This is a genomic window from Pediococcus stilesii (genome assembly GCF_001437075.1).
Classification (GTDB): domain Bacteria; phylum Bacillota; class Bacilli; order Lactobacillales; family Lactobacillaceae; genus Pediococcus; species Pediococcus stilesii.
In genome coordinates, this window is sequence record NZ_JQBX01000005.1 from 57,672 (window position 1) to 112,291 (window position 54,620).

The window sequence follows — 54,620 nt, forward strand, 5'->3', positions numbered from 1 at the left end:
TCCTCATGACTCGCGGCTTTGGTGAATCTTTTTTTTAACTCATTTCCAATTCTTCTTTGAAGTCGATCAATTAGCTCAGCCATTAAGAAGCCGATTCCAATCGAACCCGCAATTTCGCCAACTTCCATCATAAAGTGAATTGCCAAGTCATTATGTGATAGGGCAAAATTTCTGATCATTTGATAAGCCTGCCCACCAGGCACCAGTGGTACGATTCCTGGAATGTTAAAAATAATCATTGGCATTTTCATCCTACGTGCCGCAAACAGGCTGAGAAGTGCGATAACGGTCGTTGCTGTTAGTGCACTAAGAGCTAAACCAAGGTGAACTTGAAGCATCACCCAGTAAATCGTCCAAGAAACACCACCAATGATTCCAGCCACAATCAACGCTCGATGAGGAATATTAATGATAATCCCAAAGCCAATTGTCGCAATTCCTGCCATAAAGAACTCCAATAATAATTGCATTGCCTAATCCCCCGTTTAAAGAAAACGAAATACAAATGCAATCCCAAAGCCAATTGCACATGCTGATAGAAGTGCTTCTACACCACGTGCAGGACCGCTGACCAGGTGACCATTTAAAATATCCCTGACCGCGTTTGTCAATGGCACTCCGGGAACTAGAGGCATTACAGAACCGATGATAATATCATCAACCGAATGCCCCACTCCCCACCGAACAGCCAGAACCGCTACGATTCCAATGACGATTGAAGCCACAAACTCGCTAATGTACTTAATATTTAGAATTCGATTAATAAAGTAAAAGATAATGAAGCCAAATGCACCGGTTAACGTGGTAATTCCTAAGTCAACCATATTTCCTGAAAAAGCAGTCATCAATGGTCCGCTTACCAGTGCCGCTCCCAACACTTGTAACCAGAATGGAAAGAACGGCGTCGCTTCGTCTAGCGTGCTAAGCTTTTGATAAAATTCTTCCAATGTAATTTCCTTTTCAGCATATCGCCTAGAGTAGGTATTAACTGCCGAAACTTTTTCTAAGTCAATTGCTCGCCGCTCAATTTCTTCAACTTGTGAATTTGTTGAATTCGGAATTGAAATAATAATTCCTGTAATCGTGGCAAAAATTTTAAGGGTGCTAATTCCGGAGTTTGTCGCTATTCTTTTCATGGTATCTTCTGCTCGCGACATCTCTGATCCATTTTCAATCATTATCCGACCGGCAAGCAAGCACGTGTTAATTACCTGACTTGTTTCAATCATAATCCAACGCCTCCACTTCGATTAACTTATTATACACAAAAATAAATGCTCTTTTTCAACTTTTATCATTTTACGCAAAAAAAAGGTAGGTCGCCGAAGCTTCCTACCTTCATAACTATTTAAAATTTAAATTAGTTTTTGTTTACGTTAACTGCTTGTGGTCCACGGTCGCTTTCTTCAACGTCGAAAGAAACTGATTGGCCTTCTTCAAGAGTCTTGAATCCGTCGCCTTGGATAGCTGAGAAGTGAACGAATACGTCACTACCATCTTCGCGAGTGATAAAACCAAAACCCTTGTCAGCGTTAAACCATTTAACTGTACCTTGTTCCATTATGAACATCCTCCTGTAAACCATAAATATGGCTTTGTTTAATTTGTAGCTCGAGCCGGTAGTAATGGGGATAGTTCAAATAAAACAATCTGACCAAAAGCACCCAACCAAAAGCACAGCTTTATTATAGCATGCTCAAATTAAAAAAGATACCTTCAAGACCATTTTATAGTAGCGGGTTTTTATTAAATCGTTTTAATAAAAAATCCATCATCAAAATCACACATCATCCCTCTTTGTTGTAAACGTATGCGATTCTAATCCGCGATCAACCTCCGCTTGTAACGTGACATGTTCAATATTAAATTTATCCTTTAACATTTTTTCGATGGTTCGATAAACTGGCTCAACTTCACTTAAATATTCATCTTTTAAGTTGATATGTGCTGATAACATTACCCGATGTTCGTCAATCATCCAAGTATGGACATGATGCATATTAACCACTCCTGGAACGTCTAAAACTTCATTCCGAATTGCATCATAATCAAGTTTTGGACCGGCCTCCATCAAAATATTGGTTGATTCAATAATTAGTGGAATTGTTTCATACGCGATGTATAACGAAACTAACATTGTCATCAATGGGTCTACCCAATAAATATGAAAATTCTTAATAATGACGGCTCCAATAATTACGCCAATTGAAGAAAGTGCATCACTTAAAATATGTAAGTAGGTGGCCTTTATATTTAAACTTTCACTTGATCCTCGGTGTAACAACAGCGCCGAAGCTAAATTAGCAACAAAGCCAATCACCGCAACAATCAACATTAAATTCCCGTTAACCTTTTCCGGATGAATTAGTCGTTGAACAGCTTCCCACATCAGCATTGCCGACATGATTATCAAAAAAATCGAATTAAAGTACGACGATAAAATCTCTGCCCTGCGGTATCCAAAAGTTTTGGATTGATTGGATGCACACGCACTGATTTTGCTGGCAATAAAGGCCATGACAATTGATGCGCTATCGCCCAAATTGTGAATTGCGTCTGATAATAGTGACAAGCTTCCTGACGCAATGCCACCGATGAATTCTGCGACAGTTATTAGCAAGTTTAACGTTGTTACTTCAAAAAACTTAACTCCCGTGGTTTCTTTTTCATCTCCCATAAAACTTCCCCCATTCTCTAATCAATATTATTATGCTTCTTTAACTAAAAAATGCAATAAATTTGAAATACCCAATCTTGTTGTTATCCATTTGATTATTGGAAGTCAGCAAATTAAGAATCAATCTATTCATCTAGTAAAAAAGGTACCAGCCATATTTTCTGATTGCACGTCGCACAGAAAAGTAAGGCTGATACCTTAATATAATTTAATGTCTTCTTTGGTGTTGACCCACTGCAGGCGAAACGTATCCTGCAATCAGACCATAGAATTTTTGATAGAGCAGCAATGCCACCCATAGCCAAACCACACCCAAAGCAACTGATGTAACCGTATCTGTTAGGTAATGCGCTCCCATATAAATACGGGACCACATGACTAAAATCTGCCAAGTTACTAGTCCTCGTATTGACCACATTTTTAAGCTCGAATCTGCCATTGGTCGAATGAAGTATAAATAGATAAAAGCTAATACTAAAAATGCTTCAAAGGCATGCCCACTTGGCATACTATATCCCGTTTCAGGAACGATTTGATCAATCGTTGGTCTAGCGCGTTGAACAAATTCTTTCAGCAAAAATGCAACTACGGCACCGCCGAACATCGTACAGATTACCCAAATTGCATCAACGCGTTGATCCATTTTAAACCACAGATATAGCGCAATTAAAATCGCATATATCAAACCTAACTTCGTGTCAGCAATATTCGTTATTAACCGCATAATTGGCTCTAAGAAAGAAAAAAACTCTCCTTGAACAATACTGCTAAAAAATTGGTCAAAAAACTGCATAAATTCATTTTGCATCTTTGCTCCAAGAGCTAAGACAATAACTACTACCGCCGATATTGCTACATATTTTTTTGGAATGTTGTTAGCATCGTTTAACATTGAAACTCCCCCTAAATTGTGTTAATTCCACTCTGATTCAAATTTCGTTAAAAATGTTTGCATGTATTCAGTTCGTTCTTCCGCAATCTTTTTTGCAAGCGGCGTGTTCATATCTTTTTTCAAAAGTAATAACTTTTCATAAAAATGATTAATCACCGTCTTATTGTCACGATATTCGTCATGTGACATATCCTGACGAGGCTTAATACTAGGGTCATACATCACGTGTCCGTGAGCTCCACCGTAGTAAAAAGTTCGTGCAATCCCTATCGCCCCAATTGCATCCAATCGATCTGAGTCCTGAACAATCTGCCCCTCTAGCGAAAGTTTATATTTGTGTTCTAGATTATCTGAAAATGACATATGAGTAATAATGTCAAAAATATGAGCAATATCATAATCATCAACGGACAGTTCCCTTAAAAAATTAGCAACTTGCCTTTCAGCCATCTCCTGACTTTCGACCAACTTTTCATCAATCACATCATGCAAATAACCTGCAGCTAGGATAACAAATTGATTTACTTTTTCGGATTGATCTTCCATTAATTTTTTAGACATTGCGACCACCCGCGTAATATGTGCATAATCGTGTCCGGTTAAATCATCTTGCAATTTTTCTTTTACGAAATTATCAATTTTTTCTATCTGTTCGACACTATCTTCATTCATGCTTGTTTTTTCTCCGCGTATTCTACAATTTCTAATTTCCTAACAACGGTCACTTTTACCTGTCCAGGATAAGTAACATCTTCTTCAATCTGACTTTTTACGTCCGTCGCTAGAACGTGGATGCTTTTATCATTGGTATCCTTCGGTTGAACAATTACCCGTAATTCTCGTCCGGCTTGAATTGCATAGCTTTCCTGAACCTCAGGATGATTATTAGCAATTCCCTCCAGACTCTTGATCCGTTGCAGATAATCAGCTGCCGACTCGCTTCGCGCACCTTGACGTGCTCCCGAAATTGCATCAGCTGCTTCAACCAGATCCGCAATCACGTATTTGGATTCAACATCCCCATGATGTGAAGCAATTGTATTAATCACCACTGGGCTTTCATGAAATTGAGTTGTAAGTTCCACACCAAGTTCGACATGGGTTGCTTCAATATCACGATCAATTGATTTTCCAATATCATGTAATAATCCCGCTCTTCTTGCCATCACTGGATCTTCACCAAGCTCTACGGCAAAGATTCCTGCCAATTTTGCGGTTTCAATTGAATGCTCCAATATATTTTGACCATAACTAGTCCGATAGTGCATTCGACCAATAATTTTAATCAAATCAGGTGCAACATTTTTAAGCTTTAATTCACGCACCGCGTCTTCACCATAACGGCGAATTCGTTGATCGACCACTTTGTTTGCTTTGTTGACCAATTTTTCAACGGTATCTGGTACAACCCGTTTTTCAGCCTTTATCAATTCCATCGTTTCCATTGCGATCGTTCGGTGGACCGGATCGTAGCCATTAATGATTACTTCTTTGTTCTGGTCGTCGATAATGACATCCACACCCGTTAAAGCCTCCAACGCTCGAACATTTTGGCCCGAATTACCAATAATTTTCCCTAAATATTCTTGACTATCCGCAATAAAGCTCCGATGGTTTTCATATTGAATGCTTTTAATCGCACTGTGTTCCATTGCTAATGCAATTAAATCCTCTGATTCTCGTTCACTCGAACTTTCTAGTTCCGTTTGTGCATTGTTAATGAATTCATCCCGTGATTGATCCATATCCCGTCTTGTAGCATCCAAGATCTCTTTTTTAGCCTGAGACTCCTCTAAATTTGATACTTTCTGAAGCACTTGCCAACGTTTTGAAATAAGTTGATTGGCATCATTTAAGGTTTGCCGCGTCTCTTCACGACGTTCCTTTAATTTTTGCCTCTTTTGAGATAAACTGTCAGCCCGATTGGTTAAATTGGTTTTCTTTTGATTAAGCATTCCAACTCTTTGCTCGATCCAAACTTCTTTTCGCTGGTTATCATGCAAATCATCGTCCAATTCTTGATCAATCGCGTCCTTATATTGTTTAGTTTCTTCTCTACTTTTTTTCGTATATTTGTTAACTGCTTGTTGAGTCTTAATTTGTTCTTGACTTAAAATCTGTCGCGCGGCACTACGGGCTTGCATCAACGCTTCGACATGTTTTTTTGATCGGTACCAGTATCCAGTTCCAACTGATACCAATAATAAAAGCAATATTAAAATTGATGCCATTAAGACGCCCCCCTTTTTCTTTAAACAATCAGATTTAATTATATCATAGTCAACCATCGAACAAAGCGCGTGATTCAAAGGTAGATATTTCCAAAAATTTAAGTAATTAAAAATTCAGAAGATGCGCTAACATGTAACGTTGCCATATCTTCTGAATTACTTTTATATTATTAAACTATTCTTCAACCATTCGCCAGACTCCCTCGCCGGCCTTTTCCATATCATTAACAAAACTCAAAACCATCTTTGCCCGATCGGCATCTTGTTCGAATAGACGATTTAATCCTTCACCCGTCGTCATTGGCGTTCCAAGATTAAATTGGCCCTCGCCCATTTGTGCTTCTGAAAAGGCTAAAACCCAATCTCCCGTATCAATTTCTGTGTATAGAAAGAAAAGGGCATAGTCATCACTTAAATACGCTGGAACGGCCCAGACGTTGTCGCCAACTTCTTGTGTCTTATTCCCCATAAAATTGTATTCTGAAGCATTGCTTGCATTAACTTCATGATTCATTTGCATTAACATCGCATTGAATTCAGGTTCCCCCAAAGTCATTTGTACATCTTCAAAATCATTGTTATCTTCTGCCATAATTATCTCCAATCTGCAGACTGGACTGCCAAATAGCATTTGCTGCAGTCCAAATTCTACTTTATAAAAAATATTGTATGCTGTGATTCCACAGGTTGTTTTATAGACATAACATTAAACAATTAAGCGTTTAAATTCTACTTCTATAATTGATTTTTTTCCACAAAATAAGTCGCATTCCAAATTTAAAAATTTAATCTTCCATTCCAATTTCTTTCAGATCGGCTGGTAATTCGGCTTTAAAGCTAACTTTTTGATCAGTAAATGGATCAAAAAAGCGAATCGATTGTGCGTGTAATGCTTGCCGTTCAATTCCCCGATCCATCGGACCCGCATATAGCTGATCGCCGATTAGGGGATGCCCTGCATTAGCAAAGTGAACGCGAATTTGATGTGTTCTTCCTGTTTTTAATTGAATTTGAACCAAAGTTTGGTCACCAAATCTTTTCAAAACTTTGAAGCTGGTCGTTGCGTTTTGACCATCAGCGCGGACTTCACGATGAATACCATCGGCTGCTAAACCGATTGGCTGATCAAACGTTCCCTTATCCGTTTCGATAAGTCCATCAACCATCGCAAGATACGTTTTTTTAATTTTATGATGCGCAATCTGCTCACTTAGCAAACTATTTGAAACCTGATGTCGCGCAACCAAAACGATTCCGCTAGTGAACCTGTCTAATCTTGTAATGATATGTGGGACCATGTTTTTTGATTCAATTTCCTGCCAATGTCCCTTAATTCGGTTAACCAAAGTATCTTCACGGTCGCTAGGTCCCGGAACCGATGTTAATCCAGCCGGCTTATTAACCACCAGCCAGTTCGCATCCTCGAAAATAACGTCGATGTTTCCATCACTGACTGCAACGTTTGGGTCTGGTTCTTCATCTGGAAGCTCAATCCAAATTGATTCGAATGGCATTAATTTATCTTTAAAACCAATATCTCGTTCGTTCTCATCAATTAATCGCCCCTCATTTTGAATTCGTTGTAATAGGCGTTGACTCATTCCTGATCTTTGCAAAACTTTTTTTGCACTAATAATTTCTTCTAAGTTGTTACTAAATTGGTATCGCATACATGCTCCATTCATCTATCTTCTTTATTGTATCGATACTTTCATTATATACGATTTTAAATCAAATTAACGAATTCCTTTCTTTATTTTTGCTTTAAGTTAGCTATAATGAGGTTAGCTCTATCAATGGAGTAGGAATTGACGCGTTAAGTGCCAGAGAGACGGAGAGTTGCTCGACGGACGAATGCTAGTCAGCGATGTCAGTTCCGCATCTCGCCGTTGAATAGGAAGTTCTTTCATGCTATTTCCTTATTCGCTAAGCGGCCATTAAAGAATTGGAGGGATTTGCATGAAGAACTTCTTTAGTATCAAAAATGTTTTTTCTGTGCGAAACCTAACCATTATGGCTTTACTGGCAGCGTTAGATGTTGTGTTAGCACGTTACACAACCATCCATCTAACTCCCCAGTTCACCTTGGTTAGTTTTGAGTACATTCCGGCAGCCATTGTTTCCGCCCTTTTTGGACCATGGGCGGGAATCGTCTTCGGTTTAGTAAGTGACACGGTTGGCTATTTTGCTAATCCGGTCGGACCTTATTTACCGGTCTGGGCGATCAGCGCCATGACGGCGAATTTGATTCAATCCGTGTTTTTATACCGCGGTAAATTTAGCTGGTGGAGAATTTTAATTGCCCGACTGCTAGTGATGTTGATTGTCACCATGGGATTAAACTTCATCTGGCAATCCATGTACTTTGGCGCTGCAGCCGCCGCCTATTATAATTCGGCGCGGATCATTAGTAATTTAGTTCAACTGCCGATTCAGGTCATTTTAATCCGTGTCTTTGGGCAAATGGCGTTACGGACGGTCAGCCGCTTAAATGCTAGTCGGCAATCCGTCTGATAATTTTATTTGCTTTTATCCAGTATTCATCATAAAATAGTAATTGATTATTTTTTTCTGAGGAGGATCACCATGAAGACACCATACAACTCATTTGCCCGTGCTCGTAAAGTTTCTGGCAAACGTGAACGTCGTCGTCGCCAAGCACGTATTGTTGCAATCCAACAATTTGCTAAAGGCAAGACTGATACAATCGTAGAAACACCAAAAGTTAAATAATAAACTTAAAAAATAGAGACCGCAGTTTGCGGCCTCTATTTTATTTTATACTTATTATCCTTTAGTCCACTCATCGATCGTTTTCCCATCGGCGTCTTTAAACTTCAACCAACTATTGGTCCCCGCAAAATATAAAAACAAGCTAACTTCATTAACACTTTTTAACGTGATATCCTTCTTCGTTACATAATTCTCAAAAGCATCTTGATGATCATCGCGCACCTTTTGTCCCATTTTAGCCGAAAAGCCGAGCGAACCGTCTTTATTTAATGGAGCTTCCTTTTTCATCGTTGCACCGGCTCGGATAACCATTTCATTTCGCTTAATCCACTGAATTTCAGCTTTACTATCGGGAGTTTCAACATAAAACGGAACCACACTAACGGCAGCACTCCAACGATGTTGAGTCTTAACTGGCTTTCGTTTTGGTGCTTTAACCAAAAGGTGATCTCTTCCAAAACGATTGATGATAAATATCTGACGTTGAACAAATTCAGTAATTAATTTTTGCATATTAGACGGAATTGGTTCTTCCTTGAACCTCCGCGGTAATTTGACTTCATTTTGTAAAGCAGCATTGATAAATCCTCGAAGTACATACCGCATCTCTAAACTAGAAGGAACTGTAAATAAGATCAATCGATCCCAATTTTTACCCTTTATGTCGAGCCCGGATTCAATTCTGAAAATATTTTCAATCCGCTCTTTAAGAATCAAAATCCCAATTCCTGCTTTTTTAATAACTGGTTTCTCGGTTTCTGAATAAATTCCAATTTGAATGCCTTCTTCTCTGGATACAATTCGTGTCACATTTTCTTCTAATTCGACGTTTAGCTTCACCGATACCACGCTCCATTGTTTTTCTTTTATTATACCTAAGGATTCAAAAGTTAACATCGATAATGCTGTTTATATTTCCCGCTATGCAATAAAAAAAGGCCCGTGACGTAATTTTTTTCGTCACAGACCCTTCCGCTGTACTTGAAACAATATTGATATACGGAACCGCTAAAGTCACTCAACTTCGATCGTCCGCACAATTTTTATTGTATAACCTTATTCTGCTTCAACACCCTTATTTCCATTAAGTAAAATGTTCATAATGATTGCCGTGATACAGCCGACTACCATCCCATTGTCAATAATCGTTTGAACACTGGTTGGTAAGATATGGAAGAGCGTTGGTTGTGTCGTAACGCCTAATCCAATACCAATTGAAATTGCAATTACTAATAAGTTATTAACCGTCATTGGGACTTCAGATAGCATTTTTACTCCTTGAGCCCCTACCATACCAAACATGACTAGCATCGCGCCACCCAAGACAGAGGTTGGAATCAACGTCGCAATGGCACTAAACTTTGGAATTAATCCTAAAATTAACAACATTCCGGCTGAAAAATAAATTGGTTTGAGCTTCTTAATTCCGGACAACTGCACAATTCCAACGTTTTGAGAAAATGTTGAATATGGGAATGTATTAAAAACTCCACCAAAAATGGCTGCAATTCCTTCTGAACGATAACCGCGTTTTAAGTCGTCTTCGGTTAATTTCCGATTTGTAATATCTGCCAATGCAAAGTAAACACCCGTTGATTCAATCATACAAGTCACGGCAGCAAGCAGCATCGTTAAAATGGAAGACCATTCGAATCGCGGTGTTGCAAAATGAAATGGCATTGGAATTTGAACCCATCCCGCCTGACTAATCGGCGTTAGATCGATTGAACCCATCATTACCGCAATCAGTGAACCAATCAAAATTCCTAACAAAACTGAAATTCGCTTAACAAAACCATGCGCAAATACTTGAATCAAAATAATGATCAGCGCTGTTAAAAATCCTAATATCAAATTAGAGCTGTTTCCAAAATTTTTATCTGCGACGTTCCCGCCACCAATATTTTGAAATGCCACGGGAATTAACGTGAAACCAATTAACGTGATCAACGATCCTGTTACCACAGTTGGAAAAAATCTTCTCAAACTGGCAAAAAGACCACTAATTAGGAATACAAAAACTCCGGCAGCAATAATTCCACCATACATGTATCCCCAACCAAGCGTGTTACCGATATGTTCCATTGGTGCTAAGTATTCAACAGCCGAACCCAAAACAACTGGTAAGGCAATTCCGGTTAACGGCGTCCTCTTAATTTGTAAAAAGGTCGCCACACCACACATAAAAATGTCCACTGAAATTAGATACGTCATCTGTTGTGCATCGAACTTTAATGCCGCTCCGATCAAAAGCGGAACCAAAATATCACCGGCGTACATCGCTAGTAAATGTTGAAAAGCCAGTAAAATTGTTTTTGGGGTTGATAAATTGATGCTTTCGGCCCCTTGATTTTGTAAATCGTTCATGTTTTCCTCCACTATCCGTTCATTAATTACTTTCAACGAACATTTTATCATATAAATTAATTTTATAAAACATATAAACGAACATTAAAGCGTTAAAACGTTTTAATAATTCGTTTTCAATTCAAACAGTCCACTTTCCGTTTCCACAAAAAGGGATATAATAGGGTACAAACCATAAAGGAGTTGTTTTAAGTTTATGAGTAAAAAAATTCAAGGATCTTGTACGACAATTTTAGTTGGTAAAAATGCGTCAATTGATGGTTCGACCATTATTTCACGTAATGACGATGGCCACGAGGCTCTTGATCCACAACGTTTCGTAGTGGTTAATCCAGAAGATCAACCTCAAAATTATCAATCAGTCATCAGTGGTGTGAAAATTAAATTACCCGAAAATCCACTTCGTTATACATCAATGCCAAACTCGATTTTAACGAATGGTATTTGGCCTGCCGCTGGTATCAATAGTGAGAACGTCGGAATGTCGGCCACCGAAACCATCACTACTAACTCACGTGTGCTTGGAATCGATCCCTACGTTGAAGGCGGAATTGGTGAAGAAGATATCGTTACTTTAGTCCTCCCATACATCCATAGCGCCAAAGATGGTGTTCTTCGTTTGGGTGCCCTATTAGAAGAATTCGGAACTTACGAACCTAACGGCATTGCCTTTAATGACAACGAAGAAGTTTGGTGGCTTGAAACAATTGGTGGACACCATTGGGCTGCGGTTCGTATCCCAGATGATGCTTATGTAGTTGCTCCTAATCGGATGAACATTGATAATTTTGACTTCGATTCTGATGACACGCTTTGTTCAGACGATTTAAAAGATTTGATTGACAAATATCAGTTAAACCCTGACTTTGATGGCTATAATTTCCGCCATATCTTCGGAAGCGCATCAATTAAGGATACTGTTTATAATAACCCCCGTACATGGTATGGTCAAAAGTATTTTAATCCAGAAATTAAACATGACCCAATGGAGCAAGACTTACCTTTCATTTGCCATGCTAGTAAAAAAATTGCAATCGAAGACGTTAAGTTTGTACTAAGCTCTCATTTTGAAAATACTGAATACGACCCATACGGTAACGGCACCGAAGATCAAAAAACGCTTTTCCGTCCGATCGGTATTAATCGAAATCACAATGTTCACATTATTCAAATTCGTAACAACGTTCCGGCTGAAATTGCTGGTATCCACTGGTTGGCCTACGGTGCAAATACATTCAATACAGTTGTGCCATTTTACGCAAACGTCAACGACACCCCTGCCGTTTATAAAAACGCGACAGGAACATTTGATATGAACAATATGTACTGGTTGAGCTGTACAACTGCATTGCTTGGTGATACCGACTACGATCTTTACGTGGACCTTCGAAACACCTTCGAACTTGAAGCAACCGGTGTTTACCGTCAAATTCAAAATGAAACTGATCAAAATTTGGCTGGTCAAACCGATATCGTTGCATATCTTGAAAAAGCCAACGAAGAAATGGCGAACGAATCATTCACCCATCAAACGAAGTTACTTGGTGAAATGGTCACTTTAGGTTCAGCTCATATGAAACTTCGTTATAATCTTAACGATTAATTTAGTCGACTACGATAATTTAAAAATAGTGCTTAGGACAGACATGACCATGTCTTCCGAAGCACTATTTTTTGTTAGAAAGATTCTTGACCGGTATCCTTACTTTTTCTTCTTAAAAAACTTAAAAATTCCGGCATCGTTGTAGATAAGCACATTCTTTTTATAAGCTCGTGCACTAAAGAGCGTGAATACAATCATAAATCCTAGGTTAATCCCCAGCGAAATCAGTGCTTCCACTGTTCCAACTTGCCCAATTCCATAGCGGACCGGCATTACAATTGGACTAATAAACGGAATATAACTTAAAATTGACATTAACAAAGTTGATCCTTCATTGACCATCAGTGCCGCAACATAACCAGCCATCGCCAAAAGTAAAATTGGTGTAAAAGCCTGGCCAACTTGCTCTGGATTAGAAACTAATGATCCACATAGTGCAGCTAAAATGGTATAAGAAACAATTCCGATAATGAAAAACGCCAACATAATCAATAAGAATGATCCATCAAATTGATTCCACGGGATGGCTTTGACAAAATCATTTAATATCGTGATTCGATCTCTGAACATCCAGACACCCAACGCAATCACCCCGTATAAGAGTAGTTGAAGAATTACTAGTGTGGCCATTCCAACGAGCTTACCATAAAATTGAGTTTTAGCCTTCACTGCGGTTAAAATGGATTCTTCGATCCGCGATCCCTTTTCCGTTCCAATTTCCTGTGCGACGATACTTCCGTAACTCATTAAAAAGATGTACATCGCGAATCCTACGACTTGAGCAAGCATCATCTTCAGATCATCACTTTTACTATTATCGATTTTCATTTTTCCATCGCTAAAGGCCACCGTTTCTTTTTTTAAATTCGGGGTCATGAGCAATTGACGCAATTGTTTTTGATTCAGCCCTAAAGATTGAGCTACCATTGCCGTATTGATCGTTGATAGGTTGGACTGGATTGATTTAGAATCAACATTATCTCCATTTTTACTGGTTAAAAGCTGTGAACTATTATTCTTTAGATTAACCAATAAAATCCCGTCAACATCTTCGTTTTTTAAAGCCGTTTGAGCTTTTTGATTATTTTCGTAGCTCTTATATGTAACCTGATTGTTATTTTGCGCTTTTAATGCCGTTGTAATAGCATTTGGCGCAACCACCGCGACCATATCATTCTTATTGGTGGAATTACTATACCAACTGATTCCACTAATAAACAGCAGGCCCAGCAACGGTGCTAAGACGAGCATCCACCAGCTGAAACTTTTTAAGTTCTTTTTGACAACTTGATTGGCAATTAGGCTTAATTTACGCATTTTGGTCACCAACTTTCATTCTGAAAATCTCATCCAGTGTAGGTGGTTGCTGGCTAAATTCTTTAATAAAGCCATTTCGAGTAACCGCCTTGAAAATATTGGGACCTTCAGCAGCATCACTAATCTCTAAAATAAACCGATCACCACTTTTTTGAACGGCTTGAACGCCCGCCAACTTTTGAAGCTCTTCCTGCGTAATCCCATCATTTTTAATATAGATTCTCGTATCACCATAATGATTACGAACTTCAGCAACTGTCCCATTTAAAACGACTTGTCCATTGCGGAGCATTACCAAATTGTCTGATAAATCTTCCACATTAGTCATATCGTGACTAGAAAAAATAATTGCCGTTCCATTTTTCTGAAGAAACCGAATACCATCTTTTAGCAACCCAGCGTTAACCGGATCTAGTCCCGAAAACGGTTCGTCTAATATTGCTAGTTTTGGCATAAAAATTAAAGCAGCAATTAGTTGCACTTTCTGTTGATTTCCTTTCGATAAATTTTTAATCTTATCTTTTCGACTTCCTTTAACTTGGAAGCGGTCCATCCATTGGTCAATCTTTGATAGCACTTCACGTCGTTTCATTCCATGTAACTGACCAAAGAATAAAATTTGTTCCTCAACGGTCATTTTAGGATATAATCCGCGTTCTTCGGGCAAATAGCCGATAAAGTCGCGATTAATTTGACTAATTGGCCGTCCATTCCAAGTAATCGTCCCCTCATCTGGACTCAAAAAATCTAAAATCATTCGAAAAGTGGTCGTTTTCCCAGCACCATTTTGACCAATTAAACCCAAAATTTTTCCACGTTCCACAACAAAACTTTCATTTGAAACCGCTATGTTTCCTCCAAAACTCTTGCTCACATTCTTAATTTCCAGCATCTAACCTACTCCCCCTATTCAAACTTCGAATCAATTATAACTTCTTGTTGAACCTCTTCGTCGCTATTCAATCCCTGAATCATTAGTTCTGCTGAACTTGCTCCCATTAAAAATGGTCGCTGGGTTACTAAGTGTAAATTAGGATCTAACTGTGTCACCATTTTAGTATCCGCAAATCCAGTAATTGCCAAATGGCGATCCTCTATCCGCGACTTCATTGTTAGACTTGGAACGAATTCTAGCAGCCATCTTTCTTTTAACGCAAAAATTAAAGTATCTTCTTTAACTCTATCAATCTTTTGAACGAGTTCTTTAAATATCGCCGACTGATTATATGAATTCTCGTCAATTTGGATAATATCAACATCATCAGTTAACGATTTGATTCCGCGATAACGTTCCAAACGTGAACTAACTGAATTTAATTCAGATGTTAATACCACCACATGTTTATAACCTTGGTCCAAAAAGAATTTTGTCGCAGTGCGTGCTGACTGATAATTATCTGCGATTACCTGTGGCCAAGGGCTTGATTGGAAGCCTCGATCGACAACAACGATCGGAATCTTGCGACCAAGTGATTCTTGGACAATATGAGAATTATTGATTGGTTGAATAATCAGCCCGTCAAACATTCGACTTCCAATCGTTTTAAGGAGTTTTTGCTCACGCGCAGCATCTGAATTAGAATCAAACATCACCGCTATGTAACCCTTACTTTCAAGCATGGAACTGACACCTTTAAATAATTCCGTTGAAAAATAGTCATCAATATTTGAAATTAAAACGGCAATCATCTTGCTCGATTTTGTAATCATTTGTCTTGCTACTAAATTTGGAACATAATTTAATTTTGTAATTGCATCTTGCACTTTTTCGGCCGTCTTTTCAGACATTCGACTTAGATCGTGATTTAAGTAACGTGATACCGTCGCTGTTGAAACACCGGCCAAGGCTGCCACGTCTTTAATATTTGCTTTCTTTGTCATTTATCCACCATCTATCATTGAGTATTAATGCTTTATTATAGCATTGGTTGCGTTTTATTATATATAGTACACGGAAAGAAGTTAAACACTCGAAACGAAAAAGCTGAACTTTTGGAGTTCAGCTTTTACCATCTAGTAACCTTATTATATCAATGATGTTTTTACTCAGTTCTTCAGATTTCAAATCATCCATCTCTTCTAAAATGCTTAAAAGTTTTGTTAAATAAAGTCCCCGTTTTTGTGTTTTTTCTTCATTAACTTGGAGTAGTTCAATCACCGATAGTCCCATCGCACTTGAAATCGCTTCAATATTTTCCCAGCTAATATTTTGATTATCTGTCCGTTCAATCCGCGAAATAAAGTTGACCGATAAATCACTCTTTTCAGCGAGTGTTTCTTGGTCATATGGCTGTTCTTGCGGACTTGTTTAATCAGTTTCCCTATATTTATATTTGCACTCATATAACACCTCACGACTTGTTATATGTTGACAATAAAGGTTTTGTTCACCGATTATAACAAAATATAAGAATAGTCGTAATATGTATATATGTTTAAATAATAAAATACCGTTTACTTCATCTCGAAGTAAACGGTATTTTTCTTTTAGCTAAATTTAATTACTGCTTGCCTTTATTTCCAATATCATGTCGATAACGCAATCCATCGAGCTGTTGCTGGTTAAGCCAACCATATATCCTATCTTGTGCTTGTTGAATATCTGGAGCAGCGGTTGTTAAACACAGCACCCGACCACCATTGCTAACCAACATTCCATCTTGTCTTTTCACCCCTGAGTAATCCACATTGATATCTCTGGGTAGATTTTCAAATGATGTCAGTGGAACTCCACTTCCTGAACTCTGTGGATAACTTTCCGAACTAATCACTACGCCGAGATAAGTTTGATCAGTTTGCCACGTTGGAACCACTTTTTCGTGATGCAAAAGTCCTTGTAACAGCTCATACAAGTCACTTTGTAATTGTGGTAAAACGACAACCGTCTCTGGATCGCCAAGTCGAACATTAAATTCAATTACCTTTGGTCCATCGGTGGTTAGAATTAATCCTGCATATAATACTCCACAAAATGGGATGCTATCTTGCTTTAACGCATGCACAATTGGTTGAATTATTTTTTCAATTCCAATTTGTGTTAAATTCTCTGGAAACTGACGTAATGGACTATAAGCACCCATTCCACCAGTATTGGGACCACGATCATTATCAAAAGCAGCTTTGTGATCCTGCGATAGTGGCATTGGAATAATTTGTTCATCATTAACAAAGGCCATCAACGAAAATTCTTGTCCTTGTAAAAATTCCTCAACAATAATCGAATCAGTTCCAAATTGATGGTTTCCCAACATATTATGAACGGTCGTTGAAGCAGTTGCATAATCCTCCGCAATTACAACGCCCTTCCCCGCGGCTAAGCCATTAGCTTTAATCACAATTGGATAAGTTACGTTTTCTACAGCCTTGATTGCCGTAATTTCATCCGTATAACTTTCGTATCTAGCCGTTGGAACTTCGGCTTTTTGCATCACTTCTTTGGCGAACGTTTTAGAACCCTCTAGGGCCGCGGCCATTTTGGTTGGTCCAAAAATATTTTGTCCTATCACGTTAAAGCGGTCAACAATTCCCTTTTGGAGTGGCAATTCAGGTCCAACAATCGTTAAATCGATTTGATTTTTTTCCGCAAATCCCACTAATTGATCAAATTCTAGTTCATTAATTTTAACAGTTTCGAGATTAGGTTCACTCATCCCCGCATTTCCAGGTGCACAAAAGACTTTATCCACCTGTGGACTCAGTAATAACTGACGACACAACGCATGCTCACGTGCCCCACTTCCAACAACTAAAACCTTTGCCATATCGTTCCTCCCGTTTTAGTGTCTAAAGTGACGACGTCCACTAAATACTAGTGTAATTCCGTATTCATCCGCTTTATCAATTGAATCCTGATCTTTGATACTCCCACCAGGTTCAACGATCGCTTTAATGCCATGTTTAGCTGCAAACTCAACACAATCATCCATCGGGAAGAATGCGTCCGAAGCCATCACCGCGTTTTTAAAATCTGCAGATGCTTCGGCCTGATTAATGGCGATTTCAACCGAACCGATTCGATTCATCTGTCCAGCTCCAATTCCTAAGGTTTGATGAGCGGTGGTAACAACGATTGCGTTACTCTTAACATGTTTAACAACCGTTTGACCAAAGACCATTGCTTGAATTTCTTCTTCCGTTGGTTGACGTTTTGAAACAACCTTGAAGTCTTTTTCTGTTTCAACCACAGCATCTTGATCTTGTAATAACAATCCTCCCATGACCGAAACCGTTTCTAATTCTTTATCATCCAGTCGCTTAGTGAAATCAACCGTCATCAATCGAACATTTTTCTTTTTCGCTAGTACTTCAAAAGCATCATCATCAAAACTTGGAGCAATAATTATTTCGAGAAAAATTTGATGCATCTTTTCGGCGGTCGCCAAATCTACTGGACGGTTCAAGACGATAATTCCACCAAATATTGACATTGAATCTGCCGCATAAGCTCGATCCCAAGCTTCTTCGATGGAGTCTCCCAAACCGATTCCACAGGGATTCATGTGTTTAACTGCGACGACAGCTGGTTGATTAAATTCGGCGTTCATCTTCAAGGCCGCATCGGCATCTTTGATATTGTTATAGGAAAGTTCTTTTCCATGTAATTGTTTTGCTTGTGCGATTGAGAATGGTACTGGAATGGCATCTTCATAAAAGGCCGCTTTTTGATGACTGTTTTCACCATATCGCAATGCTTGTTTTTTAGTATATGTCATAGTTAGATTTTCAGGAAATTCCTCAGAAACATTTTGTCCCAAATACTTAGCAATTAAAGCGTCATAAGCAGCGGTATGTTGGAAAACTTTTAATGCTAAATTCCGACGAAAATCAATATCATCTGTTTGATTAGTAATCGCATCCAATACAGGTTGATAATCACTTGGATCAACCACTGGTAAAACTGATACAAAGTTCTTTGCTGAGGAGCGGAGCATGCTTGGACCACCAATATCAATTTGTTCGATTGCTTCTGGTTCGGTTACCCCATCACGCATAATAGTGGACTTAAATGGATATAGATTGACACAAACTAGATCGATTAAATCGATGTTGTGTTCCTTTAAAGCCGCCATATGTTCTGGAAGGTCGCGGCGAGCAAGTAGCCCACCATGAATGACAGGATGAAGCGTCTTAACACGCCCATCAAGCATTTCAGGAAAGCCGGTAATTTCTTCAACACCAATCACATTAATTTGGGCATCTTCGAGTGCTTTTTTGGTTCCACCAGTCGAAACGAGTCTATAACCTCTTTCAACTAGGCCTTTCGCAAAATCAACAATTCCTGTTTTATCTGATACGCTTATCAATGCTGTTTTCATGAATAAAATTCTCCTCATCTCATTTAATTAACGCGCGTTGGCGTAAAACTTTGCATAAACTATCAAAATATAGCTGGTGTTCTACCCGATGAATTTTAGCGGCTAAACTTTCCACGCTGTCGTCTGGCAAAATATTAACTGCTTCTTGAGCAATAATCGGACCGGTATCAATCCCTGTATCGATCCAGTGCACCGTCACGCCAGTAACCTTAACTCCGTAATTAAAGGCGTCCTCAATCCCATTTTTCCCTGGAAATGCTGGTAACAATGCTGGGTGCAAATTAACGATCGATTGTGGATAGGCACTTAAAAGTACATCCGTCACGATTTTCATGTATCCTGCTAAAACAATTAAATCCAATTTATACTGTCGTAATTCTTTTAAGATCGCCATTTCATAGGCCTTTTTACTTTCAAATTCATTTAAGCGATGTGTCCAAACCGGAATATTTCTTTTACGTGCTTCGTTTATCACCAACGCCGTAGGTTGATCACAAATTAAACATTGAATTCGAATTGGTAACTTGGACTTTTGAATATGCTGATCTAAAGCAACAAAATTAGTTCCCGTCCCAGATGCAAAAATCGCAATATTAGCCATTGTCACTCTCCAAAAGTTCAACGGCAGGAGCATCTTGTGATCTTCTTTTTACATTTCCAATTTCGTAAAATAACTCGTTATTATTTGCTAAAATTTGCTCCACACGGTCAACTTGATCGCGCTTAACCGCTAAAACCATTCCAATTCCCATATTAAAAGTCTGATACCGTTCGGATTGACTAAGGTCACCTAATTGACTTAGCAAACTAAAAATTAGTGGAATTGGCCAGCTTTGTAAATTAAATTCTGCTTGTAAATTGTCTGGTAACATTCGTGGCACGTTATCCAATAATCCACCACCTGTAATATGAGCTGCGCCACGAATTAGATGCTCTTCTAGTAATGGGCGTAGCGTATTCACGTAGATACGGGTTGGTGTCAGTAATTCAGTAATTAAATCTTGGTTTAGCTCCTTTGGCACATCGGTAAATTGATACTGGTGATCTTCAAATAAAATTTTTCGAACCAATGAATATCCGTTACTATGCAATCCACTCGATGGTAAACCAATTAATACATCGTCCTCGGATACCATTGCTGGGCTGAAAAGACTGTCTTTATTAGCTAGCCCAACCGCAAATCCGGCTAAATCAAAGTGATTTTTTTCATAAATTCCGGGCATTTCAGCTGTTTCACCGCCAAGTAACGCAATTGAATGCGTTTGACATGCCTTCAAAACACCATTCAGGATCTTTTTAACCTGCTGTTCATCAAGATGCGATAATGCTAAATAATCTAAGAAGAATAGCGGTAAAGCTCCTTGAGCTAGCAAATCATTTACACACATAGCGACCAAATCTTGACCAATTGTTTCAACCCGATCGGCTTCAGCAGCAAGTAACACTTTTGTACCAACCCCATCCGTACCAGCTACTAAAACTGGATGATCCAACTGGTCGGAAGACATTTGATAACATCCAGCAAAACTCCCAATTCCACCTAGAATATGAGGATCGTTATGGATCAAATTCTTTTTTAAATCTTCAACAACGGCTTCACCCGCAGCGATGTTTACGCCCGCCTTTTCATATGCATTTTTAGTCATTACACTTCCTCCATCTCCACCGTTGCCGATAGCACCCGTTCATCGGCCGTTTTAGGAGCCTCAAAATCCGCCGCGTAGTCATAGAGCGGAGTTGGGTAGTTACCATCAAAATACGCAACACATAATCCTTCATTGGGAGCATTATGTTTTAAATCAATTGCCTTAATTAAGCCTGGTAAACTCAAAAAATGTAGTGAATCGGCACCAATCATCGCCCGCATTTCTTCAACCGAATGGTTAGCCGCCATTAATTCACGCGTATGCTCAATATCAATACCGTAAAAACATGGATATTTAAGCGGTGGTGAACTAATCATTAGATGTACGGATTTGGCACCCGCAGTTTTTAACATTTTAACGATGTACTTGCTGGTGGTTCCGCGAACAATCGAATCGTCTACCAATGCAACGTTTTTTCCATCCACAACCGCCTTTAAAGCGGATAATTTCATTTTTACACCCTGTTCGCGCAATTCCTGCGTCGGTTGAATAAAAGTTCGACTACTATATTGGTTTTTTATCAATCCCATTTCGTTGGGAACGTTCAGCGCTAAGGCTACCCCTGAGGCCGCTGACAAGGAAGAATTGGGAACTCCAACAACAATATCAACATCGATTGGATTCTCTTTCGCCAATTGATACCCCATTCGCTGACGTGCCAAATGGACATTAACCCCATAAATATTGGAATCAGGTCGGGCAAAGTAGATATACTCCATTGAACAAACAGCCAATTGAGTTTGATTTGTATAGTTAGTGATGCTCATCCCATTATCGTCAATTTGAACTAACTGACCTGGCTTAACATCCTGAACAAAACGCGCACCGACAACATCCAAAGCACATGTCTCACTTGCAACAACAAATGAGCCATTTTCCAATTGTCCAATCGACAGAGGACGAAATCCATTTGGATCAAGCGCCGCGTATAAGGCATCTTTGGTTAAAATCAAATATGCAAAGCCACCTTTAATTTGATTTAAGCTCGCCTTTAATCGTTCGACAAACGTCGCTTCCTTTTGGCGCTGGATTAGATGCATCAAAACTTCAGTGTCTGAATTCGATTGAAAAGTCGCTCCACTTTTTTCAAGCACACGTCGACTACTAACAGCGTTGGTTAAATTTCCATTATGTGCCATTGCCACATCGCCATCTAGGTAGTGAAAAAGTAATGGTTGAATATTTTCGATGCCGTGACTTCCGGCTGTTCCATAGCGAACATGTCCAATTGCACTTGTTCCAACTAAAGTATCCAAAGCCTCGGGACGACTAAAAACATCCGCCAATAATCCCATACCTTTGTGGCCCAAAAGCTGACCATTCTCCTGTCGAACTACGATTCCTGCGCCTTCTTGTCCTCGATGTTGTAAGCTGTGAAGACCAAAATACGTTCTCTTGGCGGCTTCGGGATCGTTCCAAACACCAAAAATTCCGCACTCTTCGTTAAGGCTTTTTACTTCAGTTGCCATTCTAAGGCTCCCTTCCAGCTTGCTTGAGCCTGTTTCAAATCAATTTGGAGTAAACTATCGCTGGCTTGAATTCGTAACTGTTGTCCACCGACCACTCCAAGGTATGTGGCCGCATTTCCGGCCATCTTTTCAAATTGAGTTTGATTTTCTGGATCAACTGTCACAATAAAACGTGATTGCGTTTCGGAAAATAACTGTCCTCCCGTTAACTGGGTTTTAACGCTAAAACCGCGACCAGAAGCAAAGCTACTTTCTGCTAAACCGATTGCCAGTCCACCTTCAGCTAAATCATGGGCACTTTTAATTAATCGTTGATGAATCAGTTTAGTGACTAATTGTTGCTGCTTTTTTTCGTATTCAAGGTCAAAATCAAAAAGTTGACCATGAATATCTGTATCCTGCATTTTTTGAATTTCGCTTCCATTGAAATCATCGCCCGTTTTTCCCAAAACGTAGATCAAATCGCCGTCTTTCTTGAAATCAAGCGTTGTAATCCAATCCAGATTTTCAATTAATCCAACCATTCCAACCATTGGCGTTGGATAAATCGGTTGTTGGTTAGACTCGTTATAAAGCGAAACATTACCTGAAATAACCGGAGTATCAAACGTTGCGCAGGCTTCCGCCATCCCCTTAGTTGCCTGCTCTAATTCGTAGTAACTTTCTGGATCCTCCGGACTACCAAAGTTCAAACAATCCGTAATTGCAAGTGGAATTCCACCCGTTGCGACAATATTACGTGCCGCTTCACTAACCGCGATTTGACCGCCGATTTGCGGATCTAAATACAAGTAGCGTGGATTGGCGTCGGTCGTCATCGCTAACGCTTTTTTTGTCCCGCGAATCCTAACAACTGCCGCATCACTTCGGTCGGTTGAAATGGTATTGGTTTGAACTTGAGAGTCATAACGCTCGTAAATGGCGCTTTTATTTGCAATTGTTGGTTGTTTTAATATTTGTTCAAAAGTATTGGTTAAATTATCAATTTGTGGATACCATTGTCCAGCTTTGTTACTAATGTGAGCCGGTTTTTGGCTAGGTTGCCGATAAACTGGCGCCTCATCAACCAACGCGTGGATTGGAACATCCGCAACCAATTGATTCTTAAAAAAGAGCTGGTATTGCTTATTTGCGGTTACCTTACCAATTTGAACGGCTTCACTGTCATAACGTCGGAATAGTTCTTCCACTTCGCGTTCATGACCCTGTTTGATACAAAGCAGCATTCGTTCTTGAGACTCAGAAAGCATCAGTTCGTACGGAATCATTCCATTTTCACGTTTAGGAACTGTATCTAAATTGATCTCCATTCCATAGCCAGCCTTCGCACCCATTTCAGCGGATGAAGAGACCAATCCAGCGGCACCCATATCTTGAATTCCAACTAGAATATCCGAATGTTCATGAATTAGTTCCAAACAGGCTTCCATCAATTGTTTTTCTGCAAAGGGGTCTCCAACTTGAACGGCAGAGCGCTGTGTTTCGTGTTCGTCACTAAACTCGGTCGAAGCGAAAATTGCTCCTTGAATCCCATCCCGTCCAGTCTTGGCACCGACATAGTAAATCGAATTGCCAACACCAGCAGCGGCACCCTTTTGCTGGTCATTAACATCTAGTAGTCCTACGCACATCGCGTTCATCACCGGATTACTTTGATAAATCGAATCAAACGTTGTTTCGCCACCAACCGTCGGAATTCCCATACAATTTCCATAATCACCAATTCCAGCAATTGTTTGATCAACCAGATATTTTGTATGTGCGTCATTTAGTTCGCCAAAATGTAGACTGTCCATAAGCGCAATTGGCCGTGCTCCCATCGAAAAAATGTCCCGAACGATTCCACCTACTCCAGTTGCGGCACCTTGATATGGTTCAACCGCTGTCGGATGATTATGACTTTCTGCCTTAAACACCACCGCCTGGCCGTCTCCAATGTCAACGATTCCTGCTCCCTCGCCTGGGCCCTGCAGGATTTGATCTCCAGTCGTTGGAAATTGTTTTAAGAGTGGCTTTGAATTCTTGTAAGAACAATGCTCACTCCACATTGCAGCAAATAATCCTGTTTCAGTAAAATTAGGCAATCTTCCTAAATCATTTTGAATTTGTTGATATTCGTCTTCGCTTAGCCCCCATTGTAAATATAGCTTTTGATCGCGAATTTCAGTTGGTGTTAGCTCCGTCATCATGTTTAAGGGCTCCTTTATTAAATGTTTTGCGCAACACTTTCAATTAAACTTTGAAATAATAGTTTTCCATCCGCTCCACCCAACAGAGCGTCACTCGCTCGCTCTGGATGAGGCATCATGCCAAGAACATTTCCCCGTTCATTAGTAATTCCAGCGATATCATCTGTACTACCATTGGGGTTCCCCTGATAGCGGAAAAGAATTTGTTGATTTGATTCTAATTTTTTTAATGTATCTTCATCGCAATAGTAGTTTCCCTCACCATGTGCGATTGGAAACATGACCGTCTGATTCAAGTTGAAACGACTTGTAAATCGGGTTTGTGAATTCTCGACCGTTAGTTTTTGGGGTTTACAAATGAAATTCAAACTATCATTTCGTCGCAATGCCCCAGGCAAGAGACCCGCTTCGGTCAACACTTGAAACCCATTACAAATCCCAACTACTGGTCGTCCACTGTCAGCAAAGCGTTTGACGGCCTCCATAATTGGCGAGAAGCGTGCAATTGCGCCACTGCGAAGATAATCGCCATATGAAAATCCACCTGGGATGAAGACTGCGGCCGTGTTTTCAGGGAGTTCTTCTTCTCGATAATCAACAAACACGGGTGTCACGTTCATTACATCCTGCAACGTATAAAACATGTCCCAATCACAATTCGATCCTGGAAAACGAATAATGCTATACTTCATCTTTATTCCTCCACTTTTGCTGCTTCGGTGATTTCGTAACGATAGGTTTCCATATTAACGTTTGCCAATAATTCATCACACATTTTATTAACTTGCTCGTCAATATTTTGTCCATTATCTTTAATCTGCATCTCAAAATATTTTCCAACGGTCACCTGCATTACATCTTGATGTTCCATTCGATGTAGTGCGGTTTTAATTGCTTCACCTTGGGGATCCAAAATTGATTTTTTATACGTAACATATACTTTAACGTTATACATGTGCTTCCTCCTGAGAATTAATCAAGCGGTCCAAAACTTCTTGGTAGACGGTAACTAAATCGCCCGTTTTCTTTCGAAAAACATCTTTATCAAAAGATGCCCTGGTTTCTAAATCAACTAATCGACAAGAATCCGGTGAAATTTCATCAGCGAGGATGATTTCTCCCTCACTGTTTTTTCCAAATTCAACTTTAAAATCAACCAATTCCAGTCCAGCTTGGGCAAAACGTTGCTTGAGAATCGAATTAATTCGTAAAGCCATTTCTTGCAATATTTCTCCTTCTTCAGCCGTAATTATTTTCAAAGCCTGTGCCTGATTGGTGTTGATAAACGGATCGTCTAGGGCATCCGATTTATAAAAAAATTCCACTACTGGTTGATCGAACTCTTGCAAATACGGCACATCAAATTTTCGTTGAAAACTACCAGACGCCGCATTGCGAACGACCACTTCAAGTGGAATAATATTAACTTTTAAATTTAATTGTTCATTTTTAGAAATCTTTTTAATAAAGTCCGTGTGAATACCTTTTGCATTTAATAGTTCAAAAATCATGCAATCAATTTGATTATTTAAGGTTCCTTTACCTTCAACGTGATCTTTTCTCTTACCGTTTAGAGCGGTTGCTTGATCCATGTATTCAACCCATACATTTTCTGTTTCATCGGTATTATAAAGCCGTTTTGCTTTTCCTTCTTTAATCAAAGTTGTCTTTTTCATTATTCTTCATTCTCCCAGATATGTTCTGTATTAACTGCATCTAATAATTGATGACGATCTCCCAGCATTGTAATGTGACCCATTTTACGGTTTTTGCGTGCTTCCAATTTTCCATAATCATGAAAATGCCAATTGGGGCGTTCAGGTAACCGATCCCTCGCCGGTTGTAGGTGTTGACCTAATAAATTAACCATTATCGCTTCTGAATGTAATTTGATTTTCGGAATTTCCAGTCCACAAATGCTTCGTATGTGTGCCTCAAATTGAGAAATATTGCACGCTTCGATTGAATAATGCCCCGAATTATGTGGACGAGGCGCCAATTCATTAACCATCAGACGCCCGTCTTCGAGCATGAAGTATTCAATTCCAAGTACCCCTCTTAGACACAGTCCTTGAGCAATTTGTCGCGCAATCTTTTGTGCATTTTGCTGAACATCTTTTGAAACACGCGCTGGAACAATCGTTTCATGCAAAATATGATTTCGATGGATGTTTTCAACAACTGGAAAACTTCTAATCTCACCATTACGACTCCGAGTTACCATTACTGAGAGTTCTTTGGCAAAATTTTGCTTCTTCTCTAAAATACAAATTGATTTTGAGACAAGTTCTTCACCGGCTTTTAAATCAGCTTCAGAATTTAAATCCTGCTGACCGTGACCATCATATCCACCCTCAACGGTCTTTAAGATGCTCGGAAAACCGATTTTTTCAACGGCTTTTTTCAAATCGCTCGGATGCTCAACAGCAGCAAATGGCGTCACTGGAATATCGCGTCCCTCTAAAAAATTCTTTTCGTGCAAACGATCGCCGGTTATTTCTAATAAATTAGTTCCTTGAGGAAGTGCCGTAATTTTTTGAGCCTCAGTCAGGCTATCCACATCGACGTTTTCAAACTCGTAGGTCAAAACGTCACTACGTTCTGCCAACTGCATTAATGCGCGATGGTTATCGTATTCTGCGACGATTTGAAAGTCACTTACCTGTGCTGTTGGACAATCGGGTAAAGGATCCAACACCCCGACCTTGTATCCCATTGCTTTTGCAGACAATGCGATCATTTGGCCCAGTTGTCCGCCTCCTACGATCCCAATCGTCGCTGGAGGTAAGAGAATTCCTCCTTCAGAATTGCATTTCACTATTAATGGCCTCCTGTGTTTGTCTTTGGCGAAAATCATTTAGTTTAAGTACTAATTGTGAGTTTTCCACAGCTAAAATTTCAGTTGCTAGTAAAGCTGCGTTTTTGGCCCCAGCATTTCCAATTGCAGTAGTTGCAACCGGTACACCGCTTGGCATTTGAACGATCGATAACAGTGAGTCCATTCCGTGTAATGCATGACTTTCAATTGGTACGCCAATCACTGGTAAAGTCGTATTTGCCGCCAGCATCCCTGGTAAATGTGCTGCCCCACCAGCTCCAGCAATGATTACGCCGTAGCCATTTGTAATAGCATCTTTGCTGAACTGTTGAAGCTGATCCGGCATTCGATGTGCCGAAATAATATGTTTTTCATAATCGATTCCAAATTCGTCCAAAATGTTCGCCGTCAACTCCATTGTTGGCCAATCAGAAATTGAACCCATTACCACTGCAACTTTTTTCATGATGTTTCCTTTCTTATTGATCAATTTTCAATTTCAGTTTAACAACTGGCCAAAAATTAATCAACCATTTTTACGAACTATTTTATATTTTATTTTTATAAATGTTCGTTTTTAAAACTAAAAATTAATAGTTTGCATAAAAAAATACCGGAGATTATTCATCTCCGGTATTTTATCGGCAGCTTTTAGTCAGCCAATTTGAGTATTTTTAATTGATTATTCCATGTTAGAATGTGTCGACTTAGCCGAATCATTTGAGACATGATCCCGACGACTTAGCATTAAAGTCAAAACGTCCAAAGTAACATGAACACTTTGATCAAATAGTGAACTTAGCAACTGAATGGACTTTACCCCATCGCCAGTTTTTGTAGCACCAGGAACAACCACCGTTGCGTCGCCTAATTGTCCTAGAGGAGAATCAGCATTGCTAGTCAAAGCAACAATCTTCACACCATCGTCTTTAGCCTTTTGAGTCAATTCGAGGACACTACCTGTTTTTCCAGATCCTGAAACTGAAACCAAGACATCTTCGAGTTGAATCGACGGTGTAATTGTTTCACCAACAACGTACACTGTATAACCAATGTGCATTAATCGCATGGCAAAACCCTTCGCCATTAATCCTGATCTTCCAGCACCCAAAACAAAAATTCGACGATCCTTTTGAATTATATTTTCGGCATCCTTTAGTTGATCCTCTTGGACCATCCCCATTACTTCGTTGATTTCTCCAAGAACTTGATCGATTAGCTCCATTAGTTCATTACCTCCATAAATTTTTTAGCCATAGCAACTGGGTCACTGGCTTTCATAATTCCGCCACCAACAATGACACTCTCGACAATTCCTTGTTTGGCCAATTTTTGGGCGACTTCTAAATTAATTCCGCCGGCCACTGAAATACGGCTAATTTTAGGGAACATGTGATGAAATTCGGCAACCGTTTCAACAGCATCAAATCCAGTTTCTGCGTCCATTGCATGGTGGATTCCATAAATCGCGTTACTGAATTCAGAAATTTCTTCGCGCTTATTTTGGTGGATTTCCATCATATCAATAAACATGTCTTTTTCCCGTTCTTCAGCGATCGCATAAACTTTTTCAATCGTATCAACCGCAGACGCACCCATAACGGTCAGAATGTCTGCACCGGCATCAAACCCTTTATCAAACTCGTAAGGACCTTCGTCAATTGTTTTCAAATCAATCAACAGCTGTGCATGCTGTAAATTTAATTTTGAATTCTTAATCGCAATTAATCCATAATCCTTAACAAGTGATGTTCCAAATTCAATGATATCAACAACTGAATCCAGTTGGTTAGCAATTTTAACCGCGTAATCCAAATCTACTCGATCAATTGCAACTTGTAATTTCATTATTCTTCTTGAACCCCCTCTTTTTTGTAAAACGCAGTTAATTCATCAGGTGTCGGATAACCATCATTATCACCTGGTGTTTGAACCTGCAAGGCTCCAACAGCATTTCCACGTAGAACGGCGCTCTTTAATGACTTGTTTTCAAGCAAGGCGGTAATTACTCCTAGAGCAAATCCATCGCCAGCTCCTACTGTATCAACAATATGATCAACTTTAAAGCCCTTAACGGTAAAGGATTCCCCATCCTTATTCTTAACGAATGCTCCATCCGGGCCAATTTTAACGATGACCGTCTTAGTTCGCTGGCCCTTGAGGTAGAAGTCAGCAATTTCTTCAGGATCTTCTGAGCCCATTAAAATTTTTCCTTCTCCCACTCCCGGAAGAACGATGTCAGCAAACCCAGCTAAGTCATTAATTGTTGTCCGCATGGTTTCTTCGTCTTTCCACAATGGTGGTCGTAAGTTAGGATCAAAAGTAATCAATGTTCCCTTTTCAACCAAACGATCCATTAAAGTCCGAAATGTTTCTTCCGCCGTATCAGAGATGGCTGGAAAAATACCTGACATATGAGCAATTTTAACATCGTCCAAGTCGACATTTTCAATTACATCTTTTGTAAGGTGCGCTGCAGCAGAACCACGACGATAATTATACGTCTGGGGATCGCCTTTTGTCACCATATCTTTTAATTGAAATGCAGTCCAATACCGGGAATCGCTACTGATATACTTTGTTCCAACCGCATGACTTTTAATTGTTTTGATAACGAATTCGCCAAGGGGTTCTTCTCCTACCCCAGAAATATATTCGACCGAATGTCCAAGACGTTTGACACCGATGGCCACGTTCAGTTCCGCTCCTCCCAAAATTTTATGGAATTCAACGGCATCTACCAATGAAACATCGGGTTCTTTTGACGCAAAAGTTGTGATTGGTTCTCCAATTGTAATAACTTCACTCATTTTAAAATCCCCATTTCTTTTTTAATTTATTCAAATTTTTAATTTATCCAAAGAAGTAATAGACTAACAGTTCATTAATAATCGTTACAATCCACATGACGGGAACACCATGTTTCAAGAAGTCTTTTGATTGAACTTTCATGTAGCTCAATCCCCATACGTTCCAAGACTGCGTGATATCCGTCGAAACCGCCAAAATTGCGGGTGCGTAAAGGAGCGGAATTAAGAAGGAATCGTTGAATAATCCGGTTCCTGATAGGACCGCTGCAGTCGCTGCACCAGCACCCCATAGATGAAGTGGCCCACGGAATAACGCCAATGGTGCCAAAACACCCAATGCTAACGCCAAAACTAGATGGCTATTTGGTAAGATTGCAGCAAATAGTGGTTTAAAACGAACCGCATCAAGTGAAGCAGCACGACTAAACATAATCAATGCCATCAAGAACATAATTAATCCGGCAATATCGCTGACCGATTGTTGAATTGTATTATTTAAGAATTCAACAAATTTCTTGTAGCCCTTCATCTTGCCAGTTAATAACATCGCTAAAATTGTTGCTAACGTTAGAGATGGAATTGCATCCCATTTAAAAATCATATTCATCAATACTGGCACGATTGGAATAATGTAAGTTAAAACGCTAACGTTTGACTTTCCATCATCACTCGGCTGTTCTGCACCAATTATTTCCAAATTTTGTTCAGCATTGGCAGGATCAATTCGACGTCGATTCAAGACGAAGAAAATAATTACGGCAAGCAATTGAACTACCCCGGCAATCGCTGCAAAGATTAGATATTTACCACCATAAACGGCATTTGGAAAGAAGGCCTTTACCTGGTTGTATAAAACAACGTTCAAATACATTGGTGCCCCAATTGCCATTGAGAAAACAGATAATGCTAAATCACGCGGAATACCAACCGATAGCATGATTGGAAGTAAGATAACACCAATGGCGATTACCGATCCAACACCATACGCGCTAACAAAAATAAATGACGTAACAAGTAAAATCAGAATTCCAGCTAAGACTGGATGTTTCTTACCAACCCGATTAGTCTGTTGTGAAATTGCCGGAGCAATCCCACTATCAACCAAAACTCGACCAAACCACGAACCAAAAACAATGTAGATGATCGTCGGCCCGTAATTTAATGCCGGTTCCGCAAACACTTTTTGAATAACAATGTTAGCCGGGATCATTCCCACAACCGACCAAATAATCGCCATTACGAAGAATCCGATTACGAGATTTCCACCCTTAATAATGTAGTATGTAAAAAATACAAACGTTATTAAAAGTAAAATCGCACTAATTGTTGAAACCATATTATTCACCTACCCCCGCTCGGAATACCTTGATTTGTTCAAGAATTTGTTCATCATCCTTCATTGGGTATTCCAAGGCAAAACTCACGTCATGTGGCAAGTATGAAATAATATCTTTCCAGTCAAACATTCCTGTATTTAAATCATCAGAAGTTACCATCGTTCCATCTTGATCAATTGTGTTTTTAAGATGAATGTAGTGCGTATATTTCGCCAAATCTTTTGCGCTTTGAACTGCATCACCATGTGTAAATCCCCAGTTACCAAGATCATAAACATAGCCCAATTGAACTAGTCCTGCGTCATGAGCAGCATCTAAAAAGGTTTTAATGGCTTTAACAGTTCCAGATACCGGCGTTTGATCATTTTCAACGTTCATTTCAATTTGATCCAAAGGTAGTCCCTCAAAAGCCTCTTTTAAATCACCAGTAAAGCGATCAAAATGACCCGTATTGAATTTAATCTTGCTAATTCCCATTACTGATCCTTCGTCAAAATATTGCTTCAATTTAGGATTGATCGTTCCATCTTCTAAAAATACTTCGTCTGGAACACTGTAATTGACAATCAAACCTTGTTGTTTAGCGTGTTCACCAACTGATTTTGTTTCTTGTGCAGTGTCGGTGAAATATTCACGACGAACTTCGATTCCATCAACACCAAGCTTGGCTACTCGATCAACAAGTTCGGTTTGAGTTGTTCCTTCTTTGACAGCGCTTTCAAAAATCCATGTATTTAAAATTAAGTTCATTTTATTTTCCCCCATTCGGTTTATTAATAACGATTAAGTTGTTTAACACGAGCCATTAATTCATTGAAAGATAAATCTTTGAATTTCTTTTCATCAGTGCTATTAAAATTAGTATTTTCAATCTTATTAAAATCTTCAATCAAATAATAAGCTGTTAAATAACTAAGCAAATATTTCTTGGCCTCGTCTAAAATTTTAGAGTTATCAACGTCTTTTTTTGACACAGACTCAGCAAATTCCATTGCAAATTTTCCAGAGTCAATTAATGTTCTATCAGCCATTTCCTAACCTCCATATTAATTTATGTTCTTATGGTAAACGTTTAACCATAAAATGTAAAACCTTTTATCTGATCTAAGTATCAGTCCATATGGAAATGTTTTCAACAAATATACCTATCTTAGTTAAACGTTTTCCTCTAATAATCAATATACCATATATTCAATAAGAAAAAGCGTAGTTTTTAAAAACAAAAATATTTTAGTTTACTTTTTTAAAATCCGTCAAAGATTGTTCTTTAGGTAATTTTTATTCACAGGGTTAACCAATCGGCAATATTGGTGATAAGTTTTTTTAATAACCAAAAGCTTAAATCGCATTAATCTTTTTGTCCTCCTCGTTATAGGATCGAACGGAAAACAAAAAAATTCAGATAAAAAACTGAATTTTTTTCAGCTTCTATCTGAATTTAATCATTATTTTCGGTCAAAAATCATCGAATTGATAGTCCCATGTATTAATTCCATTTAATTTGGAAAGCATTTTTTCCACGAATATCCACGATACTTTCTAAACTTCCAGATTCTTTTTTAGCTTCTTCCGCCGATATTTGAGTGTATGTAATTCGCTTGGTAACTTTAGGATTAATTGGCAATTTACAATCAACAATAATTCTATCAGCCGTTGAAATTGTTAAATTAAATTCATCGTTCACCGTTACAATTGGATTCATTAATAAAACCCGATCGCCTGTCTTAAACTCAATCGATAGAATCTGATCTTCAAAAGAAGTTTTCGCTATTTCAAAAAAGAAATCCAAATTTTCACTAAAAGATTTGCCATAAATACTAAAAATTCCACCCTTAGTGTTCACTATTAAGCCTTTGTCCATGTTAGATACCCCCGCTATTTTTTACAAAATAATCATAACAATTTTTGGCAAATTAAACTTCAATGACGAACTAATATAATTTTAAATAACGGTCCTTCCATATCGTCTCAAAAAAACTAATCGTCTGTGAAGCCGTCATGTACGCATTATCATACGTCGATGTGGCGCCCTTTTTCATTTGGACCTGGAAACCTAATCCATGCGCAAACTTAACCGTAGCATCAATACAATACTCAGTTTGTGCTCCACAAATTTCAATTGATTTTGCGTTAATCTCCTCGAACGTCGACATCAAATTCGTATGGAAAAAAGAACTTGCATGTGTCTTACCCAAAAAAGTATCCGTTGGCCGTTGATCAATTCCTGGGAGCAACTGCCATGCGCTTGAGCCTTGTTCCAGCCCCTCTTCATGATGACGAATAAAAGTAATTGGTCGATGGGCAATCCGATAGCTTTGAATAATGCTATTCGTATTTTCAACTAGCTCACTTAAATGATCAATATCACCGTTTGAATGACAAACCCCATTCTGCAAATCGATTACTAACAAAACATCCGAAATCATACGCTTCCTCCAATACTAACTTTTCTCTAAAGTACTCTTTTTAGCGGCTAAAAACCATTAATCTTTTAAAAATTAAATTTAAATTTTACATTTTCAAATTTAAATGCTATTATAATAAAAAATTAAAAAATGATGAAGACAAAAAGAGAGACGAGTAGGTTTTAACATTCTGTCAGTGAGTTGGGATTAGTGCGAACCCGATCAGACCCTGTTGATTCTGAATAACACTTTCTTAGTTTCTAACTGAAATAACTCATGTTATAGTAGGCTTAGACGTTACCGGTACGTTACCATTCGGAGGAGTATGTTAGTACTCTTATTGAGGTGGCTCATTTATGAGCAACTGGGGTGGTACCGCGAAAAGTCTTTCGTCCCTTTAGTTGGGATGGAAGGCTTTTTATTTTGTCCTCAAAATTTAATAAAATTAAAAAAGGAGAACTACGCTATGCATTTAATCATACCCGAATCATATGATTCAAAATTAACCGTTCGTGAAACTCAAGAAGCAATTCGTTATATTCGTGAAACTTTCCAAGATGAATTTGGTAAAGAATTAAATCTTTCTCGTCTATCAGCGCCCATGTTTGTCCCAAAAGATACCGGATTAAATGATAACTTAAATGGTGTTGAAACCCCCGTTTCGTTCACCATGGAGGATATGCCCGGTGAAGACATTGAAATCGTGCACTCCCTTGCAAAATGGAAGCGGGTTGCATTAAAGCGTTTTGACTTTAAAATTCATAGTGGCCTTTATACCAACATGAATGCCATTCGTAAAGACGAAGATTTGGACAACATTCATTCAATCTATGTTGACCAGTGGGATTGGGAAAAAGTGATTGCAAAAGACGAACGGAACTTGACAACTTTAAAAGACACCGTTAAAAACATTTTTAAGGTTATCAAACATATGGAACACGAAGTCTGGTATAAATATCCACAAGCTGTTCATCATCTTCCAGACCAAATTCACTTTGTTACCACTCAAGAATTAGAAGATCGTTTCCCCGACCTGAGTCCCAAAGAGCGTGAAGATGCCATTTGTAAAGAATTAGGTTGTGTATTTTTAATGCAAATCGGCGGACCAATGCGTAGTGGAAAGCGCCATGATGGACGCGCACCGGACTATGATGACTGGAAGTTAAACGGAGACATCCTATTTTGGTATGAGCCTCTTCAAAAGGCCTTAGAAGTATCTAGTATGGGTATTCGAGTTAGTGAAGAATCGATGTTAGAACAGCTTAAAGCCGCTCATGCTGAAGACCGCATTAAGTTACCTTATCACCAAATGCTTTTGAACCACGAACTTCCATATACAATTGGCGGTGGAATTGGACAATCGCGAATTTGCATGCTCTTACTTGGTAAGGCACACGTTGGCGAAGTTCAAGCTAGCGTTTGGCCCCAAACGATGATCGATCAATGTGAAAAAGCCGGAATTCATATTTTATAATTAAAAATCTCTAATAACCGCTGAAAATTAATGATTTTAAAATAAAAAAACGGTATCTAAGCTTGCGATGTATACCTCAAGAGTAAAAGTGTGAACTTTTATTTTTGAAATATACAGCATCCGCTTAGATACCGTTTTTAATTACTTTTAAAATAGATCGGCTTGATTTTGATGGTTAATCGAATAAATTAATGCTTGAAGTTCGACTGATAAATCAACATTTTGAACAATAACCCGACTGGGGACGTCGATTAATTCAGTTGTGAAATTCATAATTCCATGAACTCCAGCTTTAACCAACATATCGGCCATTTTCTGTGCAGCCGAAGCCGGAACGGTTAAAATTGCAACCGTAATATCTTGTTCCTTAATTTGTTCTTGGATGTCGCTAATATCATAAACCGGAACCTTACTTTGCACAGTACCCACAATTTCTTGGTTAACATCAAATGCTGCGCTAATCCGAGCGTTCCCGATTTGGTGGAATTTAAAGTTCAACAGCGCATGACCTAGGTTTCCCACCCCGATTAAAGCAACATTAGCAGTTGTATCCTGCTTTAATGCATCATTAAACAACATCAGTAACGTTTTAACGTCATAGCCATATCCACGCCGTCCCATTTGACCAAAATAAGAGAAATCGCGACGAATCGTTGCTGCGTCAATTTTTAATAGGTCTTCTAAAATTGCAGAAGAAACTTTGTCTTCGCCCTTTTTCGATAACTCACTCAAACAACGATAATATAACGGGAGTCTCCTAGTTGTTGCCTCAGATAATTTCATCTTTTCCATTTATTCCACCTCCTCTACTTGATTACACGCAATAGACCATTGGCCATTTCTTCTCGAGCATCTCTGTCCTCCACGAAATCATGCAAAACAACCATTCCCTGTTGCTTTTTTAGGTTAAAGGCAATAATTCCAGTTGGACTTTTACCGTAAAAGATGTCTTTATCCTCTTCAAATCTACTCCAGCCCAGCGACTGTCCGTCGATATCAAAACGGTCAATCACGTCAAATAGCTGCGGATCTAATATTTCTTTTCCTTGGTAACTTCCACGACTAAGCATCATTTCGGTGAAAACGGTTAGGTCGTTTAAAGTTGAGAATAGCCCCGCATAGCCACTCTCACCATTTAACAACAGTCCCAACTTATCTTCAACTTGCCCCTGAATTTGGCCCCGTTTGGCGTCTTTTCTCGTCGGAACAAATCTAATTTTAGGTCGGTTAAGGTTAAATCCGGTATTGGTCATTGCTAAAGGATATAGAATTCGATCTTGGACAGTTCGATCAATCGAGCCATCCACAGCCCGAATTATAATTCCCAAAACAGCAAAGTTTAGTGGTGAAATTTGGACATGATCGCCTGGTTTGAAATCCAAATTAACATTATAAAGAGCATTTGTAAACTCAACACCAGTAAAATGATTTGTGCCATTAATTTCAACTGGCAGCCCGCTAGTGTGCGTCAACAAATGTAATATTGTAATTCCTGCGTTTTTAAAGCCCGGTAGATATTTAGTCACTGGGTCTTTTAGTCCGACCTCCCGAATTGCCAACAACTGAAAAATTCGAGTGATTGTTGCAATCACCTCTGTCATTGAACCCAAATCATAAATCATCGATGGGTCTAGTGCGATGGCTAATTCGTTTTCACCCTGAACGCCTTCGTAGCGACTTTCAATTTCGTTTGGCAAAATAAGACTATACGAAGCGCCAAAAATATTATGGTCGTCAATTCCTTTTTTTATAACCTGATGGATTTGATGCATTTGTTCAGTCATGTCGTTCACCTGCTCTTTACTTTACTTAACCGCTTCTGGTTCCCAATCAAACTCTAAACTTGGATCGGCGTTCAATGTCATGTCAGCAAACTGGTCGTGTCGCATTAGCATTTCACCAGCGGCTCCGATCATTGCACCGTTATCCCCGCACAGCTTTAATGGTGCCTTAACAAAGTCCAAATCGTCAAGCTTTTCACTAATTTTTGCATCAAGTGCATCCCTTAACCCCCGATTTGCAGCAACTCCGCCAGCCAGAATTAATTGCTTGATATCTAATTGTTCACAAGCACGGACCGTTTTGTCAACAATTACGTCTACGACACTTTGTTGAAAACTCGCAGCGAGGTCCGCTTTGCTCAATTCCTCGTTAATTTGATCAGCATGGTGCACTGTATTAATAAACGCACTTTTTAGTCCACTAAAGCTAAAATCGAAGTTATCCTCATGTTCCATTGCCCGTGGAAAATGAAAGGTATCTTGACCTTCATGTGCCAGCTCATCGATTGCCTTACCAGCGGGATATTTTAATCCCATTACCCGGCCAACCTTATCATAGGCTTCGCCTGCCGCATCATCTCGCGTCTCGCCGATGATCTTAAATTCGTTTTCAGATGGCATATAAACTAATTCGGTATGTCCGCCAGAAACTAACAGTGCCAATGATGGAAAGACAATGGGCTTGACAAACCGAGCCGCATAAATATGTCCAATCATATGGTTAACTGGGATTAATGGTAGATTATTGGCGTATGCAAATGCTTTAGCCGCTGAAACGCCAACTAATAATGCGCCAACTAGTCCCGGTCCATAGGTTACTGCAACCGCGTCCAAGTCTTTTTTATCAACATCAGCTTGTTTTAACGATTGATCGATGCAAATTGTTATTTGCTCAATATGATGTCGGCTGGCTACTTCAGGAACGACTCCCCCAAAGCGCTGATGACTATTAATTTGAGTGGCAATAATGTTAGATAAAATTATATCACCATTTTTAACAACGGCCACACTGGTCTCATCACAACTTGATTCAATTGCTAATATTAAACTATTTTGATCCACGATATCCTCCTCGCCATTTCGATAAATCTAGTGTCATATCAATCGCGTCTTCATGATCACCGAAATAATATCTCTTTTTTATTCCAGTTTTTTCAAATCCAAGCTTTAAGTATAGCGCTTGTGCTGTAATATTGCTCTTTCGAACCTCTAAAGTCAGCGTTTTGTATTCAATAAATTGTGCTTTTTTTATAATCGCTTCAATTAAATACGAACCAATTCCGCGATTTTGATATTCAGGAATAATAGCAACATTGGTAATATGCGCCTGTTTAGAGCGGTCGTCAAATGATGCGCCGATGAAACCGAGTAGTTGATCATTATGCCTAATTACCAGGTATAAACGATCTAACTTTCTTCGCAATTCATTAGCAAACGCCATTCGATCCCATGGTGTTTGACCATCATAGACCGCACGCTCAACCGCTAAAATTTCTGGAATATCAGTATTAGTCGCTTGAGCAATAAAATAACTTTGACCCTCAATCACGACGTTATGATGCTGAATTTCAAAAGCTTGCTCTCTCAAACGACGAGTTCGATTAAAAAAAGTATACTTCACCCAATTAATTAATTTGTCTAACATATGATTCTTTATTTTCATCGTTTGGATGCTTTTCCTTCCAATTTCTTTCGGCTTCGGTTACCCGTAAATATGCCGGCACAAAAGTATACACATTTTCCAGTTCTTGCCTGTTCATTCCTAGCAGTCCAAGTGCATAGGCATTGGGTAAACTATTTAAGTCACTTGAGTGTTCAGCCACAACAATTAACGTGTCTTCAACCAGTTGTTGAAAATCTTTAAACTGTGTTGTAACAAAATAAACTGGTCTCCCTAACTCGTTAATTTTGTTTAACAGTTCTAGAAAATTAATGTGCTGATCTTCGACTACTTTTTTAATTTCTAAGCCGTTCTTTTCATAAATCCCTGCGAAAACATTTCCATTGCGGGCATCAAAGAACGGAACAACCAAACCGTCTTGCGTCGCATTTGGAACTAACATTTCTAGACTTGAAATTCCTACCAATTCAATCCCCAATGTCAATGCGAGCGTCTTTGCCGTTGTTACCGCAATTCTTAATCCCGTGTACGATCCTGGCCCTTCGGCTACAACAATTCGATCTAAATCAGCCAATTTAATTCCCGCTTCTTCAACAGTTTGTGAAATAATTGGCATCAATTGCTTACTATGATTTCGTTTGATATTGGTCGTTTGCATCGCTAATAGCCGTTCAGAATCTAAAACTGCCACGCTAAGGGCAATATTAGACGTGTCTATCGCTAAAATTTTCATTAATTTCGCTCCCTTAATTTATCCCTTTTTACATTATCCTACAGAAAAGTTATAACGACAACTAGCTGTCTAATCTCATTTTCCAAAATCAGTTTATGGTGCAAAAATAAGAGGCCGAGAATTTTATCTCCGGCCTCCTTTAAACACTTTGAACCGCCTAATTAACGGTCCTCATAACCATTGGGATGTTTTTTAGTCCAATTCCAAGCAGTCTTGATAATTTCTTTCACGTCGTCATACTGAGGATTCCAGTTTAATACCTTACGTGCCTTAGCACTGGCGGCAATTAATGAGTCTGGATCGCCGGGGCGTCTTGGAGCAATTTTCGCTGGAATTTTTTCACCAGTTGCAATCCGTGCCGCTTCGACCATCTGTTTAACAGAGAACCCTGTCGATGAACCCAAATTAAATACGTCACTTTCATTTCCATCTTTAAGATAATCGATCGCCAAAATATGAGCATCGACCAAATCAAGTACGTGCACATAATCACGGACATTGGTTCCGTCCGGAGTATTATAATCGTCACCGAAAATCTGGAGCTGCTCCCGTTTTCCTAAAGCAACTTGTAAAATAATAGGAGTCAAATGCGTTTCTGGTCCGTGATCTTCGCCAATTGAACCATCTGGATAGGCACCGGCAACGTTAAAGTAACGTAGCGCTACAAATTTAATTCCATACGCCTTATCTGCCCATTTGATAATTTTTTCCATCATCAATTTACTTTCACCATAGGGATTGATTGGTTCTTGGCGATCCGTTTCTTCAATTGGGGATTTTTCTGGTACTCCATAAGTAGCGGCTGTCGATGAAAAGATAATTCGTTTAACATCATGATCACGCATCTCTTCTAATAATGCGACCATTCCGGCAGTATTGTTATCAAAATATTTAAGTGGCTTTTCCATCGATTCTGGTACAATCGAAAAAGCCGCAAAATGAACCACTGTATCAATACTTTCGCGATCAAAAACACCCTTTAAAAAGGCATGGTTCCGCACGTCACCTTCATAGAATCGTACATTAGCGCCAACCGCCGCACGGTGTCCTGTTGACAGGTTATCAACAACGACAACATCATTTCCCTTTTCAATTAAACGTTTAACCATATGAGAGCCGATATAGCCAGCCCCACCTACTACAAGAATACTCATTAATTTATCCTCCAATTAAACTATTAGCGTTAACTACGCTTTATTGTAACCTTAACGGTGACTCCATTCAACGTTTGCTTCACAACATAAAGTATTACCAACAGAAATTTTATGACTACTTTTCAAACTTTTTTGATCAAAACTAACAGCACTGTGCACCATTTGATGCGGTTGAATCTCAACATGGTAACGAATGTTAACCATCGTTGGAAAATAGTTATTTAAAACTTCTTCATCGACTGTATTAAAAACCCACTCAAAATACTTCGCATTATTAACATGATGATTGGTATCAATATCAAAATAGCGAACCGCATAATCTTGACTGTTTTCAGTTCCTTCGACATCGCTTAATTTTGGCAAACGAATAATTCGCTTAACTTTATCGGACTCGTAGGACTCAATGAGCTCTGGTAAGAGTTTATGCATTCTTCGCGTTGTTCGATCCATCAACACAAAAATTGACGTTGTCTTAACAATTACTTTTCCAGTTTGGTCTTTAATCCAAAAATCACGCTGACAGAAGTAATCATTGTTATTAACTGCCTGCGTCCCAACCAGAACTTCTTCACCAACTCGAGGCAATCGCGTAATATTCATCGTATACTGCGTAATTACCCATCCTAAGCCCGTTTGATCGACAACTTCGGGGCCAACTCCTAGTGCTTGACTCTGATTATCAGAAATTAAAATCATTACATTGATCATCATCGAGATGGTCATCGTTCCGGTTTGATCACCTTCGTAATATGTCACCAGGTGTTTTTCTTCATATTTCTTTCCGGGCATCTTTCTCTCCTACCTTTATAACTGATGATAAATGTCGTATACTTCTTGCCTTGTTAAGCCTCTCAATTTAGCAACCTGCTTGATTGCGACGGTTGGCTTAACCTGTTCTTCATCTATTATTTTTTGCACATGTTCGTTAATAGTTAGAGCATCCCATTCACTTCGAACACTGGCCTGTGGATGCGCATTACCCTCAACAATCACCACGAACTCGCCTCGAATTTCATTTTCATGAATCCACTCACTCACTTCTTCAATTGTGCCACGGACAAATTCTTCATATCTCTTTGTTAGTTCACGAGCCAATACCATCTTTCGCGTTGGACCAAAGCTTTCACCGATATGTTTAATCGTTTTGGCCAGACGGTGTGGTGCTTCATAAAAGATGATGGTATTTGAACCATTTTTTAAAGCATCCAGTTCATCTTTTTGTTCTTTAGTTTTTCGAGACAAAAAGCCATAAAAAGTGAATGGTTGCGGTGCGATTCCTGAAGCAATTAATGCTGTTATCCCCGCGTTCGCTCCTGGTAACGGGACCACGTTTAAATGCTTAGCCACCGCCGCTTTTACTAGTTCATGGCCTGGATCACTAATCGATGGCATTCCAGCATCGGACACTTGAGCAATTTTCTTACCTTCTTCAAGCATCTTTAAAATGGTTGGAATTCGCTGCTGAGTGTTATGTTCATGAAAACTCATTTGTTTAGTTTCAATTTCAAAATGATTTAGCAACTTTTGTGTATTGCGCGTATCTTCGGCTAATATCAAATCTACACTATTTAAAATTTTAATGGCCCGAAAAGTCATATCTTCAAGGTTTCCGATTGGAGTCGGCACCAAATACAACATTCCTCTGTCCGGTTCAATAAAGCTTTTTTGAGTTAACATCTTATCGATCTCCATAAATTACGGTCAAACAAAAGGCACATTCTTCTTCACCTTCGCGATGTTTTCCAAAAAACTCGTTACAAATGTGATAACCACTGGCATATAACTTTTCTAAATTTTGAAGTGATTTCGAAAGACCGTGTTTTGTATTTTTGGTATGTTCATTTTCATGCTCATTGGCCGTAGCCTGTTCCAGCCGCGCTCTTAAATGTTGATTTTCAATTTTTAGTTCGGCATTTTCTTCCATGATTTCAGTCATGGCACTTTGGGTCTCGTGTAGTTTATTTAACAAATCCTCAGTATTCCGCGTGACCTCTGTTATTTGATCAAATAAATCTTTTTTATCCACACCATCACCCTCTCATTTTAAATAAATTACATAATTCAATTGTTGCTTTTTCAACAATTCCCTGAAAGTTAATATTTTGATTCAATTTATTTCGTAGCGGAAGCATTATATCTGAAACCATCAGCAACTTATTAACGGTTGTTTGCGCAGCCAATTCAGCCAACCGTGGCCGACTCGATTCGTACGCAATTTCCTTTTGATTAAATTTTAATTCTAATAAATCCATTGCGTATAACAGCATTAAATCTAGAATTTTTTCTTGATGCAAGCGGTCCTTTGCCAACGCCATTAACTTTGTTTGTACATCAACAAAAGCCGTTATATCACCATTCGACGCAGTTAAAAACCATTTCTCTAAAGCCTTATGCGCATCATTAATCCAATCATTTTCAAGCAATTGATCAATCTCATCCGCTGCATTAGTCAATCGAACCAGAATTTTTGCATTCGATTCCAAAACGCCTCTTTCAACAAGATTTTGAATTAATCGTGCTTTTTGTAGCGGTTTTAATTCAATAATTTCAGTCCTCGAAATGATTGTTGGCAGCATTAAGCTTCTACTCTCCGAAAGTAAAAATGCAGTAACATTGCCCGACGGTTCCTCAATGAATTTAAGCAAACTGTTGGCAGCACTAGTGGTCATCTTATTGGCATGTTCAATAATAAATACCTTTCTGGAACCCTCTACACCACTTTTAGAAAACTCAGCCTTTAAAAAGCGAACCTGTCCAACCTTAATTGATTGTCCATCCGGTGCGACCTCGACGACATCAGGATGTTGGCCCGACATGATTCTTGTGCATTCTTCACAGACCCCACACGGCTGATTTCCCTGTAGATTAATACAAAACAAACGCATTGCTACCCACTGCGCTACCTCTTTTTTACCAATACCATCGGCACCGGTCAACAGGTACGCATGTGCTAGATGTTGGTTAGCAATCATCCCGTTAAAACGCTTGATAATTTCAGGTTGTTTTTCCACAGCCTGATTAACCATGTTCTTCACTTCTTCCACTAGAATCGTTCAAATTGATCGACTGGTAGAACTAATACCGTAGCTCCACCAACTTGAACTTTAATTGGATATGACGTTGTTCCCTCCATGTTAACATCCATGTTAACAGAAGGTGTCATGTACTCTTCGCGTGTATGACTGGCCTTTTTGATCAATTCAAGAACTTCTTGAACACGTTCTTCTTCAATTCCGATCATAAACGTCGTATTCCCAGATTGTAGAAATCCTCCGGTTGTGGATAACTTTGTTGCGCGAACATCGTTATCAATAAATACATCACTTAATCGACTTGCATCCTTATCCTGTACAATTGCAATAACTAATTTTGTTGCCATAGTCTTCATCCCCCACTATTTTATAACTTGATCTAATATTTTAATTGTGTCACCTTTAACGGTTTCTAAATCCTGACTAGCATCAATAACCACGATCCGTTCAGGATATTCTTTTGCTAATTTCAAATAAGAATCTCGTACCCGTTGATGGAAATCCAATTTTTCTAAATCTAATCGATCCACATCATCGGTTCGGTTTGTCATAATTCGCTTTAAACCTAATTCAGACGGGACATCCAAATAGATTGTCTTCTCCGGCAACTCACCCTCTGTTGCAAAAAGATTCATGTCATAAACAGCTTTTTCACCAATCATTCTTCCTGCCCCTTGGTATGCGATTGAACTATCCACATATCGATCACAAAAAACAACATGATTTTGTTGAAGTGCCGGTAAGATTGTTTCTACCAGGTGTTGACGCCTTGCTGCCGCGTACAATAACGCTTCTGTCCTTGAGTCCATTTCAGTATTTTCTTTATCAAGAATTATTGATCGAATTGCTTCTGAAATCGGGTTACCGCCGGGCTCTCTTGTTATCGTTAGTTGATCCTTTAAGCGCTTTCTGTAATGATCCACCATTGCTTGAAGAATCGTTGTTTTGCCTGCCCCATCGGGACCTTCAAATGAAATAAAATGCCCGTTCACCAGTATTTACCCGCCTTGCCTATTTAATATTTATTATTTTCATTCTACTGTACATTTTAGAGACTGTCTATTGACCAAAAATAAAATTATTCAATATCAATTTTAAAAAAATGAGCTAACGCACCATCAAAATTGCGTTAACCCATTTAAAAAATAATTTTAAAGTTACATCTCTGTTCGTCCTTCGACAGCTTTATACAAAGTCATTTGATCGGCATATTCGATATCACTTCCAACCGCTAGCCCATGGGCTAAACGAGTAACTTTAATTCCAGAAGGTTTTACTAGCCGAGAAATATACATTGCTGTTGCCTCGCCCTCCGGAGTGGCATTGGTTGCAATGATTACTTCCTCAATTGCTTCATTTTTTTGCAAACGCGTTAGCAGACTTGCAATGTTGATATCTTCTGGTCCCTTTCCGTCCATCGGTGACAAAACGCCGTGTAAAACGTGGTAGAGTCCGTGATATTCTTTCATTTGTTCCATAGACATAACATCTTTAGAATCTTCTACCACTAGGACCGTCTTTTGATCACGCGATGGATCTTGACAAATCTCGCACGGATCTTCTTCCGTAATATTTCCACAGATACTACAAAACTTTAGATCGCGTTGAGCCGAAATTAAAGCTTTAGCAAAATTAGTTACATCGTCTTTTTCCATGTCTAAGGTGAAAAAAGCTAAGCGGGTTGCTGTTTTATATCCAATTCCCGGCAACTTCATAAAGCTATCAATTAATTTAGCGATTGGTTCTGGATATTGCATTTTAGTTTACCACCTATAACTTAAATTACATTCCAGGCATCCCACGGGTGTACTTTCCCATTGTTTTGTTAGTTTCACTATCAACCTTATTCATTGCGTCATTAACTGCCGCTACAATTAGGTCTTGTAACATGTCTGGATCGTCTTCATCAATTGCTTCAGGATTAATTATAATATCCTTCATTTTGTGATCACCGGTAAAAACGACTTTAACCATTTCATCTGGAGCTACTCCGGTAAATTCAGTTTCGTTTAATTTTTCTTGTTCCTGTGTCACTTGCTTTTGCATCTTTTGCATTTGACGCATCATACTTTGCATATTTCCCATTCCACCACGCATATTTATTACCACCTTTAATTTTTTTCTATTTTTACATTTTCTGATCCAAATAATTCAACGGCTTTATCCACAACTGAATTATCCGTTTCTTCGTTTGGTTTTGGTTCCTCTGTCTCATCAGTGCTTTCTTTTTCACGTTCATTTTTCTCAAAATGATGCGTATTTAAAAATCCAGAACGAACCGTTGGCCACTCTTCCACTGTAACATAAACGACCTTGAAATCAGAGCCCGTTAATTTTGCTAAATTCTCCTGAAGTTCGCTTCGGAGTGCTTCGTTATCCACCGCTTTTTCAAACAAAAAGTCGTAACTAAACGCGACCACTACTCCGTCTTGGCTAGCAGCAACTGGCTTAGATACGTGCATTAAGGCCCGTTGCGTAACTGATAGCATATCCATTAAATCGCGCCAAAGCTCTTGCATTTCTTGTAAATTGTTCTTGGTTGCATTTTCCAAAATTGGATATATTTTGGTCAAATTAGCTGGCGTTTTAGTCTGCTTGCCTGAGGTAGCTCTTTTTTGTGGTTTAGCCTTACTACTCGTTGTTTTACCAGCAGGCTGACCGCCACCGTTTTGTTTGAGTTTTTGTATTTCTTTTTTTAATTGATCAATCTCTAAACGAAGATGATCAACTTCTTCAGCCTCAGAATCTGGAGCATTACCAACACCTGCCGCCTGGACGGGCTGTGAGTCTGAACGCTGGGATAGCTTAATTGTTAGTACTTCTAGATAGACATCAGGATGCGTCGTAAATCGCATCTGCTGTTGAATATCATTTAATGTATCTATCATCTGATACAGTTCTACTCCCGTAACCATCTTCGCTTCTTCAACAAATTGATCCGAAAGGTCATTTAGACTCTGATCGCGAACTAATTCTGGATCTTCTTGATACAACAATATATTGCGTTGAACGGTAATTAAATCTTCAATCAACCGTTGGCCATCTTTACCTTCATCCAAAATTTGGTGTAATGTCTCTAACGCCTTAGACGTTTCTCGATTAAAAACTTGCGTTAAATACTGGTCCAGCAGTGTTTGATTGACACTTCCCGTTACCAACAGTGCATTATCCAGTGTAACCTCTTCGTCACCAAACGAAATTACTTGATCTAGGATACTAAGGGCATCCCGCATTCCACCTTCTGCAGCCTTGGCGATGATTGATAGGGCCTTTGGATCATACTTAATTCCCTTGCTATCCAAAATGAAAACCATTCGGTCATAGCTTTGGGCCGGAGTAATTCGTTTAAAATCAAAACGTTGAGTTCTTGATATGATTGTTAATGGTATTTTTTGCGGTTCGGTTGTTGCCAAAATAAAAATCACATTTGCTGGTGGTTCTTCCAATGTTTTTAATAAAGCGTTGAAAGCCCCCGTTGAAAGCATATGAACTTCATCAATGATATAGACCTTATAGTCCGCCTCGGTTGGCGCATATTTTGCCTTATCTCGAATATCTCGAATTTCTTCGACGCCATTGTTAGATGCAGCATCAATTTCAATTACATCATTTAACGTTCCCGCAGTAATCGCCTTACAAGTCACACATTCGTTACACGGCTCACCATCTTTTAGAAAATGGCAATTAACCGCTTTAGCAAAAATTTTAGCTGCGGAAGTTTTCCCGGTTCCACGCGGTCCGGTAAAAAGATAGGCATGACTGGTTTGCTTTGTCATTAAGGCATTTTTCAACGTCCTTGTAACAACGTCTTGACCAACCATGTCATCAAATCTCTGTGGACGCCAAACTCGATACAATGCTTGATAGCTCATTTGATATCCTTTCTAAAATTGTTTTTTTAAAGAAAGAACCCTTAGCCCAATGGACTAAGAGTTCGTTTATTTGCTCAATAACTTAAGGCACAAGCTAGAACAGACTTAGTGCTGCTTCCTTCCGGACCTGACACAATTCGTAAGCCTAACCTTGCCTCAAGGCCTTACGGCAATAACTATGATACTAGAATTTCCAAAAAATTTCCACTATTTTACTTAGTTTTTTTTCTTCTTTGGCGAATTTCTTTAAAAAAAGTTTTCATTAGTTGTGCCGCTTGTTCGGATTGAATCCCCTCAACTACTTCAACTTGGTGATTTAGCCTTGAGTCTTCAAGCACGGTATACAAGCTCCTGACTGCACCGGCCTTCGGATCTCGTGCTCCAAAAAAAACTGCTGGTAGTTGTGAATTAATGATTGTTCCACTACACATTAAACAAGGCTCGATCGTTACAAATAATTGACAATCCCATAGCCGCCAACTATTCAAGAATGCACAAGCCTCTGTTATCGCTAAAACTTCCGCATGCGTCGTTGCATCCTGTGAATGTTCTCTTAAGTTATGACCTCTGCCAATGATTTGACCATCATGAACAACCACCGCACCAATTGGTACCTCATCAATCATTTTAGCAAACTCTGCTTCTTTAATGGCTTCATTCATGTAAAACGTGATTTCTTCTTCAGTTAATTTATTCATGTTCACTTCTTAAAATATAATATCCCTTATTCTTTTTTAAAACTTCAACGTTGCCAAACGTACTTTCCATTAATTTTTTGGCAGATGGTGCACCCTGTTTCTTTTGCAAAACAATCACAAGTTGTCCACCGGGAACTAGATGTTGTCTAGCTTCAGAAATAATTGTATCGACAACAGTTTTTCCCGCTCGAACGGGCGGATTAGAAACAATCGTTGTAAAATTAGTACTTTCAACGTTGATGTAAGCGTCCGATTTATAAATTGTAGTTTGCCGGTCAACACCGTTAGCTTGTGCATTTCTCTTCGCCAATTCCAAAGCGCGTTCGTTAACATCCGTCATTTCAACTTGAAGATTACTAAACTTTTTGGCAAGTGCAATTCCAATTGGACCATATCCGCATCCCACATCCAAAATTCGTTCATCTTTTTGACTAATTTGTAGTGCCTCAAGTAACGTTCTGGTTCCAAAATCAATCGTATTTTTAGAAAAAACACCACGATCCGATATAAAATTTAATTCATGCCCCAAAAGCTGATAGCTCCAATGCTTCTCGGCGTGTTCCGCGTTCGGATTTTCAGTAAAATAATAATCTGTCATTGAAAAGTCCTCCATTCTCTATTAATATGATAGCGTATTGTAAATTCAGTTACCATCTAATTTAACAAGTAAATTACTTACCGGTTATAGCACAATATATAGTGGACTAAGCTAATCGCGAACTATATATTGTGCTTTTTTAGTTGAATTTGGCATGATTTGTTGTATACTTAGAACCAAGATCAAGAAATAAGGGGGATCATTTATGAAGACTGTAGTCGTATATACCAAAAACAATTGTATGCAATGTAAAATGACAAAGCGTTTCCTTTCCGAAAACGGAGTTAACTTTGAGGAACGTAATATCAATGTTAATCCAGAATATATTGATTATTTAAAAAATAAAGGTTTTCAAGCCGTACCTGTTGTTGAATTTTCTGAAGAAAACGCCGTTGCTGGCTTTAGACCTGATTTATTAAAAAAATTAGCGATCTAGTTCATGCTCAACGCTAATTCATCGTCTGGAACGTTCTATTTTACGATTTTAAGAGAACGTTCTTTTATTTTTGATTAATGAAAGGAAAGGATTCAAATTATGACCCTAAAAGACCTAAAAGATGTTACTTACTATGATTTAAATAACGAAATTAATATCCCTGTTAACAACCAAATCCCGTTAAATAAGGATCACGATGCCCTTGCCGCATTTTTGGCTGAAAACGTCAACGCCAATACGATGAAGTTTGATTCATTACGTGATCGTTTTGATTATTTAATTAAGGAAGATTACATTGAATCCGCACTGATTGATAACTATTCATTCGAATTTATCGAAAAACTTTACGATTACTTAAAATCACAAAACTTTCATTTTAAATCATTTATGGCCGCATATAAATTTTATGCTCAATACGCCTTAAAGACGAACAATAATGAATATTACTTAGAAAACTTTATTGACCGCGTAGCAATGAACGCCTTATACTTTGCCGATGGTGATGAAGATCTAGCAATGAATATTGCGGATGAAATTATTCATCAACGTTATCAACCCGCAACGCCTAGCTTTTTAAACGCAGGGAGAAAACATCGTGGCGAATTAGTTTCGTGTTTTCTAATTCAAGCAAATGATGATATGAATTCAATCGGTCGAACAATTAACTCCGCTCTGCAACTTTCAAAGCTTGGTGGTGGCGTTGGTATTAACCTAACCAACCTACGTGAAGCCGGTGCCCCAATCAAAGGAATCGAAGGCGCTGCTAGTGGCGTTGTTCCGGTAATGAAATTGCTAGAGGATAGTTTTTCATACGCTAATCAACTTGGCCAACGTCAAGGAGCCGGTGTTGTTTACTTAAACATCTTCCATCCTGATATTATTTCGTTTTTATCTGCCAAGAAAGAAAACGCAGATGAAAAAATCCGAGTAAAAACTCTTTCACTTGGAGTCGTAGTTCCGGACAAATTCTACGATCTAATCAAGCATGACGATGACATGTTCCTATTTAGTCCTTACAGCGTTGAAAAGGTTTATGGAAAACCATTTGCTTACGTTGATATTACTAAAGAATACGACAACATGGTCAATAACCCTGAAATTAAGAAGTTTAAGGTTAAAGCCCGAAATATTGAAAACGAAATTTCAAAGCTTCAACAAGAATCCGGCTATCCTTACGTTGTTAACGTTGACACAGCTAACCGCGATAATCCAATTTATGGAAAAATCGTTATGAGTAATCTTTGCTCCGAAATTATGCAGGTCCAAACACCTTCTGTAATTGACAACAAGCAAAATTACACTAAGTTAGGAACCGATATTAGTTGTAACCTCGGCTCAACTAACATTGTTAACATGATGCAGACCCCTAACTTTGGTAAATCCGTCGAGACAATGGTTAAAGCACTTACTTTTGTGACCGATCATTCAGATATTGATGTTGTTCCTTCAATTCAAAACGGAAATGCTCTTGCGCACACAATTGGTTTAGGGGCAATGGGGCTTCATGGTTACCTTGCTAAGAATCACCTCTACTATGGTGAACCTGATTCAATTGAGTTCACTAGCGTTTACTTTATGTTATTAAACTACTGGACACTTAAAGCTTCTAATGCAATTGCCAAAGAACGTCAACAAGTTTTCCACAACTTTGATAAAAGTAAATATGCGGATGGTTCGTATTTTGATAAATATCTTGAAAAAGACTTCGGACCTCAATCGGATCGCGTAAAAGAATTATTCGCAGGAATTGACATTCCAGATATTGACGACTGGAAAGCACTCAAAGCCGATATCATGGCCGATGGACTCTATCATCAAAACCGAATGGCGGTCGCACCAACCGGATCAATTTCTTACATTAACGATGCTACTGCTAGCCTTCAACCAATTGTTAATCGCGTTGAGGAACGTCAAGAAAAGAAAATTGGAAAAATTTACTTCCCAGCTCCATATTTATCGAACGATACGTTAAAATACTATCAGTCAGCTTATGACATTGATATGCGAAAAGTGGTTGATATTTACGCGGCCGCCCAACAGCACGTCGACCAAGGAATGAGTATGACCTTCTTCATGCGTTCAACAATTCCTGCTGGAATCTATGACTGGAAGGAAGGAAGAACTGAAAAGATGACAACCCGTGATCTTAACATTCTTCGTAACTATGCTCATCACGAAGGAATTAAATCAATTTACTACATCCGGACCTTTACGGATAACGACGGTGAAGTTGGCGTAAATCAATGTGAAAGCTGCTCAATTTAACGGACGGAGGATTTTTAATGGAAAACTATAACGCAATTAACTGGAACGCTGTTTCAGATCAGATTGACAAAGCAACCTGGGAAAAGCTTACCGAACAATTTTGGTTGGACACTCGAATTCCGATTTCAAATGATCTTAGTGACTGGCGTGAACTGGATGAAGACCATAAGTGGGTTGTCGGCCACGTATTCGGTGGTTTAACTTTACTTGATACTCTTCAATCACAAGATGGAATGGCTGCTCTTAGACGTGATATTCGGACCCCTCATGAGACGGCTGTATTAAACAACATCCAATTTATGGAATCTGTTCATGCTAAGAGTTATTCGTCAATTTTCGAAACTCTAAACACCCCTTCTGAAATTGACGAAATCTTTGATTGGAGTGACTCAGAAGAATTTCTCCAAAATAAAACCAAACGCATTTATCAGTTGTATCACGACGATGAACATCCATTAAAGAAAAAGATTTCTAGTGTATTTCTTGAAACTTTCTTATTCTATTCTGGATTCTTCACTCCGTTATATTATTTAGGCCATAATAAATTAAACAACGTTGCTGAAATTATCAAATTAATTCTACGTGATGAATCAGTTCACGGAACTTATATTGGATACAAGTTCCAACTAGGTTTAAAAGAACTTGGTGACAATGAACAACAGGACATCAAGGATTGGATGTACAACTTCCTGTATGACTTATATGACAACGAAGAAAAATATGTACACACGCTTTACGATGATATTGGTTGGACAGACGAAGTATTAACGTTCACACGTTATAACGCTAATAAAGCCTTGATGAATCTAGGTCAAGATCCTCTGTTCCCCGATACAGAAGCTGATGTTAATCCAATTGTTATGAATGGTATCTCAACTGGAACATCAAATCATGACTTCTTCTCACAAGTTGGTAACGGCTACCGCCTTGGTAACGTTGAAACAATGAGTGATGACGACTACAAGATTTAAATATTATCAATACTGATAAATAAAATAATTCCCCTGTCATTAACAGATGAAAAATCGAAATTCATTTGTTAACGACAGGGGGATTTTTTTATGTCTAAAAACTAGTATTTGTAAAAAATTTTAGTTTATTGAAGTACCCAAAAGTTAAAATACTTAATTTTGCGTTAATTATTTTGTCGACTTGAAGGGACCAAGTCTGTGCACGGATTTTAACATCAATTTCTGTTTTTTATTTTGCACCTAAATTTATTCTTTTTCGACAGCAGCGTTACGGCTATATCTCATTAATCCTAAAGAAAGAAACAAAAATAAAACAAAAAATAATATCAATATTAAAATGATTTGTTCATTTGATAACGATTTCCCTATGTAAATGCGAATTCCTAATTCCTTTTCTAGAATACTTCTCTGTCCTAGAGCATCTCCCGTAAATTTTTGATTCATTGTTTTTTCTAATAAAATTTGACGAAATAATGCTGCATTGTAGGGCGCGGGCGTTAATTTCATTAAGGTTTGTGCAGAAACTGGTACCGCACCAATAGGCAAATATACTCCTGCAAAAAATCCCGAAGCGGTACCAATAATCGTTCCAAGTCGACCAAGAGTATCTATTTTCTTGACAAGGCTAAGACATAACAAATTAAAAGCGGTCCAAACCAAACTACTTAGGCAAATTACAATTAATATTTTACCAAGTAGAAACCATGGCATTATTAATTGATCAACTATTGCAAAATATCCATACATAACGCTTAACATGGCTAATTGCATCACTATACCTATTATAAATGCACTAAGTAAGTATCCTAACTGTAATTTCCAAAATTCAAGCTCGGTCATTAAAAAATCTGCTAACTGTCCACGTTCCCGATCTATAATCATCTGACTCAGAGCATTTTGCGTAGTAGTAATGGCTGTAACCGTTAATGTTCCGCCAGTCAACCAAGGATCTAAGATGTCAGTTTCTTTTCCAAAGGGTAATCCATTGGTTATTTGTGATTTAAGAAAAATTATATATAAGATGAATGCAATCAGTGCGCCTAATAACGAAAACACAACATTACTTTTACTGACAAAAAATAGCATCAAATTTCTTTTTACAAATTTATTCATATCATCGAATATCCTTTCCAGTCAGCGTTAGAAAAATTGTATTCATATCATCTTTTTCGCATTCAAAGTCTTCAATGTAACGGCGATAAGTACTTAAAAAATTTATCACCTCTTGAGTACTATCTATTTGAATAATAACGTGATTGTACTCTTCACTTATCGAAAGGTAAGTATCCTTAACTTCTTCAACTAATTTACTAGCCTCATTCGTTGTAATTGTTAACCTATACTTAGCATATTTTTTTCTTAGTTCCTCCATTGAGTCTTTTACAATAATTCGTCCATGATCCATGACGAAAACAAAATCTGCTTGTTCGGTTTCCTCCAAGTAATGGGTTGTTAAAATAACTGTCATTCCAGTAACTTCCCTAATTTCATGGATGACTTTCCAGATAACTTTTCTTGTTTGAATATCTAATCCTGTGGAAGGTTCATCCAACACTAGAATTTGAGGCTTATGTATTAGGGCCCTAACAATATCTACCCTTCTTCTTTGTCCGCCCGAAAGTAATCCGTATTTTTGCTTTAAAATTGGACGTAGACTAAACCAATCCAATAGTTTATTCAGCCATGCATTTGACTTAAGCGAATACATACCCGTTCGAATTTTTAAATTTTGTTCAACGGTTAAATCTGAATCCAAAACGCTATTTTGAAAAACGACACCAAACTTTTTGCGATATTCGTATGTCCCAACCTTTTGCCCATCTAGTTGGATTGTTCCTTCAGTTGGCTGAATTAAGCCTGTTAGCATATTAATAATTGTCGTCTTCCCAGATCCGTTGGGCCCTAGTAACGCAATAAATTGACCTTCCAAAATGCTCATATCCACATTTTTTACAGCAGTCAATGTTTTATATTTTTTAGTCAAACCGCTTACAACTAAACTACCCATAACATGCCTCCCTAAATGAAATTATTATATCATTAAAAATAAATGATCATTAAATTAAACTAGCTATTAATGGCGTTTACTTGTTGAACTCTTTTAAATTAAACCTTTTCAAGCATTTATACACGCAGGATTAACCCCAACAAAAAATGGCTGTACAATATTTGGTGT

Annotated in this window: 60 protein-coding genes, 1 other RNA gene, 1 pseudogene, 1 riboswitch and 1 other annotated feature (1 of these 64 only partly in view); of the genes and pseudogenes, 7 read left to right on the forward strand and 55 right to left on the reverse strand. The window is 38.6% G+C overall.

Annotated elements, in window-relative coordinates; all coding sequences use genetic code 11:
* The 9 genes from IV81_RS03155 to IV81_RS03195 all read right to left on the reverse strand — a co-directional run.
* Positions 1-470: the 5' portion of a threonine/serine exporter family protein gene (locus IV81_RS03155; protein WP_057802212.1), read on the reverse strand. 10 nt of this gene lie to the left of the window's left edge; the window shows 470 of its 480 coding nt (coding positions 1-470); the start codon lies at positions 468-470; its stop codon lies beyond the left edge, outside the window.
* A 15-nt stretch (positions 471-485) separates the two neighbouring features.
* Positions 486-1,229 carry a threonine/serine exporter family protein gene (locus tag IV81_RS03160; protein WP_057802214.1) on the reverse strand — a complete coding sequence of 248 codons (744 nt, stop codon included), beginning with the start codon at positions 1,227-1,229 and terminating at the stop codon, positions 486-488.
* Positions 1,230-1,360: 131 nt separating this feature from the next.
* Positions 1,361-1,561: a cold-shock protein gene (locus tag IV81_RS03165; RefSeq protein WP_057802216.1), complete on the reverse strand. Its 201-nt coding sequence runs from the start codon at positions 1,559-1,561 to the stop codon at positions 1,361-1,363.
* Positions 1,562-1,780: 219 nt separating this feature from the next.
* Positions 1,781-2,677, reverse strand: a complete 897-nt coding sequence (locus IV81_RS03170) for a cation diffusion facilitator family transporter (RefSeq protein WP_057802218.1) — start codon at positions 2,675-2,677, stop codon at positions 1,781-1,783.
* 208 nt (positions 2,678-2,885) lie between these two features.
* Positions 2,886-3,569 (reverse strand): phosphatase PAP2 family protein, encoded by a 684-nt coding sequence (locus tag IV81_RS03175; RefSeq protein ID WP_057802220.1) that lies wholly within the window; start codon positions 3,567-3,569, stop codon positions 2,886-2,888.
* A gap of 21 nt (positions 3,570-3,590) precedes the next feature.
* Positions 3,591-4,241, reverse strand: a complete 651-nt coding sequence (locus tag IV81_RS03180; RefSeq protein ID WP_057802222.1) for an HD domain-containing protein — start codon at positions 4,239-4,241, stop codon at positions 3,591-3,593.
* Positions 4,238-5,800, reverse strand: a complete 1,563-nt coding sequence (rny, locus tag IV81_RS03185; RefSeq protein ID WP_057802224.1) for a ribonuclease Y — start codon at positions 5,798-5,800, stop codon at positions 4,238-4,240. Before rny ends, IV81_RS03180 begins: the two co-directional genes overlap by 4 nt.
* A 175-nt stretch (positions 5,801-5,975) precedes the next feature.
* Positions 5,976-6,392, reverse strand: a complete 417-nt coding sequence (locus tag IV81_RS03190) for a hypothetical protein (RefSeq protein WP_057802226.1) — start codon at positions 6,390-6,392, stop codon at positions 5,976-5,978.
* Positions 6,393-6,585: 193 nt separating this feature from the next.
* Positions 6,586-7,470 (reverse strand): RluA family pseudouridine synthase, encoded by an 885-nt coding sequence (locus tag IV81_RS03195; protein ID WP_057802228.1) that lies wholly within the window; start codon positions 7,468-7,470, stop codon positions 6,586-6,588.
* Between the two features lie 125 nt (positions 7,471-7,595).
* Positions 7,596-7,691, forward strand: a riboswitch (THF riboswitch).
* A gap of 68 nt (positions 7,692-7,759) precedes the next feature.
* Between IV81_RS03195 and IV81_RS03200 the strand changes: the two genes are divergently transcribed.
* Together IV81_RS03200 and IV81_RS09380 are read left to right on the forward strand one after the other, a co-directional pair.
* On the forward strand, positions 7,760-8,314 hold the full coding sequence (locus IV81_RS03200) for a folate family ECF transporter S component (protein ID WP_057802229.1): 555 nt from the start codon (positions 7,760-7,762) through the stop codon (positions 8,312-8,314).
* Positions 8,315-8,386: 72 nt separating this feature from the next.
* Positions 8,387-8,533 carry a hypothetical protein gene (locus IV81_RS09380; RefSeq protein ID WP_164488201.1) on the forward strand — a complete coding sequence of 49 codons (147 nt, stop codon included), beginning with the start codon at positions 8,387-8,389 and terminating at the stop codon, positions 8,531-8,533.
* A 54-nt stretch (positions 8,534-8,587) separates the two neighbouring features.
* Here the strand turns inward: IV81_RS09380 and IV81_RS03205 are convergent, their stop codons facing one another.
* Positions 8,588-9,373, reverse strand: a complete 786-nt coding sequence (locus IV81_RS03205; protein ID WP_057802232.1) for a hypothetical protein — start codon at positions 9,371-9,373, stop codon at positions 8,588-8,590.
* A 216-nt stretch (positions 9,374-9,589) separates the two neighbouring features.
* The gene (locus IV81_RS03210; RefSeq protein ID WP_057802234.1) at positions 9,590-10,900 is read right to left on the reverse strand and encodes a nucleobase:cation symporter-2 family protein; all 1,311 of its coding nucleotides are present in this window, start codon (positions 10,898-10,900) and stop codon (positions 9,590-9,592) included.
* 196 nt (positions 10,901-11,096) lie between these two features.
* Here IV81_RS03210 and IV81_RS03215 point away from each other — a divergent pair, with 196 nt between their 5' ends.
* On the forward strand, positions 11,097-12,503 hold the full coding sequence (locus IV81_RS03215) for a C69 family dipeptidase (RefSeq protein WP_057802236.1): 1,407 nt from the start codon (positions 11,097-11,099) through the stop codon (positions 12,501-12,503).
* Between the two features lie 99 nt (positions 12,504-12,602).
* On the opposite strand, the gene IV81_RS03220 is transcribed toward IV81_RS03215, so the two are convergent.
* The 24 genes and pseudogenes from IV81_RS03220 to IV81_RS03330 form a co-directional block, all read right to left on the reverse strand.
* Positions 12,603-13,820, reverse strand: coding sequence for an ABC transporter permease (locus IV81_RS03220; protein ID WP_057802237.1), 1,218 nt, complete (start codon positions 13,818-13,820; stop codon positions 12,603-12,605).
* Complete coding sequence (locus IV81_RS03225; RefSeq protein ID WP_057802239.1) at positions 13,813-14,712, reverse strand: ABC transporter ATP-binding protein; 900 nt, start codon at positions 14,710-14,712, stop codon at positions 13,813-13,815. Before IV81_RS03225 ends, IV81_RS03220 begins: the two co-directional genes overlap by 8 nt.
* Positions 14,713-14,726: 14 nt before the next feature.
* On the reverse strand, positions 14,727-15,701 hold the full coding sequence (locus IV81_RS03230) for a LacI family DNA-binding transcriptional regulator (protein ID WP_057802242.1): 975 nt from the start codon (positions 15,699-15,701) through the stop codon (positions 14,727-14,729).
* Between the two features lie 118 nt (positions 15,702-15,819).
* A complete protein-coding gene (locus IV81_RS09490; protein ID WP_236696820.1) occupies positions 15,820-15,978 on the reverse strand; it encodes a hypothetical protein in 159 nt (52 codons plus the stop codon).
* Positions 15,979-16,014: 36 nt separating this feature from the next.
* Positions 16,015-16,059: pseudogene (locus tag IV81_RS09615) on the reverse strand (hypothetical protein); the annotation flags it as partial.
* Positions 16,060-16,321: 262 nt separating this feature from the next.
* Positions 16,322-17,581 carry a phosphoribosylamine--glycine ligase gene (purD, locus tag IV81_RS03240; RefSeq protein ID WP_057802244.1) on the reverse strand — a complete coding sequence of 420 codons (1,260 nt, stop codon included), beginning with the start codon at positions 17,579-17,581 and terminating at the stop codon, positions 16,322-16,324.
* Positions 17,582-17,596: 15 nt separating this feature from the next.
* Positions 17,597-19,135 (reverse strand): bifunctional phosphoribosylaminoimidazolecarboxamide formyltransferase/IMP cyclohydrolase, encoded by a 1,539-nt coding sequence (gene purH / locus IV81_RS03245; protein ID WP_057802246.1) that lies wholly within the window; start codon positions 19,133-19,135, stop codon positions 17,597-17,599.
* 19 nt (positions 19,136-19,154) lie between these two features.
* Positions 19,155-19,736: a phosphoribosylglycinamide formyltransferase gene (gene purN, locus IV81_RS03250; protein ID WP_057802248.1), complete on the reverse strand. Its 582-nt coding sequence runs from the start codon at positions 19,734-19,736 to the stop codon at positions 19,155-19,157.
* Positions 19,729-20,781 carry a phosphoribosylformylglycinamidine cyclo-ligase gene (gene purM / locus IV81_RS03255; RefSeq protein WP_057802250.1) on the reverse strand — a complete coding sequence of 351 codons (1,053 nt, stop codon included), beginning with the start codon at positions 20,779-20,781 and terminating at the stop codon, positions 19,729-19,731. Before purM ends, purN begins: the two co-directional genes overlap by 8 nt.
* The gene (gene purF / locus IV81_RS03260) at positions 20,781-22,250 is read right to left on the reverse strand and encodes an amidophosphoribosyltransferase (RefSeq protein WP_057802252.1); all 1,470 of its coding nucleotides are present in this window, start codon (positions 22,248-22,250) and stop codon (positions 20,781-20,783) included. The genes purM and purF overlap by 1 nt, the downstream gene beginning before the upstream one ends.
* Positions 22,235-24,439, reverse strand: coding sequence for a phosphoribosylformylglycinamidine synthase subunit PurL (gene purL, locus IV81_RS03265; RefSeq protein WP_057802254.1), 2,205 nt, complete (start codon positions 24,437-24,439; stop codon positions 22,235-22,237). Before purL ends, purF begins: the two co-directional genes overlap by 16 nt.
* A 17-nt stretch (positions 24,440-24,456) precedes the next feature.
* A complete protein-coding gene (gene purQ / locus IV81_RS03270; protein ID WP_057802255.1) occupies positions 24,457-25,131 on the reverse strand; it encodes a phosphoribosylformylglycinamidine synthase subunit PurQ in 675 nt (224 codons plus the stop codon).
* A gap of 2 nt (positions 25,132-25,133) precedes the next feature.
* On the reverse strand, positions 25,134-25,394 hold the full coding sequence (gene purS, locus IV81_RS03275; RefSeq protein WP_057802257.1) for a phosphoribosylformylglycinamidine synthase subunit PurS: 261 nt from the start codon (positions 25,392-25,394) through the stop codon (positions 25,134-25,136).
* Positions 25,387-26,115 carry a phosphoribosylaminoimidazolesuccinocarboxamide synthase gene (gene purC / locus IV81_RS03280; RefSeq protein ID WP_057802260.1) on the reverse strand — a complete coding sequence of 243 codons (729 nt, stop codon included), beginning with the start codon at positions 26,113-26,115 and terminating at the stop codon, positions 25,387-25,389. Before purC ends, purS begins: the two co-directional genes overlap by 8 nt.
* Complete coding sequence (gene purK, locus IV81_RS03285) at positions 26,115-27,257, reverse strand: 5-(carboxyamino)imidazole ribonucleotide synthase (RefSeq protein WP_057802262.1); 1,143 nt, start codon at positions 27,255-27,257, stop codon at positions 26,115-26,117. Before purK ends, purC begins: the two co-directional genes overlap by 1 nt.
* Positions 27,241-27,723 (reverse strand): 5-(carboxyamino)imidazole ribonucleotide mutase, encoded by a 483-nt coding sequence (gene purE / locus IV81_RS03290; RefSeq protein ID WP_057802263.1) that lies wholly within the window; start codon positions 27,721-27,723, stop codon positions 27,241-27,243. The genes purK and purE overlap by 17 nt, the downstream gene beginning before the upstream one ends.
* Positions 27,724-27,939: 216 nt before the next feature.
* On the reverse strand, positions 27,940-28,482 hold the full coding sequence (gene hxlB, locus IV81_RS03295) for a 6-phospho-3-hexuloisomerase (RefSeq protein ID WP_057802265.1): 543 nt from the start codon (positions 28,480-28,482) through the stop codon (positions 27,940-27,942).
* Entirely contained in the window at positions 28,482-29,105 is a 624-nt protein-coding gene (locus IV81_RS03300; RefSeq protein ID WP_057802267.1) for an orotidine 5'-phosphate decarboxylase / HUMPS family protein, read from the reverse strand. Before IV81_RS03300 ends, hxlB begins: the two co-directional genes overlap by 1 nt.
* Positions 29,105-30,067, reverse strand: a complete 963-nt coding sequence (locus IV81_RS03305) for a sugar kinase (RefSeq protein ID WP_057802269.1) — start codon at positions 30,065-30,067, stop codon at positions 29,105-29,107. Before IV81_RS03305 ends, IV81_RS03300 begins: the two co-directional genes overlap by 1 nt.
* A gap of 43 nt (positions 30,068-30,110) precedes the next feature.
* Positions 30,111-31,403 carry a hypothetical protein gene (locus IV81_RS03310; protein WP_057802271.1) on the reverse strand — a complete coding sequence of 431 codons (1,293 nt, stop codon included), beginning with the start codon at positions 31,401-31,403 and terminating at the stop codon, positions 30,111-30,113.
* Position 31,404: 1 nt separating this feature from the next.
* On the reverse strand, positions 31,405-32,154 hold the full coding sequence (locus IV81_RS03315; RefSeq protein ID WP_057802272.1) for a sugar phosphate isomerase/epimerase family protein: 750 nt from the start codon (positions 32,152-32,154) through the stop codon (positions 31,405-31,407).
* Between the two features lie 23 nt (positions 32,155-32,177).
* A complete protein-coding gene (locus IV81_RS03320) occupies positions 32,178-32,435 on the reverse strand; it encodes a hypothetical protein (RefSeq protein WP_057802274.1) in 258 nt (85 codons plus the stop codon).
* Positions 32,436-32,890: 455 nt separating this feature from the next.
* A complete protein-coding gene (locus tag IV81_RS03325) occupies positions 32,891-33,265 on the reverse strand; it encodes a hypothetical protein (RefSeq protein WP_057802276.1) in 375 nt (124 codons plus the stop codon).
* A gap of 70 nt (positions 33,266-33,335) precedes the next feature.
* Complete coding sequence (locus tag IV81_RS03330) at positions 33,336-33,830, reverse strand: cysteine hydrolase family protein (protein ID WP_057802277.1); 495 nt, start codon at positions 33,828-33,830, stop codon at positions 33,336-33,338.
* 132 nt (positions 33,831-33,962) lie between these two features.
* Positions 33,963-34,209 (forward strand) — a binding site (T-box leader).
* Between the two features lie 66 nt (positions 34,210-34,275).
* Here IV81_RS03330 and asnA point away from each other — a divergent pair.
* Positions 34,276-35,283, forward strand: coding sequence for an aspartate--ammonia ligase (gene asnA / locus IV81_RS03335; protein WP_057802278.1), 1,008 nt, complete (start codon positions 34,276-34,278; stop codon positions 35,281-35,283).
* A 147-nt stretch (positions 35,284-35,430) separates the two neighbouring features.
* Here the strand turns inward: asnA and IV81_RS03340 are convergent, their stop codons facing one another.
* From IV81_RS03340 to IV81_RS03420, 18 genes are all read right to left on the reverse strand, one after another.
* Complete coding sequence (locus IV81_RS03340; protein ID WP_057802280.1) at positions 35,431-36,075, reverse strand: redox-sensing transcriptional repressor Rex; 645 nt, start codon at positions 36,073-36,075, stop codon at positions 35,431-35,433.
* 14 nt (positions 36,076-36,089) lie between these two features.
* Complete coding sequence (locus tag IV81_RS03345) at positions 36,090-37,067, reverse strand: serine hydrolase domain-containing protein (RefSeq protein WP_057802282.1); 978 nt, start codon at positions 37,065-37,067, stop codon at positions 36,090-36,092.
* 21 nt (positions 37,068-37,088) lie between these two features.
* Positions 37,089-38,126 carry a tRNA (adenosine(37)-N6)-threonylcarbamoyltransferase complex transferase subunit TsaD gene (tsaD, locus tag IV81_RS03350; RefSeq protein ID WP_057802283.1) on the reverse strand — a complete coding sequence of 346 codons (1,038 nt, stop codon included), beginning with the start codon at positions 38,124-38,126 and terminating at the stop codon, positions 37,089-37,091.
* Positions 38,113-38,709, reverse strand: coding sequence for a ribosomal protein S18-alanine N-acetyltransferase (rimI, locus tag IV81_RS03355; protein ID WP_057802285.1), 597 nt, complete (start codon positions 38,707-38,709; stop codon positions 38,113-38,115). Before rimI ends, tsaD begins: the two co-directional genes overlap by 14 nt.
* Positions 38,690-39,418, reverse strand: coding sequence for a tRNA (adenosine(37)-N6)-threonylcarbamoyltransferase complex dimerization subunit type 1 TsaB (gene tsaB / locus IV81_RS03360; RefSeq protein ID WP_057802287.1), 729 nt, complete (start codon positions 39,416-39,418; stop codon positions 38,690-38,692). Before tsaB ends, rimI begins: the two co-directional genes overlap by 20 nt.
* Before the next feature lie 161 nt (positions 39,419-39,579).
* Complete coding sequence (gene galE, locus IV81_RS03365) at positions 39,580-40,572, reverse strand: UDP-glucose 4-epimerase GalE (RefSeq protein WP_057802289.1); 993 nt, start codon at positions 40,570-40,572, stop codon at positions 39,580-39,582.
* A gap of 51 nt (positions 40,573-40,623) precedes the next feature.
* Positions 40,624-41,361 (reverse strand): acyl-[acyl-carrier-protein] thioesterase, encoded by a 738-nt coding sequence (locus IV81_RS03370; protein ID WP_057802291.1) that lies wholly within the window; start codon positions 41,359-41,361, stop codon positions 40,624-40,626.
* 15 nt (positions 41,362-41,376) lie between these two features.
* Positions 41,377-42,249 (reverse strand): 16S rRNA (cytidine(1402)-2'-O)-methyltransferase, encoded by an 873-nt coding sequence (rsmI, locus tag IV81_RS03375; protein WP_057802292.1) that lies wholly within the window; start codon positions 42,247-42,249, stop codon positions 41,377-41,379.
* Between the two features lies 1 nt (position 42,250).
* Complete coding sequence (locus IV81_RS03380; RefSeq protein ID WP_057802294.1) at positions 42,251-42,598, reverse strand: DNA replication initiation control protein YabA; 348 nt, start codon at positions 42,596-42,598, stop codon at positions 42,251-42,253.
* A gap of 4 nt (positions 42,599-42,602) precedes the next feature.
* Positions 42,603-43,598 carry a DNA polymerase III subunit delta' gene (holB, locus tag IV81_RS03385; protein WP_201780913.1) on the reverse strand — a complete coding sequence of 332 codons (996 nt, stop codon included), beginning with the start codon at positions 43,596-43,598 and terminating at the stop codon, positions 42,603-42,605.
* 17 nt (positions 43,599-43,615) lie between these two features.
* On the reverse strand, positions 43,616-43,951 hold the full coding sequence (locus IV81_RS03390; RefSeq protein ID WP_057802298.1) for a cyclic-di-AMP receptor: 336 nt from the start codon (positions 43,949-43,951) through the stop codon (positions 43,616-43,618).
* Between the two features lie 15 nt (positions 43,952-43,966).
* A complete protein-coding gene (gene tmk, locus IV81_RS03395) occupies positions 43,967-44,596 on the reverse strand; it encodes a dTMP kinase (RefSeq protein ID WP_057802300.1) in 630 nt (209 codons plus the stop codon).
* A gap of 165 nt (positions 44,597-44,761) precedes the next feature.
* Positions 44,762-45,361, reverse strand: coding sequence for a recombination mediator RecR (recR, locus tag IV81_RS03400; RefSeq protein WP_057802302.1), 600 nt, complete (start codon positions 45,359-45,361; stop codon positions 44,762-44,764).
* A gap of 25 nt (positions 45,362-45,386) precedes the next feature.
* Positions 45,387-45,701 carry a YbaB/EbfC family nucleoid-associated protein gene (locus IV81_RS03405; RefSeq protein WP_057802304.1) on the reverse strand — a complete coding sequence of 105 codons (315 nt, stop codon included), beginning with the start codon at positions 45,699-45,701 and terminating at the stop codon, positions 45,387-45,389.
* Positions 45,702-45,715: 14 nt separating this feature from the next.
* Positions 45,716-47,476, reverse strand: a complete 1,761-nt coding sequence (gene dnaX, locus IV81_RS03410; RefSeq protein ID WP_057802306.1) for a DNA polymerase III subunit gamma/tau — start codon at positions 47,474-47,476, stop codon at positions 45,716-45,718.
* Between the two features lie 76 nt (positions 47,477-47,552).
* Positions 47,553-47,639, reverse strand: an RNA gene (gene ffs / locus IV81_RS09205) — signal recognition particle sRNA small type.
* Positions 47,640-47,688: 49 nt separating this feature from the next.
* Positions 47,689-48,174 (reverse strand): nucleoside deaminase, encoded by a 486-nt coding sequence (locus IV81_RS03415; protein ID WP_057802308.1) that lies wholly within the window; start codon positions 48,172-48,174, stop codon positions 47,689-47,691.
* The gene (locus IV81_RS03420; protein ID WP_057802310.1) at positions 48,167-48,772 is read right to left on the reverse strand and encodes a class I SAM-dependent methyltransferase; all 606 of its coding nucleotides are present in this window, start codon (positions 48,770-48,772) and stop codon (positions 48,167-48,169) included. The genes IV81_RS03415 and IV81_RS03420 overlap by 8 nt, the downstream gene beginning before the upstream one ends.
* Positions 48,773-48,977: 205 nt before the next feature.
* Here IV81_RS03420 and nrdH point away from each other — a divergent pair, with 205 nt between their 5' ends.
* From nrdH to nrdF, 3 genes are all read left to right on the forward strand, one after another.
* Positions 48,978-49,208: a glutaredoxin-like protein NrdH gene (gene nrdH, locus IV81_RS03425; protein WP_057802312.1), complete on the forward strand. Its 231-nt coding sequence runs from the start codon at positions 48,978-48,980 to the stop codon at positions 49,206-49,208.
* A 99-nt stretch (positions 49,209-49,307) separates the two neighbouring features.
* A complete protein-coding gene (gene nrdE / locus IV81_RS03430) occupies positions 49,308-51,473 on the forward strand; it encodes a class 1b ribonucleoside-diphosphate reductase subunit alpha (protein WP_057802314.1) in 2,166 nt (721 codons plus the stop codon).
* A 17-nt stretch (positions 51,474-51,490) separates the two neighbouring features.
* Positions 51,491-52,444, forward strand: coding sequence for a class 1b ribonucleoside-diphosphate reductase subunit beta (nrdF, locus tag IV81_RS03435; protein WP_057802316.1), 954 nt, complete (start codon positions 51,491-51,493; stop codon positions 52,442-52,444).
* A gap of 246 nt (positions 52,445-52,690) precedes the next feature.
* On the opposite strand, the gene IV81_RS03440 is transcribed toward nrdF, so the two are convergent.
* Both IV81_RS03440 and IV81_RS03445 read right to left on the reverse strand, forming a co-directional pair.
* The gene (locus tag IV81_RS03440; protein WP_057802318.1) at positions 52,691-53,557 is read right to left on the reverse strand and encodes an ABC transporter permease; all 867 of its coding nucleotides are present in this window, start codon (positions 53,555-53,557) and stop codon (positions 52,691-52,693) included.
* 1 nt (position 53,558) lies between these two features.
* The gene (locus IV81_RS03445) at positions 53,559-54,452 is read right to left on the reverse strand and encodes an ABC transporter ATP-binding protein (protein ID WP_057802320.1); all 894 of its coding nucleotides are present in this window, start codon (positions 54,450-54,452) and stop codon (positions 53,559-53,561) included.
* Between the last annotated feature and the right edge of the window lie 168 nt (positions 54,453-54,620).

Bases quoted from the DNA above. Each gene is read 5' to 3' on its own strand.
- IV81_RS03160 (WP_057802214.1), bottom strand. From the start codon at position 1,229: ATGATTGAAACAAGTCAGGTAATTAACACGTGCTTGCTTGCCGGTCGG.
- IV81_RS03165 (WP_057802216.1), bottom strand. From the start codon at position 1,561: ATGGAACAAGGTACAGTTAAATGGTTTAACGCTGACAAGGGTTTTGGT.
- IV81_RS03170 (WP_057802218.1), bottom strand. From the start codon at position 2,677: ATGGGAGATGAAAAAGAAACCACGGGAGTTAAGTTTTTTGAAGTAACA.
- IV81_RS03175 (WP_057802220.1), bottom strand. From the start codon at position 3,569: ATGTTAAACGATGCTAACAACATTCCAAAAAAATATGTAGCAATATCG.
- IV81_RS03180 (WP_057802222.1), bottom strand. From the start codon at position 4,241: ATGAATGAAGATAGTGTCGAACAGATAGAAAAAATTGATAATTTCGTA.
- rny (WP_057802224.1), bottom strand. From the start codon at position 5,800: ATGGCATCAATTTTAATATTGCTTTTATTATTGGTATCAGTTGGAACT.
- IV81_RS03190 (WP_057802226.1), bottom strand. From the start codon at position 6,392: ATGGCAGAAGATAACAATGATTTTGAAGATGTACAAATGACTTTGGGG.
- IV81_RS03195 (WP_057802228.1), bottom strand. From the start codon at position 7,470: ATGCGATACCAATTTAGTAACAACTTAGAAGAAATTATTAGTGCAAAA.
- IV81_RS03200 (WP_057802229.1), top strand. From the start codon at position 7,760: ATGAAGAACTTCTTTAGTATCAAAAATGTTTTTTCTGTGCGAAACCTA.
- IV81_RS09380 (WP_164488201.1), top strand. From the start codon at position 8,387: ATGAAGACACCATACAACTCATTTGCCCGTGCTCGTAAAGTTTCTGGC.
- IV81_RS03210 (WP_057802234.1), bottom strand. From the start codon at position 10,900: ATGAACGATTTACAAAATCAAGGGGCCGAAAGCATCAATTTATCAACC.
- IV81_RS03215 (WP_057802236.1), top strand. From the start codon at position 11,097: ATGAGTAAAAAAATTCAAGGATCTTGTACGACAATTTTAGTTGGTAAA.
- IV81_RS03220 (WP_057802237.1), bottom strand. From the start codon at position 13,820: ATGCGTAAATTAAGCCTAATTGCCAATCAAGTTGTCAAAAAGAACTTA.
- IV81_RS03225 (WP_057802239.1), bottom strand. From the start codon at position 14,712: ATGCTGGAAATTAAGAATGTGAGCAAGAGTTTTGGAGGAAACATAGCG.
- IV81_RS03230 (WP_057802242.1), bottom strand. From the start codon at position 15,701: ATGACAAAGAAAGCAAATATTAAAGACGTGGCAGCCTTGGCCGGTGTT.
- purD (WP_057802244.1), bottom strand. From the start codon at position 17,581: ATGGCAAAGGTTTTAGTTGTTGGAAGTGGGGCACGTGAGCATGCGTTG.
- purH (WP_057802246.1), bottom strand. From the start codon at position 19,135: ATGAAAACAGCATTGATAAGCGTATCAGATAAAACAGGAATTGTTGAT.
- purN (WP_057802248.1), bottom strand. From the start codon at position 19,736: ATGGCTAATATTGCGATTTTTGCATCTGGGACGGGAACTAATTTTGTT.
- purM (WP_057802250.1), bottom strand. From the start codon at position 20,781: ATGACTAAAAATGCATATGAAAAGGCGGGCGTAAACATCGCTGCGGGT.
- purF (WP_057802252.1), bottom strand. From the start codon at position 22,250: ATGGCAACTGAAGTAAAAAGCCTTAACGAAGAGTGCGGAATTTTTGGT.
- purL (WP_057802254.1), bottom strand. From the start codon at position 24,439: ATGATGACGGAGCTAACACCAACTGAAATTCGCGATCAAAAGCTATAT.
- purQ (WP_057802255.1), bottom strand. From the start codon at position 25,131: ATGAAGTATAGCATTATTCGTTTTCCAGGATCGAATTGTGATTGGGAC.
- purS (WP_057802257.1), bottom strand. From the start codon at position 25,394: ATGTATAACGTTAAAGTATATGTTACGTATAAAAAATCAATTTTGGAT.
- purC (WP_057802260.1), bottom strand. From the start codon at position 26,115: ATGAAAAAGACAACTTTGATTAAAGAAGGAAAAGCAAAACGGCTTTAT.
- purE (WP_057802263.1), bottom strand. From the start codon at position 27,723: ATGAAAAAAGTTGCAGTGGTAATGGGTTCAATTTCTGATTGGCCAACA.
- hxlB (WP_057802265.1), bottom strand. From the start codon at position 28,482: ATGGAGCTAATCGATCAAGTTCTTGGAGAAATCAACGAAGTAATGGGG.
- IV81_RS03300 (WP_057802267.1), bottom strand. From the start codon at position 29,105: ATGAAATTACAAGTTGCAATTGATCGAGTAGATTTGGATTACGCGGTT.
- IV81_RS03305 (WP_057802269.1), bottom strand. From the start codon at position 30,067: ATGAGTGAAGTTATTACAATTGGAGAACCAATCACAACTTTTGCGTCA.
- IV81_RS03310 (WP_057802271.1), bottom strand. From the start codon at position 31,403: ATGGTTTCAACAATTAGTGCGATTTTACTTTTAATAACGTTTGTATTT.
- IV81_RS03315 (WP_057802272.1), bottom strand. From the start codon at position 32,154: ATGAACTTAATTTTAAATACATGGATTTTTGAAAGCGCTGTCAAAGAA.
- IV81_RS03320 (WP_057802274.1), bottom strand. From the start codon at position 32,435: ATGGCTGATAGAACATTAATTGACTCTGGAAAATTTGCAATGGAATTT.
- IV81_RS03325 (WP_057802276.1), bottom strand. From the start codon at position 33,265: ATGGACAAAGGCTTAATAGTGAACACTAAGGGTGGAATTTTTAGTATT.
- IV81_RS03330 (WP_057802277.1), bottom strand. From the start codon at position 33,830: ATGATTTCGGATGTTTTGTTAGTAATCGATTTGCAGAATGGGGTTTGT.
- asnA (WP_057802278.1), top strand. From the start codon at position 34,276: ATGCATTTAATCATACCCGAATCATATGATTCAAAATTAACCGTTCGT.
- IV81_RS03340 (WP_057802280.1), bottom strand. From the start codon at position 36,075: ATGGAAAAGATGAAATTATCTGAGGCAACAACTAGGAGACTCCCGTTA.
- IV81_RS03345 (WP_057802282.1), bottom strand. From the start codon at position 37,067: ATGACTGAACAAATGCATCAAATCCATCAGGTTATAAAAAAAGGAATT.
- rimI (WP_057802285.1), bottom strand. From the start codon at position 38,709: ATGTTAGACAAATTAATTAATTGGGTGAAGTATACTTTTTTTAATCGA.
- tsaB (WP_057802287.1), bottom strand. From the start codon at position 39,418: ATGAAAATTTTAGCGATAGACACGTCTAATATTGCCCTTAGCGTGGCA.
- galE (WP_057802289.1), bottom strand. From the start codon at position 40,572: ATGAGTATTCTTGTAGTAGGTGGGGCTGGCTATATCGGCTCTCATATG.
- IV81_RS03370 (WP_057802291.1), bottom strand. From the start codon at position 41,361: ATGCCCGGAAAGAAATATGAAGAAAAACACCTGGTGACATATTACGAA.
- rsmI (WP_057802292.1), bottom strand. From the start codon at position 42,249: ATGTTAACTCAAAAAAGCTTTATTGAACCGGACAGAGGAATGTTGTAT.
- holB (WP_201780913.1), bottom strand. From the start codon at position 43,598: ATGGTTAATCAGGCTGTGGAAAAACAACCTGAAATTATCAAGCGTTTT.
- IV81_RS03390 (WP_057802298.1), bottom strand. From the start codon at position 43,951: ATGGCAACAAAATTAGTTATTGCAATTGTACAGGATAAGGATGCAAGT.
- recR (WP_057802302.1), bottom strand. From the start codon at position 45,361: ATGCAATATCCAGAACCAATCGCTAAATTAATTGATAGCTTTATGAAG.
- IV81_RS03405 (WP_057802304.1), bottom strand. From the start codon at position 45,701: ATGCGTGGTGGAATGGGAAATATGCAAAGTATGATGCGTCAAATGCAA.
- dnaX (WP_057802306.1), bottom strand. From the start codon at position 47,476: ATGAGCTATCAAGCATTGTATCGAGTTTGGCGTCCACAGAGATTTGAT.
- IV81_RS03415 (WP_057802308.1), bottom strand. From the start codon at position 48,174: ATGAATAAATTAACTGAAGAAGAAATCACGTTTTACATGAATGAAGCC.
- IV81_RS03420 (WP_057802310.1), bottom strand. From the start codon at position 48,772: ATGACAGATTATTATTTTACTGAAAATCCGAACGCGGAACACGCCGAG.
- nrdH (WP_057802312.1), top strand. From the start codon at position 48,978: ATGAAGACTGTAGTCGTATATACCAAAAACAATTGTATGCAATGTAAA.
- nrdE (WP_057802314.1), top strand. From the start codon at position 49,308: ATGACCCTAAAAGACCTAAAAGATGTTACTTACTATGATTTAAATAAC.
- nrdF (WP_057802316.1), top strand. From the start codon at position 51,491: ATGGAAAACTATAACGCAATTAACTGGAACGCTGTTTCAGATCAGATT.
- IV81_RS03440 (WP_057802318.1), bottom strand. From the start codon at position 53,557: ATGAATAAATTTGTAAAAAGAAATTTGATGCTATTTTTTGTCAGTAAA.
- IV81_RS03445 (WP_057802320.1), bottom strand. From the start codon at position 54,452: ATGGGTAGTTTAGTTGTAAGCGGTTTGACTAAAAAATATAAAACATTG.